This window comes from Pseudomonas sp. WS 5079 (genome assembly GCF_012985465.1).
Classification (GTDB): Bacteria; Pseudomonadota; Gammaproteobacteria; order Pseudomonadales; family Pseudomonadaceae; genus Aquipseudomonas.
In genome coordinates this window covers 54823-111517 of sequence record NZ_JAAQWN010000010.1, presented here as the reverse complement: position 1 = coordinate 111517, position 56695 = coordinate 54823, and the positions used below count along the sequence as shown (strand labels likewise).

Genomic DNA, 56695 nt, shown 5'->3' with positions numbered 1-56695 from the left:
TAAAGGCGCCCTGTAACGCTGGACTATCAACAGGGACGGCCTGGGTTCAGGCTCGGGTTTTTACCGCACACCGAAAGTCACTCAGGGTCACTTTCTCGGTATCCAGATCAACTTCATACCGATGGTCAAACCCCTTGGCTGCATGGCTACTCCATTCGTTACCGTACGCACGCTCCAGATAGCGCCTGGAGGCCAATGCGTCAGGAGCCGGTAAATCGAGATGCCCAAAACGCATAGCGCCTCGGGAATGCCAATCCTCCACTGTCAGATACTCGCGGGGCCAATTAGCCAATGCCAGGTGACTGGTATAGCGAAGATACCCGTCCTGTTCGGACAACGGAAAGATGTCCACAGAGGGATATAAGTAATCGCGATTGTTCTCTTCCGGCATGGAAATGCCCGCTGTCGAGAACACCTTATAACCGCCCCATAGTTCCCAAGGCTGTTGACTGAGGCGATAACCCCGTTCGGCAAATTGCTGCTCCAAAGAAAAAAACTTTTCGATATCGGCCTCGAGAATATAGAGATCAGCATCGTCGTCCCAAGGAATCAAACCGGTATGACGCACGCCCCCCAGCAAAGTACCCGCCGCCAGGCAATACTCGAGCCCATTGGCGGTAAAAATGTCATTAATCACTTCAAGTCCATCGTAGAGCTGATCGACAAACACCTGGGGGGTCTTTCCAAGTTTTTCTTGACTCATATCCCTTTCCTTTTGGCAGACAACGCGCGAGTGAAGACCGTAGTGGCTTGCTCTGAAACTATCTCGAAGCCCAACTCATCCAGGAGTTTCGCAAGTTGATCCCGGCCATAGACTCTCGCCCCACAATTAACCAGCATATCCAACGACATCAATGCGCCTACTTTCGTATCGGTATCGAACTCATTGATTACCAGCACACCGTTGTGTACCAGGCCATGACAGATATTCCCCAGAATCTGCTTCGCCTCGGTTTCGTCAAAGCCCATCAACAGTCGCGAAATAACAATACAATCGGCCTCTATCGGCAACTTCCCGAGCACGATGTCATGGGGTAGGAAGTTCACATCAAACTGTTTATAAGCACTCAGGTTCCCCCTGGCTATGTCCAGGGTTCTCGCAAAATCCACCAGCGTGTACTTAAGATCAGTCGCCGTTCCCAACACCTGTTCAATCAACAATCCCGGTCCGCTCCCCACATCCACGATATGCCGAGGGGCATGGGCTAGCAGCACTTGGGCCAAACGCACATTCATCTCGCCGACGCCCTGTTGCATGGCCACCGCAAAATTGCTCTGCCGGTCATAGGCAAACGACGTGGCCTGCCCCGGACGGAAGAAGTCCTCCGCCACCGACCAGTTCGACCAATGGTTGGCGTCCAGCAATAGCAAGTTGGCGATCGACCCCGCGGTATCCCGGCGCAACGTGGCCCGAAGATCCTGCGCAACGCGGTAGTGCATGCCTTGTTTGTTCAGGATGTTGAGTTGCACAAGGGTTTCCAGGAGGATCGTTGTAGACAAACGATGCAATTCAAGCCGGGCAACGAGTTCATCAATCGTCAGGTCTTCCTGGCAAAGCTCTTCAAAAAGGCCTGCCTGTACCGCGAACATGACAGCACGAGCCGCCCTGAAGTTGAACACCAACTGGTGAAGTTCTTGTGGTTTCATAGTCGATCCAGCCCATAAGGATTACATGCCGTAGCTGATCGCCGCACCAACCCCCAACAGGGCAGCACGAACAACCGAAAGTTGGCGCGCGTACAACTCCAGCATTTGCACGCAGGCGCTGATACGCCGCCCCAGACCAGGATGAAGACTGCTGCTCATATCCGCCCCAAAGTTATGCACTTCACGAATAATCAGGTGATCCGGCATGTAGCAGATTTTTGTATTTTTATAAGTAGTGGCACGTAGATCCAGGACGGGGTAACTCCCCCCCATGCCGCTGGAAATCGAAACAATCAATGCCGGTTTGTGCGCCAGCACCGGGTACTCGCTGGAAACAAAAAACTCCTTGAGTACCGGCGGAGCCATGCCTGAGTGCTCCGGCGCGATAACAATGAAGGCCTCGGCCCTGCTTGCAAGTTCATCACTCTCAGGGCCGATGGGCTGTGTTGCCAAATTCAGGACTGTCGGTGTAAATACTGAATAGTCACGTAAATAATCTTCCAGGATTCTACTAACCCTCGAACTTTGCGAATCCATTCTTGGGCTACCAGCGATAATCAGCACTTCCATAGTCGCACCCGTCGGTAAATATCAAATAGTTTCCATCGGCCGGTGCTGCGTTTTCGGCATGGGCAGGGAGCGCCGGGCGCCTCTAGCCACCCAGACAGCCAGCACGCCTCCCAGCAGATTCAACGCCAACAACATCAGCAGGGCCAGATTGAAATCGTTAAACAGATAACCCACCCAATAACAGCCGGTGTGAAGCAACAGGACATACACCGCATCAATCGCCATGGCGGTCCTGGCTCTTTCAATCGCTGGCAACCCATGAACGGCCAGGTACAGCATGCCTCTGCCGAATACCGTGATCGGGATGATCATCAAGTACGTCACTACAAAGGGCAGTGCATCTTCATATCCACCCAACATGAAACGCGCCACCGGCAGGGCAAATACAATGAACGGCAATGCCACGACGGTTTGCCACACCAGGACCAGTCCATAGCCGGACTTGAAAATCATCCCTACCTGGCCCTGCTGCTGTTGAACGAATGCCTTGCTCAGCAGCACGGTGGTGACCGCTGACAGCCCCCACACGGGAATCATGATCAAGGGTTGCAGTTTTGAAATAACCCCCATGGTTGCAACTTCCGCGTCTCCCAGTTTAGAGATCAGATAAGTGGCCACGATTCCAGAAATGGGCCAGAAGGTTGCGGTGGAACTGGTCACCCAGGCCAATCGGGAAATGTTCGCGGCGGCCTTGATTATCTTGCCCACCCCCAGATTGCGGGGACCGGTGGCACGGGTTTTCCTGACGCCAAAGTAAATGCATACAAGTGCCCCGAAGGCCTGTGCCAGCCAGGCGGCATACACCGAGCCGACCAGGCCAAATCCGTCGAAACCACCCACGCCAAACATCAGCAGTGGATCGAGCACAATGTTCATCAGGCAAACCACCGCAACCACGATGGCCTGGGTTTTGAACAATGACAGACCACGCAGGTATGCCGTGGAAATGGCAAACGTGAGGGTAATGATGAAGCCGTACAGCCAAGTATTTAAATAGCCTTCGCTTTGCTCATAAATGGATTGCGCTGCCCCCATCGCTCCAAGCACCGCCTCAAGGTTCAGGCCTGCGCCCAATAGCACGACCCCATAGACCACTGCACCCATCAGCAGGCCAGGCAGCAACACATCGATAACGGTATTGCCCTCGGCCCTTTCCTGCCCTTTGGACACATGGACACTGATCGCCAGGGCAATGCCCATGGCAATCGTGTTCATCAACCACATGAAAGGGCTGGCCAGGCTTGCTGCCGTCAGAGACTCATGACCAAGGTGAGCGATGAACACCATGTCGATGGCATTCGCGATCATCAGGGCGCTGAACGACAACATGGTGTGCATGGCCTGGCTGTTGATATCTTTGCTCAACCGCCACAAGTCCTGGGCTCCGAACGCGCGCAGTCTCACTCGGCAACCACTCGAAAACCCACGGCATACAACGAGGCATAGGGGGTAATGCTCAACCCGTGCCGCCGGGAAACCCGGCATAGATCGGCAAAACGGCCAAAACAACCGCCCCGGGTGATTCGATAGGTCGGCCGGCTCTCGGAAATCAAGTCGTCCATGACAAAAGGACCATTGGGATACGCGTCGTAATCATTCGATGTGTATTCCTCGACGTTCCCGCCCATGTCCATTAGGCCGAACGGCGATGCGCCCTGTGGGAAAACACCGACCGGCGTCGTGGATAACAGGCCAAGCTCGGCGGTATTGGCGTTTTCGGTCCTGGCCTCGTTGCCCCATGGGTACTCAAACTCGCCGGCACCGGCGGCGTATTCCCATTGCGCCTCGTCAGGCAAGCGCACGGTCCTGCCGGTCCTGGCCGAAAGCCAGGCGCAGAACGCATCCGCCGCGCCCGCACTCACCGAGTACACCGGATGGTTGGCGTAGTGCAGAGGAAACGCCCGCAAAGGCCAGGACGTCGGCACCTCAGCGTTGGGGCAATCCCGTAAAAACGCCAGGTACTCCAGGTTGGTCACCGGATACTTCGAAATATTGAAGCCCGCCAGGGACACCGTATGCCGAGGTACTTCCTTGAGAATCCAGTCGCGAATAACCCCCACATCGGCATATTCACGCACGACTGCATCGATTTTCGACTCATCGATACCAATATGTGCCTCGCCCGCAGGAATGGACACCAGATTATTCAGCGCGCCCGCGATGATCCGGGGATCGCCCTTGATCGCCAACTCCGTGCCCAATTGCAAACGCCGGGACAAGTCGGTCGACTCCTCGAAACTGCGCAGTAATGCTGCGGCTTCTGGCGTTTCCCGGAAACGGTTCATCCGCTCCAACGTTTCAAGCAACCCGGTTTGAGGTTGATAGACAACAGGTTGTTCACAGGGATCGAGCGGTGATGTGACCGTACATTTCTCTGCCACAACTACTTTTTCTCGTGCATTCATTGTTATAAGTCCACGCTGAAAATTAAAGGTCAGCCAAGCTCGACGGCATAAATACGCCCGTCATAGGACGACGCCAGGAAACGCTGTTTTTCGTCGTCCCAGGTGAGGGAGGAAATACCTGCCGCACTGACTTTTCGCACATTGCCCAACCACTCCCGGGCCGTGCAGTCGTAAATATCGACGGTGCCTCCATAACTGCCAGTGGCGATAAAATTGCCGTCGTCGTTCGACGCGATGCACTTGATGGAGTGAGTGTGACGGCTGGGAATCGCCGCCCTCGGCTCACCCCATAACTTCAGGGTCAGATCCCGGGACACCGTGGCAACACCGCTTGCATAGGAACAGAGGTCATTCAATATGCCCTCATGGGCATGCGTGATCTTGTTGATCACTTCATAAGAGCGGATATCGGTTACGCCGATTTCACCATCGGCGCACCCGGTATAAAGGCAGTTGCCATGCAACGAGATGCCCTTGATCGCGTTTTCATGAATCTTGTGGCAGGACACAAACTCCAAGTGCCGATCGTTAACCTTGAAGATGATGATATCGCCGGAATAACTCCCCACCGCCAGGCGCTGCTCGCCATCCAACTTAAAGTTCACCCCGCAGTTGAGAGGGGCGTGATGGGCATAAACCACACGGTTTTTCAGGACATCAAACACTTGTCCGGTCTGTCCGCCACATACCAGGACCGGTCCGGTCTTCACCACAAAATTGCACAGCGATTGTGGCCCGCCCATATCTTTGCCATCGGCCTTCAACAGACCCGCATCGCCAATACTGTAGATAACGCCTTCTGCCGCATGCACCGAGTTCAAGCTGGCCGAAGGGACAAAGCCCTCAAGGTCCCAATGGTTGCGGGCGATATCCCAAATGGCGAACGTAGAACCAAACGTCGCGAAATAGATTTTGTCGCGTCTTTGAAACTCCGCCGAGCGCGCCCAGATCTCCTTCGGATACTCAGAACGTTTCCACTCCACCAGAGTCTGCCCCTCGATCGACCACAGCACCGCGATCCCGTCATACCCCAGGCTCAGCAGACTATTGTCGAACTTTGACTTCACCAGCTTCTTGACGCTGGAGCGATGCCCCTTATAGGTATTTACAACCGTATTGCCATTGATGACCTGAAGTTCACCGTCATTATTGCCAACGATAAAGACCCCCGCCGAGAGCGTCACCAAGGCGTCCATATCGTGGCCTTCCGTCTCCTTGATCGCCAGGCACTCCCCGGTGGCCGCGTCCCAGGCACGAATGGTCCCATCGGTGCCGCAGGACAAAAGTTGCAGGCTGTCGGCTGTCCAATCGAAGCTCTCTACCAGGCCACTATGCCCTTGCATCTTGCAGATGAAACTTCCATCTTTGTGATGCACCGACAAACTACTGTCGTAAGAGCAACTGGCGATTTTCTCACCATCGGGAGAAAATTTGGCCTGCATGACGTCATCACTGTGGCTGGTCATGACACATTGCAATTTAAACTCAGGCACGCTCCAAAGCCGGGTCGAACCATCACTGCTCGCCGTCACCAACAGGCTGCCGTCAGGGGAAAAATCACAGTAGTTGGCCAAATGGTCATGCCAGCCGCGTTGCAGGGGTTGGCGTGTTTGTGCATTCCACAAAATTATCTGGTTATCGTAGCCTGCCGTTGCAATGTACTGTTGCTCAAACAGTGAGAGACCGCTGATAGGTGCCTGATGCTGAATCATTGAGTACCCCCTGCCTGGGCAGTGAACTGGTGATTGGTTACTTCTATTTTTGCTTTTATATAGCCTTCGTTATGCTTGCCAATATGCATGGCAGTGGACCTGACCTCGATAATTTCGATACCCAGGTTTCTTAGCTGCAACTCTTTCTCCGGGTTATTCGTAAGCAAAATTATTTTCGGGCAACCCAATGCTTGCAGCATCTGTGCAGCATCAAAGTAATCGCGCAAGTCATCGGCAAATCCGAGCATATTGTTGGCTTCATATGTATCCACACCTGAATGCTGCTGCAGTGCATAGGCCTCCAGCTTCTTATACAAACCGATGCCCCGGCCCTCCTGGCGCAGGTAAATCAAATACCCACCTACTTCGTTAATCAGGCGTAGTGACTCTGAAAGTTGGTCGCCACAATCACACTTCATGGAGTGAAAAATATCACCGGTCAAACACTCGGAATGCAACCTGACCAACGGCAACTTCTGACCGTCGGCCATGAACCCGCCCAGGCGAATAGCAATATGCTCAACAGGATCTTTCAAGTCATCGAATGAAATGAAAGTGGCAACCACTTCGCTGTCCAACATGAGTGGTATATCGACTTCCTTAATAATCGTAGCCATTTTATTGTTTCCCTGGACGACAGTTATTCGGCAAGGCAGTTCGCCCTGCAGCTTTTTATAGGAAGAGTACATTTACGAAGACAAACCAATCCGGGCACACCACTTCGAACGACTTGAAGTTTCGTACTCTGGTTAGCGATGCCGACAGATTGCTCTGGCCGCCACCCTGCGGATCGTTAGCTACTGCAACGTAGCGCCACAACAACTTCTGGATACGCCAAACAGCGCACGTTGAGTCACCGCACCCAGATCTATTTCCAGGGCAATGGCCTTTTCCTGGCCAATGACACGTACCGGCCCAAGCCGGGTGATCACCAGGCCAGCCCTGATCAGCATTCGCTCTACCGCTACCGTTGTAACCGTCACATAACCCTGGATATGTTGCTCGACACCATAGGCAACGATGGCCTTTACGGCCTCCAGGGTAAAGTCGGAAAACCCCTTGTTACCGGGATATCGAGGGGTTACGGCAAATCGACTGAGTTCCCATACCTGGGAAGAAACAGGCGCTGGTCGCCCTTCAAGCAACTCGGAGAAAGTATCCCTGAGCATGTAGGGGCCCGTAGTAGGTAATAAACGCCAGCACCCTTTGATCTCACTGTCTCCGCCATCCTTGATCAGCATGTAGAGAGGCTCCAGTGCGTCATAACCATCAATTTCCATATCGGCAATGATTGCAACATCCCAGCCCTTACGCTTTTTAAAAACATCTGCGCGCAGCCTATGCATGGCGCACAGTTGCTCACTATCTATTTCATCCCGCCGACCGATTGTGAAATGCACTGGATTCCCTTCCCTACGAACACTTAAACCTCAATCTATCCGCCTTAACAGAATGGTCATACTAGTAGGGTAACCAGTTGCATTGATTTTGGATCCAATGCATGATGGCCGGTTGCCCCTCCTTCAAAAAACCACAGATAACCCGCTGACCGTGAAGCCAGAGCGGGTGCCTGGATATAGAAAGGAGATTGTGGCAGCGCTAGAGGCTGATCAGCCCGAGCGAAACAGCTTTCACTGCGGCAGCCCGACGGGACGCAACGCCAAACTTGGTGTTGATACTCGCAAAGTGATAATTGATATTGGCTTCCGAACAGCCACAGATCCTGGAAATATCCCAGGAGCTTTTCCCGACGGCGCACCACTTGAGAATCTCTTTCTCACGAGTCGTCAGGGAAATCACCCTTGCTCCAGTCAACTTGCCCGCACCGTCCAAAGCGCTTTGCAGAATGACATCTTTAAGAATGGATAATTTTGGAATCATGGCATTGATATGACGTGTCGTTCCAGCAATGTCTTGAGCGTCTACCGCCAGACTGAAAGTACCGAACTGTCCCTGAGGTCCATGCAGGGGAAAAGTGATCCCCCTGGAAAGTCCATAAGCGTTGGCCTCTTCGCGAAACTCTCGTTGGCGGGGCGTGCAATACAATGACTCATCCCAGACAACGGGCCTGACATTTTTAAACGAATAAACAACCACAGGATCAATAGTTGCATAACGCAATTGGTCATAGCGACTTCGCCAGGCCATCGGATAGTTACTGACAATCATCGCAGCACTCAAATCGGCATCATACTTGGGCAACAACCCGATCAGGACTTTGGTAAACCCATACTTGTCGTTGATTTTTTCGATAGCTGAAAACCACTGATCCTGGGTTTCCAACCCATTCAACCGCACAAGTTCATCAATAAAATCCATTTAATAATCACCTTAGGTATTGTAGTAATTTCCCGACCAGTCACTGGTGGATTCCTAATAATGACGGCTATAAATACGACTTTGAATTATGGCCAACTGCACTGATGAAACAGCACTGCTTCGTGCACTGAAGGATGAAGGCCAGTACCTGGTGGTACCTGTATTTCTACGAAGCACTGGGCATCCATGCACTCTCATAGCTCCTGATGTAACCTGATCATTGCGAACCGACGCTGAGCAAGCTAGCTGAGGTATACGACCTTCGCAAGCACACAGGTCGTCAGCGGTCATCGCTGGACTTTTCAGCGTTTCCTGAGGAATCAACGATGAATATGAACCAAGTGACCTTGCCCGTGACGGATATGCCGGCCGCCGTCGCGTTCTATTTAACGCTGGGTTTCACCCAGATAGTCTCCACCGATCACTACTGCCGATTTTCGTGCCCCGGCAATGGAGCGACATTTTCCTTATCCCTGGTTGAAACCGCAGGGGGTAACAACGCGGTAATCTACTTCGAGCATGAGCCGCTGGATCGCTGGGTGAGTGACCTGATCAGTAAGGGGATAACCTTCGATCAACTACCCACCGATATGCCCTACCTGTGGCGCGAAGCAATCCTTCATGACCCGTCAGGCAACTGCATCAAACTCTATTGGGCAGGTGAAAACCGCTTGAACCCGCCCTGGAAGGTCAACCGCTAAAAAGACCTGGGCACTGCCCCAGTGCAGCTGTGTGTCCCACTATCGGCCCAACCAATCCATCCCCCCAATCTATCGATTTGAGCTCTCCCCCACCCTCCCCGACTATTGGCGCCACTTCCTACAACAAAAACCAGGAACCCGCCATGACCGCCCGATTCCACAACCCGGTAGACACCCGCTTCGGCTGGGGCTGCCTGCAAGACCTGGCCAGTATCACCGCGCAGCAGACCGTCGCCCTTGTCACCTTCCCGGAGGCCCGTGGCCTGGGGTTGGTGGAGCGGATCCAGGCATTGCTGGGCGAGCGTCTGGTGTATGTCGTCGAGGATGTGCAGCCCAATCCCGATGTCGCGCAGTTGCGTGAAACCTACGAGCGCTTCTGGCTGCAAGCCGGGGATTGCGATGTGGTGCTGGCCGTCGGTGGCGGCAGTGCGATTGATACGGCCAAGGCGCTGATTGTCGGCACCGAATCCGGGCAGTTCGATGAGTTGCTGGCATTGCTGGCGACCGGCCAGCCGTTTGTGCCGGCACACTGCAAGACCCTGATCGCAGCGCCGACCACTGCGGGCACCGGCAGTGAGGTGACGCCCTGGGCGACGATCTGGGATTCGGCCAGCCACAAGAAGTATTCCCTGCACCTGGATTGCACCTGGCCGAAGGTGGCGATTGTCGACCCACAGCTAATGCTGACCGTACCGGCCGGGGTCACGGTGTCGACGGGACTGGACGCCTTGTCCCACGCCCTGGAGGCGATCTGGAACATCAACGCCAATCCGATTTCTGACACCTTCGCGGTATCGGCCATCGAAGACATCCTGGAGTGCCTGCCACAACTGCGGCGAGACCTCGGCAATCAGGAATTACGCTCACGCATGGCCCTGGCCGCGCTCAAGGCCGGCCTGGCGTTTTCCAACACCAAGACTGCGCTGGCCCACTCCATTTCCTACGAGATGACCCTGCACCACGGCCTGCCCCATGGCATCGCCTGCTCCTTCACCCTGCCGCTGGTCCTGGGTTTGGCGTGGGGGCATGACGCGTCCCGGGATCGCACCCTGCAACGGGTGTTCGGCGATGACCTGGATAAAGCCCAGACCCGGTTGCGCAACTTCCTGCACAGCCTGGAGGTAAAAACCGAGTTTGCCGACTACGGCGTCACACCCACCGAGGCCGCCGCGATGATCCGCTTCGCCCTGCAAGGCGCGCGCGGCAAGAACTTTATCGGTACCCAAGCCGCCTAGGCTCAACGCAATTCAGTCTTTCCTCTTGCACCTGTAAAGGGTGCCTCCCCGTCGCTGCGGCCTCGGGGGCGAATAACAATAAGGAAAACATCATGAATCGTGCACACACCCTGCCTGTCCCTGCCGTTCGCTCGGCGTCGTTCCGTGTTGCCCAGTGGCGCATGCTGCTGGCGGCGATGTTTTGTTACCTGTTTTTCTACACCGGGCGCCAGACGTTTGGTTTCGCCATCCCTGGGATACAAGCCGAGTTCGGCCTGACCAAGGAAGTGCTGGGCTGGATCTCGGCCGCCATGCTCTGGTCCTATGCCATCGGCCAGGCGATCAACGGCAACCTGGCCGACAAGTTCGGTGGCCGGCGCATCATGACCCTGGGCGCCGTGCTGTCCTGTGGCGCGAACTGGGTCACCAGTTTTGCCAGTGGTTTTGCCGGGTTGATTTTGCCGTGGGGCATCAACGGTTACTTCCAGGCCCTGGGCTGGGCGCCGGGCAGCCGCCTGATCTCCAACTGGTGGAGTGCCAGCGAGCGCGGCCGGGTCTATGGCTTCTATGTATTCGCCGCGGGCTGTGCGTCGGTGCTGTCTTATGTGACCTCCATCGTGGTGCTGGAGGTGCTGCAACTGGAATGGCGCTGGATCTTCCGCCTGCCGGTCCTGCTGATGTTGGCCGGCGGCATCCTGTTTTACCTGGTGGCCCGCGAACGCCCGCAGGACCTGGGCTTCGAACCCCTGGCCGATACCGGTGTGGCCAACGCCGCGGACAAGGGCCATGAAGTGGCCCACGGCGCAGAAGAAACCTCGGCCCAGCGCTACAAGGCGGTGCTGAAAAACGCACGCCTGATCATTGCCGCCGTGTCCCTGGGTTTCCAGAACGCTGCGCGCTACGGCCTGATCGTGTGGGTGCCGGTGCACTTCCTCGGCGCCAACTGGAAAAGCGGCGACAGCATGGTCGATCCGAAGTGGATCACCGTCGCCCTGCCGGTGGGCATGGCCGTCGGCGCCCTGAGCAATGGCTGGGTGTCGGACAAGCTGTTCGGCTCCAAACGCTACCTGGCGATCATGCTCTATATGTTCCTCGGCGCCGCCACCAGCCTGTGGATGTGGAGCCTGCCGCCCCATAGCGCAATCGGCCTGGTGGCGCTGTTTCTCTGCGGGTTCTTTGTCTACGGCCCGGCGTCCAGCTTCTGGGCGCTGTGCCCGGACCTGGTGGGCGCCAAGCGCGCAGGCACGGCCACGGGTGTGATGAACTTCTCGTCTTATCTGTTTGCTGGCCTGGCGGAACCCCTGATCGGCAGTATGCTCGACAGTACCGGCAATACGTCGCTGATCTTCATCGTCGTCACCTCGGCCTGCCTGTGCAGCGCGGTGGTGGCCCTGTTTATCCGCCGTTGATGCCCCTGGAACAGGATGCGTTATGTACCAGTACCACAAGTGGCTACGTTCCTTTCATGCGGTGGCGAAGACCGGCAGTTTCACCCTCGCCGCCGAGTATCTGAGCGTCGGCCAGCCAACGGTCAGCGAACAGGTGAATGCCCTGGAAAAGCAGTTCTCGGTGGAGTTGTTCCACCGCCGTGGGCGCTTTATCGAGATGAGTTCCGCCGGCCATGCGCTCTACGGGATCACCCAGGGCCTGTTCGGCCAGGAGGATGAAGCCATGCAATTGCTGCACAGCTTCAAGCAGCGCAAGACCGGGATGTTGCGCCTGGGCGCGGTCTCGCCGCCGATCGCCATGAACCTGACGTACGAGTTGATGCAGCGCCATCCGGATATCGAGCTGGAGACCTCGTTTTCCCCAGAGAAGGAGACCCTCGACCGCCTGTTCAATTTTGATATCGACGTGGCAATCCTGGCCCTCTCGGAGTTTGACCAACGCTTCGATACGCAGTTGTACCGGCGCTACCCGATCATTGCGGTGGTGCGCGACGACCATCCCTGGGCAGCGCAGAAAGAAGTGCACGTCGCGCAAATCAGCCAGGAGCGCTGGGTCATGCGCGAACGCAGCTCGCGCACCCGGCAACTGGTGGAAGAAAGCTGCAAGCGCCTGGGGGTGGACCTCAACTGCGTGATGCAGCTCAACAGCCGCGAGGCGATCGTGCACGCCATCGCCAAGGGCATCGGCATTGGCTTTGTGTCGGCGGTGGAATATGCCCAAACACCGGGCACCACACCGATCACCTTTGTCGACCACCCGTTTTCCATCGACTACCACCTGTGTTGCCTGGGCATCCGGCGCAACCGCCCGATGATCGCCGAACTGTTCGAGGCCAGCCCCATACCGGCTACCTGATTGGCTTCACCCTCTTTGCACTCAACCGGCTTACCTCATTTATCGAGGGACGGCCTGCTCATACCCGAAAATGGAGATCCACCATGAACTACCAACCACCCTCCAAGCTGCAAGCCGTGGTCCTGGACTGGGCCGGCACCGTTGTCGACTTCGGCTCGTTTGCGCCCACGCAGATTTTTGTCGAAGCCTTTGCCGAGTTCGGCGTCGCCGTATCCCTGGAGGAAGCGCGCGGGCCGATGGGCATGGGCAAGTGGGATCACATCCGCACCCTGTGCAACCAGCCGCAGATTGCCGAGCGCTATCGTGCGGTGTTCAACCGCCAGCCGACCGACGACGACGTCACCGCCCTGTATGAACGCTTCATGCCGCTGCAGATCGAGAAGATCGCCCTGCACTCGGCGGTGATTCCCGGCGCGCTGGAGGCGATTGAAACCCTGCGAGGCAAGGGCTTGAAGATTGGCTCGTGCTCCGGTTACCCGGCGGTGGTGATGGCCAAGGTGGTCGAGCTGGCGCGGCAAAATGGCTACGTGGCCGACCATGTCGTGGCCACTGACGAAGTGCCCAATGGCCGCCCGCATCCGGCCCAGGCCCTGGCCAACGTGATTGCCCTGGGCATCAGCGATGTGGCGGCGTGCGTCAAGGTCGATGACACCTGGCCGGGGATCCTGGAAGGGCGCAGTGCCGGCATGTGGACGGTGGCGCTGACCTGCTCCGGTAACGCCCTGGGCCTGACCTACGCGCAATACCAGGCGCTGCCAGCCGCCGAGCTGGCGCAGGAGCGCGAGCGTATTAGCCAGATGTTTGAAGGGTCGCGGCCGCATTACCTGATCGATACCATCGTCGACCTGCCGGCGGTGATCGACGACATCAATGCGCGGCTGGCGCGTGGGGAAACCCCACAAGGCAGTTGAAATCGACACCTGACCTGTAGGAGCCGGCTTGCTGGCTCCTACAATGGATTTGGCTGTACCCGGCTACTGCCCCTGGAAGGTCTCAAGATACGCCAGCAGATTCTCGATCTTCTCCTGATCGCTGATCCCCCAGAAAATCATGCGCGTGCCACTCACCACTTTCTTTGGGTTCTCGATATAGGCCGCAAGCTTTTCCCTAGTCCATACCACGCCCGAATTTTTCATCGCGTCGGAATACTGATAGTCCGCCGTGGTGCCCGCCAGCCGCCCGATCACCCCATTGAGCTGAGGCCCGAAGCCGCCACGGGCATTCAGCCCGACACTGTGGCAACCGCCACAGGTCTTGGTGAACAGCCTGGCGCCTGCCTCGGCGTCGCCTGCTGCCGCCGCCCAAGTGTTGAAAAGCATGGCAGTGAACAACAGGGTCAGTAAGGCAGCGGGTTTCATCAGGGGCTCCAGGTCGGGGCTTCAGGCAGTAGAGGCGGCAATTATGCCTGCGGTTTACTTGTTCTCGTCCACGTTGTTGAAGCGCGCCCGGTTGATCTGCCAAGGCAGGGCGGGCTGTACGCGTTCTCTCTTGTGTTTGCCACGGCTGAAAAAGTGCGTTTGCAGCTCCAGGAAATGCCGGTCGCGCCCAACCTGTTCAAAGGTCACGATGAAGAAAATCAGCGGTTTGCTGGCCTCGGCCCAGAGCCTGGAAGCCTTCTCGATCGCTGCGGGCAAATGGTCGATGGTGCTGTAGGAAATGAAGGTGGAAAACGCCGCAGGTTCCGATTGCTCAAACAGCTTGGTGATTTCCTTCACTTTTTTGTTATGTGGCTCATCCCACTCCCATTCGACATGGGACAGGACGCTTTTGTCGGGAAATCGCAAGACGGCATCCGTGCGCCGACTCTGTTCGAAATAGGCCCGCGCGCCGAGCAACTTCGCGCACTCGCGCACCACCAGCCCCACATGAATCGTCCAACCGGAACGGTTGGTGACAGCATCGACGTCCACCGGAAAATCCTGATACCACAAGCAATTAAACAGGGTGATGAAGTCGCGTTCGATCCGTTTCATTTTCTTCCTTGGCATCAGCCGAATAAGTAGCAAAGAGCCATCACTCTAAATCAGCCGAAGAAAAATCGCGCCCTGCCCCGGCAAAACATTTGGATACAGCCATTCAATTGCCATCACTCTCGCCCTCTGTTTGCATGCGCACTTTCCATCAGCACGTCAGTTCAGGAGAGATCGATGAGAACCATGGTGGTCGGTGCTAGCAAGGGTTTGGGCAGGGCTTTTATGGAGGGTCTGGGCGGCGTGGGGGATACCTTGATCGGTGTCTCGCGCAGCCGTCCAACCGACCTGCTATCCAGCACCGGCGCCGAAGTGTCGTGGGTAGAAGCCGATCTTGGTCAACCGGCGCAGGCCGCGCAGTTCATCGAGCAGGCAGTGGCACAGGACGGCCTGGACACGCTGATCTATAACCTGGGTATCTGGGAAGAACAGGCATTCGATGCGGCCTACAGCTTCCTCAAGGATGAAGACACGCAGTTGGAAGCCATCGTCAGTTGCAACATCACCGCCCCCCTGCTGTTGATCAAGCGCCTGCTGCCCGTGCTGTTAAAAAGCGCCAACCCACGCATCATCTTTACCGGCTCGACCTCAGGCCTGCCCCAGAGTGGGCGCCCGGAGGTAACGTTCGGTGCGTCGAAGTTCGCCTTGCGCGGCATGGCCGATGCCTTGCGCGAAGGTTATCGGCACCAGCGCCTGGGCGTGACCTGCCTGAACCTGGGTTACCTGAATACCGAGGATCCATTGAGCACCTCCCGGCTTGAGGCCGAGCAGCGCGGCGACGGGCAATTGATCCCGGTACACGACGTGGTGCAGGTGGTGCGCATGGCGTTGAGCCTGTCATCGGCCAGCTTCGTCAAGGAACTGACCTTGCCGGCCCTGATGGATGAGCGCTTCTGACTGAATGAGCCGAATCTTCAGACGGCCAAATAAATAGCCATCAGACACAACGGCACCAACACCAGCCCCAACAGCATCATGAACACCACACTCATGGCGTTGGTCCGGGGCGTGCCGACGTGGCTGACAAAGCCCATGCACAACCGTCGCAGCAGGTCGGCGCCCCTGGCGAACTGGTAGGCCACGGTGATGGTCAGCAGCGAGAGTGTTCCGGTGACTGCACAGTAAAACAGGATCGGCTCGGGCATGAAGTAACTGGAGATAAAGCCTTCGGACGTGGCATAGATAAACGTCACGGGCTGAAACAGCGCTATCGCATACAGCACATTGCGCAACGGGTCGAAGGCTATGGTCGGCCGCACTTCGTCAGCGGGCAGCAAGGCGTACAGCTCGTTCGCGTCCGACCAGCGAAACCAGTAGACCGCCACGCTGAACAGCACGTAGGCCAAGGCAATCGTCGCCGAAAAACACCACAGGAACCGCCACGAGCCAAACCCGCGGCGCATACCCACGTTGATGCTCCACTTGGTTAACTGGATGGTCACGCAGTCGATCACAATCGCCACCAGCAGGCCCTTGCCATAGAAGTCCTTGATGGCTTGCAGCACGTTCGGCGGCGGCGGCACATTGAACACGTGCTCGGGATTTTTAAACAGGTAGAGATCCAGCAGCCACACCACAAAAAACACCAGCGACACCAGCAAGGTGTACAGCGGGATGCTGATCAGTTGGCGCCGGGCCAGGAACGTACTCCCGAACACCCGCTGGAAGAGGTTGGCCCACAACTGGGCGATCCCGATAAACCGGTCGCGACCAAGGCTCATGCCACTCAAGGTCTTGAGTATTTGCAGGCGACTTTTCTTGGTGCCGAACGCAACGGCGACCAACACCCCGGTACACCCGAACAAAACGGTGGAAACGACGATCAACGCCCCAATCAGTTCTTTCACACTGGCATCCCTTGCGGTGAATTTTCGCGCTGCACATCCTGGCTTATCCCACGCGTAATCCGCAAGCAACGGCGGTTTACCGCGCCCTCTAATACGATCAAATGACCACCCATCGAATAAAAAACATCCAATCGAACCTATCCGCTGACAGCCCACTCCACCTTACTCAACCCGGATGGTGGAGTAGTGATCATGGCTCAGCCATCGATATTGGTATTGGAAGACGACGAGATCATTCGCTCGTTGATGGTGGATGTGCTGGAGGAGTTCGGCGCGGTGGTGACGTCTTTTTCTTCAGCCGATGAAGGGATGATTTTCCTCGAGCGCACCAGTGACCCGGTGGACCTGATTGTCAGCGATATCCAGATGCCTGGCCTGCTCAATGGCTATGACCTGAGCAAGGTGGTGGCCCATCGCTGGCCGTCCTTGCCCGTCGTGCTGACGTCGGGCAATACGGTGATGGCGGCGCAGTTGGGCAATACGGTGAAGTTCCTGCCCAAGCCATGGAGCACCGAAAGGCTGCTGCACTGCGTGCAAACCGCCTTGGAACAGGGCCCTTCCCTGCACTAATGGCATCGCGACACCTACACAATCGAACTTCGCGCTAAGCCGTGAGGTCTTTCTTTGGGTAAGTTTTGATATTTCTGACGCCAATGTCAGATTTATCAATACATCCCATCAGATAAAGACTATAGGTTGTATAGAATTGCGCCCCACCCTTATCCACGCGCCAGCCATGGCCTGCCCTGGCCCACCAGCTCGAGCTTATTGAATGCATCCACAGGCCCATGACGTTGGTGTGCCCTCCCTGCTTGAAGCCCTGCGTTCAGGCACAGGTTTGCTACACGTGGCCCTGGAAAAGCGCTTGCCGTTCTTTTCTGCACAACTGGATGCCGGCTGGTATCAGCGATTGCTTGAGGCTTACTACGGTTTTTACCGCCCAATGGAATCGCGACTGTACGACAGTGGCTTGATTCCCGTGGGATTCGACCAGGCCCTGCGGGTAAAGACGCCGACCTTGCACACCGACCTGAACGCCTTGGGCTTGGCCAACCAGGCAATTGCCGGGTTGCCCGTCTGCCCTGCGCTACCCCGCCTCGACACACCGGCCGCCTGCCTGGGGGCGCTGTATGTGCTGGAAGGCGCAACCCTCGGCGGCCAGGTGCTGCGCCGGGAGATGGCCCAACGCCTGGCGCTGGACGCCAGCAACGGCGGGGCCTTTCTCAATGTATACGGTGCCGAGACCGGTCGGCGCTGGAAAGATTTTCTCGACTATTTGGGCCACGTCCCGCTGGACGACCTCGGCCGTCAGCAGGCGGTGGACGCGGCCTGCTCGACATTCCGCTGCTTTGAGCAATGGCTCGACGGCCAGGAGGTATTGCTGTGAAACCCCAGGATTTTGAAGAATTACTTGCCAACTGCGCCGACGAGCCCATTCGTTTTCCCGGCGCGATCCAGCCCCATGGCGTGCTGCTGACCCTGCGCGAACCGGACCTGCAGATCGTGCAGGTCAGTGCCAACGTCGCCAGCCTGTTCAATCACCAGCCCGATGCCTTGCTCGGCCAGACACTGGACACGCTGCTGGGAGCGGAAAATGCCAACCTCGTGAAGCAGATGGCCAGCCAATCCAGTTTCATCGACGCCCCGGCGCTGCACGTCACACTCAACGGTGCCGAGTTCGAGGGCCTGCTGCATCGCCACCAGGGCGTGCTGGTGCTGGAGTTCGAGCCGTTGCACAAGCATTTCCAGCCCAAGCCCCAGAATGGCCGCACCAGCAACCTGGGCAAGATGTTGCAACGTTTGCAGTCGGCGAAAACCCTGCAAGCCTTGTACGAAATCAGCGTCAGTGAAATCCAGGCCATGACGGGCTACGACCGGGTGCTGATTTATCGCTTCGAAGAGGAAGGCCACGGCCAGGTCATCGCTGAAGCATCCGCGCCGTCCATGGAACTGTTCAACGGCCTGTTCTTCCCGGCGTCCGACATCCCGGAGCAGGCCCGCGAGCTGTACCGCACCAACTGGCTGCGGATCATCCCCAATGCCGACTACGAGCCGGTGCCACTGCTGCCCAAGCTACGCCCGGACACCGGGCAACCCTTGGACTTGAGCTTCTCGACCCTGCGCAGCGTGTCGCCGATCCACTGCCAATACATGAAGAACATGGGCGTGCTGTCGTCCATGAGCATTTCCCTGATGAAGGGCGACAAGCTGTGGGGCCTGATCAGTTGCGGCAACCGCACGCCACTGCACGTGCCCAACGACTTGCGCACCACTTGCCAGACCATCGGCCAGGTGCTGTCGTTGCAGATCAGCGCCATGGAAGCCCTGGACACCAGCCGCCAGCGCGAGGAAAAGGTCGCGGCACTGGGCGTGCTCAACCAGGCGATGAGCGCTGCCACCGACAATGTGTTCGATGGCCTGGCCCAATACCCGCAAGTGTTGATGGACCTGGCGCAGGCCGGTGGCGTAGCGATCATTGACGGCCAGCAACTGCACCGCTACGGCCACTGCCCGGAGCCGGCGCAGATCCGTGCGCTGCACAAATGGCTACAGGAAACCGGGCAACCGGTGTTTGCCAGCCACCACCTGTCAGCGCTCTACCCGCCGGCGGCGGACTACCAGCCAGTGGCCAGCGGCGTCCTCGCCATGAGCCTGCCCAAGCCGGTGGACAATGGCGTGCTGTGGTTCCGTCCGGAAGTCAAAGAGAACATCCAGTGGAGTGGCGACCCGAAGAAACCGTTGGCCCTGGAAAAATCCGACACGGGCCTGCGCCTGCGCCCACGCACCTCGTTTGAAATCTGGAAAGTGGAAATGGCCGGCATCTCCACCAAGTGGAGCCACGGCGACCGTTTTGCCGCCAACGACCTGCGCCGTTCAGCCCTGGAAAACGACCTGTCACGCCAGGTCCTGCGCGAGCAGCAGGCAGTGCGTGCCCGTGATGAATTGGTGGCAGTGGTGTCCCACGACCTGCGCAACCCGATGACCATCATTTCGATGCTCTGCGGCATGATGCAAAAGGCCTTCAGCTCCGATGGCACCCATTCTTCGCGGCGTATTTCCTCGGCCATCGACACCATGCAGCAAGCCGCCGGACGCATGAATGTGTTGCTCGAAGATTTGCTCGACACCTCCAAGATCGAGGCCGGCCGCTACACCGTCAGGCCCGTGCAACTGGAGGTCAGCCAGATCTTTGAAGAGGCCTATGCACTGCTCGCCCCCCTGGCTCTGGCAAAGGGCGTCGACCTGTCGTTCAACGCCGAACCCGGCCTGCAAATCAATGCCGACCCGGAGCGCCTGTTCCAGGTGCTGTCGAACCTGATCGGCAACGCCATCAAGTTCACCCCACGCCTGGGCAATATCGGGATTTCGGCGATGAGCAATGGCGAGGAGATTGTATTTGCGGTGCGCGACTCCGGCGAAGGCATTGCCCCCGAGCAACTGCCCCACGTGTTTGACCGCTATTGGACCAAGGGCGAAAACAACCCGACGGGCAGTGGCCTGGGCTTGTACATCAGCCAGGGTATCGTCCAGGCCCACGGCGGGCGGATCGAGGCCGAAAGCGAACTGGGGCGAGGCAGCGAGTTTCGCTTTACCGTACCCAAGGTGGCGGGCTTGTGCTGACCGTTTTGCAGGAGCCGGCTTGCCGGCTCCTACAGGTGTTGGTTGCTTTGACAAAACACCGACATCCACTGCGTTAACCTAGCCAGTCCAATCCCGCACAGAGCCATGTTTTCATGCTGCAACCCGAGACTTTGCCCGCCGTCCTCGCCGGCCCCCTGTTGCGCCGCCTGGAGCCGGGGCGCCTGGTGTTGTGGCTGGTGGGCAGTCGCGCGCTGGCATTGACCCTGCGGCTGCAGTTCAGCCAGGACCAGCACCCATGCGTTCTGGATATTGAACTCGACGCCACCCGCTGCCAGGTGATCCCCGTGGGCCGCGCAGCCTTTATCCACCTGATCGATGTACCGCTGGCCACGCCGCTGCCCCAGGACGTCCCCATCAGCTACGACCTGCTGATCAATGATCAAAGCGGTATCGCCCAATGGGCCCCGCACCTGCTGTACCCAGGTGCCAAGACCCCGGATTTCATCCTGCACAGCCGTATCCACCAGTTGCTGCACGGCTCTTGCCGCAAACCGCACCATTACGCCGATGAAGGCCTGCTTTGTGCCGATCGCCTGCTGGCCGCAGACCGCAGCCTGGCCCAGCGCCCAGCCCTGCTGATGATGAGTGGCGACCAGGTGTACGCCGACGATGTGGCCGGGCCGATGCTGCGCGCCATCCATGGGCTGATTGCGCGCCTGGGCCTGTTCGACGAGCACCTCGATGGCGCCGTGGTGGACGACAGCACCAAGCTCTACGACCACCCCGCCAGCTACTACCATCGCGCCGACCTGCTGCCGGCCCTGGAAAGCAACGAGACCCTGCGCGAACGCTTTTTTGGCGGGGTGAAAAAACCCATCTTCACCAGCAGCACCGCCGACAACCACCTGGTGACTTTTGCCGAACTCGTGGCGATGTACCTGCTGGCCTGGTCGCCGACACCCTGGACCCTGATCGCCGCACAACCTCCCAGCGGGCTCACGCCCAAAGAACAGGAGCGCTACGCCCGCGAGCAGGTGCCTGTGGATAAGTTTCGCGACGGCCTGGGTGGAGTGGCCCGGGTGTTCGCCCATGTGCCATGCCTGATGATCTTCGATGATCACGACATCACCGATGACTGGAACCTCAGCGCCCAATGGGAACAGACCGCCTATGGCCACCCGTTCTCCAAGCGCATCATCGGCAACGCCCTGCTCGCCTATATGCTCTGCCAGGGCTGGGGCAATAACCCCGATGCCTTCGCCCCACTCGTGGAAAAAACCCTGGCCCTGACGGCGACGGCCCAGGACCACGCCAACCATTTGTCCGCGCCCGCCCAGGACCAGTTGCTCGAAGACCTCCTGAAGTTCCAGCAGTGGCACTACGTGCTGCCCACCACCCCGGCGCTGGTGGTCATCGACACCCGCACACGGCGCTGGCGCAGCGAATCCACGCTCAAGCAACCCTCCGGCCTGCTGGACTGGGAAGCCTTGAGCGAGCTGCAACAGGAACTGCTCGACCACCCTTCGGCGATCATCGTGTCGCCCGCGCCGATCTTCGGCGTCAAGCTGATCGAGACGGTGCAGAAAGTCTTCAGTTGGTGCGGCTACCCACTGTTGGTCGATGCGGAAAACTGGATGGCCCACCGGGGCGCCGCGCAGGTGATCCTGAATGTCTTCCGCCACTCCCGAACCCCGGGTAACTACGTGATTCTGTCGGGAGATGTGCATTACTCGTTCGTCTACAAAGTACTGATCCGCCAGCGTAATGCCGGGCCGCACATCTGGCAGATCACCAGCAGTGGCATCAAGAACCAATTCCCGCCGCGCCTGCTGGAATGGTTCGATCGCCTCAATCGCTGGCTGTACTCACCCCGTTCGCCCCTGAACTGGCTCACCCGCCGTCGCCGCATGCAGGTGGTGCCGTACATCCCGGCACATGCCGAAGCCGGCGAACGCCTGTGGAACAGTGCGGGCATTGGCCAGGTGTTTTTCAACGAGCAGGGCCAGCCCGAGGCGATTTACCAGCACAACGCCAACGGGACGCCACCCACGCGCATGCTGGAACCGCAATAGCCCAGCCGGCGCCAATAATGGCGTTTAGCCACACTTTCATCGCCCCTTCTAAGCCGGCAAACCTCGTTGTACAGTACGCGCAGCCACGGAGTATCGGCGTTAACACCTGACTGGCCACAGTGAGCCAGCATCCTCGCAGGGAGCGCGCAGATGGGCGATACATCCGATTTTGATCCGTTGAAAAGTGAGCTTTTCGACGTCAACGCCGACCTGGTCCATGCCATCATGGAACTGGTCAGCGATGGAATCTGGGACTGGGATGCCAACACCGGGTTTGTCTATCGCAACCCCGGCTGGTACGAAATGCTGGGCTACGATCACCACTCCCTGGAAAACACGGTGTTCACCTGGGAAAGCGTGATCCACCCCGACGATTACCCCCATGTGATGAAACTCTTCGACGACTACATCAACAGTCGCACCCCCCTTTATCAGGCCGAATATCGCTGTCGCAAAAAAGACGGCACCTGGTTGTGGATCGAAGACCGAGGCTACATCATCGCCCGCAACCCCGATGGCTCGGTGTGGCGCATGGTCGGCGCCCACCGCAGCATTCATCAACGCAAACGTTCCCTGGAACAGCTAGAGCGGCGCAACCAATCCCTTGAAGCGCTGGTAGCCGAACGCACCCGCGAACTGTCGCGGGTCAACCAGCAACTGCAGTTGCAACTGGACGAAAACCGCTCCCTGGCCGAGCGCGATACCTTGACCCGGATTGCCAACCGCTATCGCCTGGAAAAAGTCCTGTTCGAGGAGTGCGAGCGCGCCCAGCGGTTTCGCCTGCCGTTGGCGGTGATTGCCATGGATGTCGATGATTTCAAGCCCATCAACGACCAGCACGGTCACGCCGTAGGTGATGCCACGCTGTTGCGGGTGGTCGAACGCCTGGAACACTGCGTGCGCCAGGGCGACCTGCTCGCGCGCTGGGGAGGCGATGAGTTCATGGTGGTCCTGCCCAAAAGCACCATGGAAACCGCCAGGAAGCTGGCCGAGCGCATCCGCCAGGCCATTCACGACATCCCCCCCGTGGGCGATTTCAAGGTGACCTTGAGCCTGGGGCTGGCGCAACGCCTCCCTGACGAGCCCCCCACCAACCTGATGGCCCGGGCAGACCAGGCGCTGTACCGGTCCAAGGCAGCGGGCAAGGACCGGGTTTCACAGTAACCGCGCACAGGCTCCGACAGTCCGCACTACACCAGACTGTAGGAGCCCAGATCAGTAACGCGCGTCCACCGGCTTACCGCCGTTCGGCCAGTCCTTCACCTTGTCCGGGAAGTCAGGGCGTGGTTTTTGCGAGAAGTAGGCAGCGACGTCTACCGCTTCCTGGTCCGACAAGCCGCCCTGGCCCAGTGGGAATTTCTCGTGGAAGCCGATCGGCATGTTGCGTTTGACGAACGCTGCCGCCGTGTAGGTGCGGGCCATGCCGGCGCCGATGTTGAAGGACTGATCGCCCCACAACGGTGGGTACACCAGGCTGCCGTCGGCGCGGGCCAGGCCCTCGCCGTCGTTGCCGTGGCACACCGCGCATTGCTTGGCGTAGACCTGCTCGCCATTGGCCAGGTCGGGCTTGATGGCCGGGTCGATCTTGCCTACGCCACGGCCGGGGACTTTGTCCTCGGGCTTGGTGTTGTTTTTCATCCAGTCGAAGTACGCCACCATCGCCTGCATGTCCGCCGATTGTGGTGGCACGGGCTTGCCATTCATCGAGCGGCGGAAGCAACCGTTGATGCGCTCTTCCAGGCTCACCACCTTGCCAGCACGCGGGGCGTAACTGGGGAAGAATGCCGACACACCCACGAACGGCGAACCATCAGCCACAGTGCCAGCGTTGAGATGGCAACTGGTGCAGTTCAGCGAGTTGCCGACATTCTCGGGCAGCAGTTCCTTGGTTTGCAGGTGCAGGCGCATGCCGCGTACCACCTGGTCGGCATTCGGCGCCGCCAGCAGGTTGGCCAGGCGCGGCGTCTCGAACGCCGAGGAGTCGGTGCTGACCGGGTTGAGCTGGTCACGCATTTTCTTCACCTGGGCGGTGCTGATTGGCGTGCCTTCGTTACCCCAGCGCGTGCGCACAAAGGTGAGGATTTCCGCTACTTCGTTATTCCCCAGGCGTGCGAAGCCCGGCATGGTGTAGACCCGGGGATGGGCGGCGGTCTCGGCGGTTTCCCAACCGGTGAGGGTGATGTGCAGCAGCGAGGTCGGGTTGCTGGCCATCACGCCGGCGTTGCCGGCCAATGCCGGGAACAGGCCCTTCACGCCCGCGCCGTCGCTGCGGTGGCAATCGCTGCAAAACTGCATATAGCCCAGGCCGCCCCGGCTGGTGAACAAGTCCTTGGGCAGTTCGACAGGGCCTTTGGCGACAGCCGGCATCGGCAAGTCGTCCTTGCCCGGTGGCAGGGATTTGAGATACGTCGCAATGGCCGTCAGGTCGGCATCCGTGAAGTGCTGGGTGCTGTGACGGATCACGTCCACCATGTTGCCCGACACGGTGGCAAAGCGGTTCTGCCCGGTCTTGAGCAACTGCACGGTGTCTGGCACCGTCCACAGGTTACGCAGGCTCAAGGCACGCCAGTGTTCGACGGTTTCCCCGCCCAGGTAGTGCTCGCCGCTGCCGCCGGCGTCGCTCATAGCTTTTTCCTGGAAGGCGATACCGCGTGGGGTATGGCACGAGCCACAGTGGCCGAGGCCCTGGACCAGATAGGCGCCACGGTTGAGCACGGCATCCCGGGCCGGGTCGGGCTGGAACGGTTGTTTGTCGAGGAACATGAAATTCCACAACGCCAGGCCCCAGCGCTGGTTGAACGGGAAGCCCATGTCTGCCTCAAGGTTGGCCTTTTTCACCGGCTCGACGGCTTGCATCAGGTAGGCGAACAGGGCCCGCATGTCCTCTTCGCTCATCTTCGCGTAGGACGGATACGGCATCGCCGGGTACAGGTTCATACCGGCCGGTGTCACGCCTTCGCGCATCACGCGGTCGAACTGTTCGAAGCTGTATTGACCAATCCCGGTCTCACGGTCCGGGGTGATGTTGCTGGAGTAGATGGTGCCCATGGGCGTGTTCAGCTCCAGGCCACCCGCCATCTCGGCGCCTTGCTTGGCGGTGTGGCAGGCGATGCAGTCACCCAGTTGGGCAACGTATTTGCCCTGGGCGATCAGTTCAGTATCGGGTTTGGCGGGTTCGTTGGCGTGCAGGGGAAGCGCAAGACACAGCGTCGCCCCCATCAAGGCCAAACGTGACAGAGAAAGGGCCATCGCATTATTCCTTTAATAACCTGGCCTGGGGGTTGGCCCCTGGGTACAGGTTTTGTCTTCGTTTTTATGAGGTCATCAGGCGGATAACCGGGGCTGGGTAAGCCCCGGTTGTGTTGTAGCGGATTTTCGATGGTGGCCCGTTGATATGGATCAGGGCCGAAGCGGTTCAGGCGTTTTGCAGGTAGTGCGCAGCGTCGAGTTCGATCATCACCGGTTGAGGGGTGGCGGCCAGGCTTTGCAACAACGCGTGCAAGGCCTGTGGCGTGTCGGCCGTGTGGTGGGCGACGTGGCAACTGCGGGCCATCGCGGCAAAGTCCGGGGTCAGGATATCCACCCCCAGCGGCGTGATTTCCCGGGCCTGCATATAGTCCCGGATCTCGCCGTAGCACTGGTTGTTCCACACCACCAGGATCACGCCGATGCCGGCCTCGCGGGCCGCGATCAGTTCGTTGCTGGCAAACTGCAGGCCGCCATCGCCCACCAGCGCCACCACCGGCCGCTCGGGCTTGGCCAGCTTGGCGCCGATTGCCGCTGGCAATCCGTAGCCGAGGGTGCCGTAGCCGGTTCCGGCATTAAACCAACTGTTGGCAGCCGGGGCCTGGTAGCCCACCGCGCCCTGGTACACCGGCTGGGTCGAATCGCCGACGATCAGCGGGTCGACCAGGCTGTCGCGCAGCAGGTCCAGCAGGCCTTGCAGCCCCTGCTGCTTGGCATTCCACGTCTCGCGCTCCAGGCGGTTGACGCGCTGTACGCTGTCCTGTGCCCAACGCCCGCTCGGGGCGGGTGGGCGGACCTCATCCAGCAGCGCCTGCAACCCTTCGCGGGCATCGCCCACCAGCCCGACATGGGCGCGTTGCACGCCCATGACTTGCATCGGGTCGATATCCAGGCGGATCAGCGGCGCCTTGAATTTCAGTGGGCCAAGGCCGAAGAAATCGTAGTCGGTTTCTCCCAGTTCAGTGCCCACGGCGAGGATCACATCGGCCTCGTCAAACAACGAGCGGCCGTGCCTGGAAGACTGCACGCCGTCCAGCAACAACGGGTGGCCCATGGGCAGCAAGCCACGGGCATTGGTGGTCAGGGCCACCGGCGCTTGCAGGCGTTCGGCCAGTTGCTGCAAGACTTCGGCGCAATCACGGGCGCCGCCGCCGGCGAGGATCAGCGGCCGCCGCGCCTCATTGAGCAGGCTCAACGCCGCCCGCAGCGAGGCCGGCGCCGGGGCCGGGGCGCCTGGCAGGCTGCGGGGCATCAGGTTGAGGTCCACGGCGGGCATGTCCAGCACATCCAGGGGGATTTCCAGATGCACCGGGCGTGGGCGCGCGCACTTGAACACGGCGAAGGCGCGGGCCAGCAATTCCGGCAATTGCTCCGGCGATTGCAGGGTATGGCTGAACGCACACACACCAGCGACCATCGCGCGCTGATCCGGCAGCTCGTGCAGATGCCCGTGGCCCAGGCGCAGGTGTTCGCGGCGGTTGGTGGTGGAAATCACCAGCATCGGCACCGAGTCGGCATAGGCCTGGCCCATGGCGGTCAGAATATTGGTCATGCCGGGGCCGGTGATGATGAAACACACCCCCGGCTTGCCGCTGGCGCGGGCGTAGCCGTCGGCCATAAAGCCGGCGCCCTGCTCATGGCGCGGGCTGACATGGCGCAGGCGGCTGCCGTGCAGGCCGCGATAGAGCTCGACGGTGTGCACGCCGGGGATACCGAACACGGTATCTACCCCATAACCTTCCAGCAGGCGAACCAGGGACTGGGCGCAGGTGGTCATTGCTCATTTCCTTCTTATTGTTCTGTGTCGATTGGCCAGACCTTAGGGCGCGCTCGGAGGGCGGACAAGCAAAAAATTTACCGGCCATTGGCAAAAAAAATTCACGGATTGCCGCGCGTCAAAGCCCGCCACCCAGCTGCGATTTCACCCACTCGCCAAATGCCTGTACCACCGGGCGCTCGACTTTCTGGTGATCGGCCACCAGGTAATAGCCACGGTTGGACTCAATCTCGGTCTCGAACGGCCGCACCAGCAAGCCCCTGGCCAGGGCCTCGCCGCTGATCAGGTTGTCGCCCATGGCGATGCCCTGGCTGGCGATGCACGCCGACTGCACAAAGTGCGCATCGGCAAACACGATGCCGCGCTGCACATCGACATTCGGTGCACCGGCGGCGGCCAGCCAAACGCGCCAGTCGGAGTAGTCGATCATATGCAGCAACGGCGCACCGGCCAGGTGCTCCGGGTTCTTCAGGCCGCCCATGGTGTTGACCAGGCGCGGGCTGCACACCGGGAAGTAGCGCAGCGAGACGATCTTCTGCACATGCTGGTTGGGCCAGTCGCCCATGCCGTAGGCGATAAACAGGTCGGCGCCGTGGTCGCTGGTGTCGTCCGGGGTGCGCGGTGATATCAGGTGCAGTTCGACCTGTGGATAAAGTGCCTGGAAGTCGGCGATATGGGTGCACAACCAATAGGTGGCAAACCCCGCCGGGCTGCTGATACACAGGCGCCCGCTGACCTGCTGGCCATCGAAACGCTGCCCGGCCTCAAGGATATTGGCCAGCAGCCCGTGGATATCCCGGGCATAGCGCTCGCCCTGCCAGGTGATGCGGATATTGCGCCCGGTGCGCTCGGTCAGGGCAAAACCCAGGGTCTGTTCCAGGCTCTTGATCTGGTGGCTGATGGCGCTGGGGGTGAGGTTCAGCTCGGTCGCGGCCTCGGACACGCTGCCCAGCCGGGCCACCGCGTCCAGCGCGCGCAAGGCGGTCATGGAGGGGTAACGCATGGATGTTCACCTGCTCAAAGATACCCGCACCATAGCCGCAATCGCGCCTGAGACATAGCCGCCGGCGCGCGGGACAGTTGAATTAAATTTCAATATCGAGCGAAAAATGCTCGATTGACCTCAAGTGGCCAGTGGCTATTCTCGACCTGCATCACGGCATTCCCAGACTGGCCGGCGATGGTCGTCAGCGATGACGTGGGCATTCTGGATAAATGCGGTGTTCTGGCGTTTTTCGCTGGCAAGCCAGCTCCTACAGGGGGCGGTGTCCAGGTTGATCAATTTACAAAAATAAAGAGGGAAAACCCTTGAACCCAGTCACCCCGGTGGTCGCCATCGATGCTTTGCACAAGAGCTATGCCGCGCACCATGTTCTCAAAGGCATTTCCCTGCGCGCCAATGAAGGCGATGTGGTGTCGCTGATCGGCTCCAGCGGTTCGGGCAAAAGCACCCTGCTGCGTTGCATCAACCTCCTGGAAATACCCTGCAGCGGCAGCCTGCGCATCAACGGCGAAGAAGTGCGCCTGAAAAAGGACCGCGCCGGCAACCCGCTGATCGCCGATCCTGACCAGGTGGCACGCCTGCGCACGCAACTGGGCATGGTGTTCCAGAGCTTCAACCTGTGGCCCCACCGCACCGTGCTGGAAAATGTCATCGAAGCACCGGTGTATGTGTTGGGTGAAGACCGCAAGGACGCCATCGCCCACGCCGAGCACCTGCTGGAAAAAGTCGGCCTGGCCAGCAAGCGCGATACCTTCCCCGCCTTCCTGTCCGGCGGCCAGCAACAGCGCGTGGCCATCGCCCGCGCCCTGGCCATGCGCCCGCGCGTGTTGCTGATGGATGAACCCACCTCGGCCCTCGACCCGGAACTGGTCGGCGAAGTGCTGAAGGTGATCCAGGGCATCGCCGAAGAAGGCCGCACCATGATCCTCGTCACCCACGAAATGGCGTTTGCCCGCGATGTATCGAGCAAGGTCATGTTTTTGCACCAAGGGTTGGTTGAAGAAGAAGGCACGCCCCAGCAAGTCTTCCACAACCCCACCAGCGAGCGTTGCCGCCAGTTCGTCATGGCCCAGGACAATCGCGTTTGAACTGCCGCTTCCATCCTTCAAAACAATAACTTCGAAAGGGTCAAGCCATGCATAACTCTCTGAAATCCCTCGCCGCCGGCTGCGTGCTCGCCGTGCTGTCCCACAGTGCAATTGCCGCCGAGAAAATCGTCTTCGGCATCGCCCTGGAACCCTACCCGCCGTTCTCCGAAAAAGCCGGCAATGGCGCCTGGAGCGGCTTCGAGCCGGACCTGATCAAGGCCCTGTGCGAACGCCTGCAAGCCCAGTGTCCGCTCAAGGAAGTGTCCTGGGACGGTTTGATCCCGGCGCTGCAATCGAGCCAGATCGACGTGATCCTCAACTCCCTGAGCATCACCGAGGAGCGCGAAAAGGTCATCGCCTTTACCGCCCCGTACTACCAGACTCCGGCCATGTGGGTCGCCGACAAAAGCCTGGAGCTGGTCACCACCCCCGAAGGCCTCAAGGGCAAGCTGATCGGCGTGCAGGGCTCGACCTCCAACGCCACTTACCTCAAGGCCTACTACGCCAAGGGCTCGACCCTGCGCTACTACAACACCCAGGACGACATGACCGCCGACCTGCAAAGCGGGCGGATCGACGTGATGCTCGCCGACGCGCTGACCATCGAGCCGATGCTCAAGTCTGATGCCGGCAGCGGCCTGGCCGACAAGGGCCTGGCGCCCAAAGACCCGCTGTTTGGGTCCGGCATCGGTGCCGCAGTGCGCAAGGGTGACGACAGCCTGCGCGAGCAGCTCAACACCGCACTGGCGGCGCTCAAGGCTGACGGCACCTACGACAAAATTCGCAGCCGCTATTTCAGCGTCGATATTTCCGCGCAATAACGTCCAACGGAACGCGCCATGATTTCTTTGTCCGAACTCACCCAGCTGTTCGTCGCCGATGGCTGGCTCAACGCCCTGCTCCAGGGGGCGGTGGTGACCTTGCAGATTTCCGCCGGGGCCTTTGTGCTGGGCCTGGGCATCGGCCTGCTGGTGGCCATGATCAAGCTCAAGGGCCCACGCTGGATGGTGCGCCTGGCCAACCTGTACACCACGCTGTACCGCGCGGTGCCGGAGCTGCTGCTGATTTTGCTGCTGTATTACGCCGGCACCGACCTGCTGAACATGGCGATGGCCGCCATGGGCCGCGAGAGCGTGACGGTCAACGGTTTTATCGCCGCCGTGCTGGTGCTGGGCATCGTCCAGGGCGCGTATTCGGCAGAGATCATTCGCGGCGCGATCCAGGCCATTCCCGTGGGCCAACTGGAAGCGGCGCGGGCCTTTGGCATTGAGCGCTGGCTGCTGGTGCGCCGGGTGTTGCTGCCGAGCATGTTGCCGTTTGCCATGGCCGGCCTGTCAAACCTGTGGCTGGTGCTGGTCAAGGACAGCGCGCTGATCAGCATCGTCGGCTACAGCGAGTTGCTCTCGGTGGGCAAACAGGCGGCCGGTTCCACCAAGCATTACCTGGTGTTCTACCTGGCGGTGGCGGCGGTGTATTTCATCATCACCCTGATTTCCAACGGCGCCTTCCGGGTGTTCGAGCGACGGATCAACCGCTGGATGCCGCAGCACTAAGGAGCGCAGCCGATGGACTTTTCATGGATCAACAGTTTTGGCAACGAACTGCTGCACGGCCTGGGCATCACCCTGAAGTTGCTGGCCTTGTCCGGGGTGTTTGGCTTCTTGCTGGCGGTGCTGGTGGCGTTGGGGCGCTTGTCGTCCAACCCACTGATCAGCGGGCCGTTGCGCGCCTATACCGCAGTATTCCGGGGCACGCCGCTGCTGGTGCAGATCTACATCCTGTATTACGGCGTGGGCAGCGTGTTTGCCAGCTACCCGCTGATTCGCGGCAGCTTCCTCTGGCCGTACTTGCGTGAAGGTTTCTGGTACGTGGCCCTGGCGCTGATTTTGTGTGTCGGCGCCTATGTCGGCGAAGTGCTGCGCGGTGCCCTGCGCGCCGTGCCACGGGGCGAACTGGAAGCGGCGCGGGCGTTTGGCATGAAGCGCCTGATGGTGCTGCGCCGGGTCTGGTTGCCACGGGCCCTGGAGTTGGTCAAGCCGACGCTGGTGGGCGAAACCGTGCTGCTGCTCAAGGCGACTGCGCTGGCCTCCACCGTGGCCGTCACCGACCTGCTCGGCGCCGCCAACCTGGTGCGGGCACAGACGCTGCGGGTGTATGAGCCCCTGTTGGCGGTGGCGGTGATCTACATTGTCCTGGCGTTCGTGATCGAACACGTCTTCTCGCGCTGGGGCAAAGTCCCGCAGCGCCAGGCTTGAATCAATTTTAGGAGAACAAGGATGCGTTATTCACCGTTTGTCGAGCGCATTAGTGGCGAGTCCGTCAGCGCCTGGGATATTCACTACGCGGCCGTCGAAGCCCGTGGCCGTGGCGAAGATGTGATTGTGTTGAGCGTCGGCGATCCCGACTTCGCCACCGCCAGTGCCATCTGCGAAACCGCCGTCGACGCCCTGCGCGCCGGCGACACCCATTACACCCACGTCCTCGGCCGACCGGCCCTGCGCGAGGCGATTGCGGCCAAGCAAAGCCGTCTGCAAGGCATCGCCGTACACGCCGATAACGTGGCCCTGGTGGCCGGTGCGCAAAACGGCCTGTTCGCCACCTCGTTGTGCCTGTTCAGCCATGGCGACGAAGTGCTGGTGCCGGAGCCGATGTACCTGACCTATGAGGCGTGCATCCACGCCTCCGGTGCGCGCATCGCGACCATCGAGCAACCGGCGGCCAACGGCTTTCGCCTGACCCGCGCGGCCCTGGAAAAAGCCATTAGCGCCAAGACCCGGGGCATTGCCCTGGCCACGCCGTGCAACCCCACCGGGAACGTCTACAGCCGTGAAGAGCTGGAGTTGGTGGCGGAAGTCGCCCGCGAGCATGACTTGTGGGTGATTTCCGATGAGGTCTACGGCCAGATCACTTACGACCAGCCGCACCTGAGCATCGCCTCGCTGCCGGGCATGGCCGAGCGCACCGTGGTGCTCAACAGCCTGTCGAAAACCCACGCCATGACCGGCTGGCGCGTGGGTTGGGTGGTGGCGCCGACCACATTGGTCGGCCACCTGGATAACCTGCTGCTGTGCATGCTCTATGGCTTGCCGGGGTTTATCCAGGAAGCGGCGATCAAGGCCCTGGAACTGGATGACGAGGTGGTGAGCGACGCGCGCACCGTGTATCGCCGCCGGCGTGACCTGGTGGTGGCCGGCCTGGGTGACATCGCCGACCTTGATTGCCGGGTACCGCAGGCCGGGATGTTCATGCTGGTGGACGTGCGCCGCACGGGGCTGTCGAGCATGGACTTTGCCTGGCAGCTGTTCCGCGCCACCGGGGTGTCGGTGCTCGATGCCCAGGCGTTTGGCGCCAGTGCCGAAGGCTTTGTGCGCATCTCCTTTACCGTCGCCGACGACACCCTCAAAGACGCTTGCCAGCGGATTGCCGGGTTTGTCGAGGGCCTGAGAGCCAACCGCTGATTATGTGAACACTGGGCTTTATGTAGGAGCTGGCTTGCCGGCGATAGCGGTGTGCCAGCCATCCCATTTGTGACTGTTGCACCGCCATCGCAGGCAAGCCAGCTCCCACCCTTTGATCGTCGCCGCTCCTGAATATTGAGGTTTCCCCCGTGACCGCTTCCGACCAATTCACTTCCACCCACTCCGTTGTCGGCGAGCACGCTGACCTGGTGTTGCACCACGGCCGTTTCTACACCCTCGACCCGGCCCAGCCATGGGCCGACGCGGTGGCGATTCGCGGGGGACGTTTTATCGCAGTCGGCACACTCGCCGACCTGCAACACCTGATCGGCCCGCAGACCCGCCAGCATGACCTGCTGGGCGCATTCTGCATGCCCGGCCTGCACGACATGCACACCCATCCGGACCTCGCCCTGGCGCCACGCTACAGCGATGACCTGGACGTGGGCATCGAAGATCCCACCCCCGAACAACTGGCGGCGGCGATCCACGCCTACGCCGATGCCCACCCAGGCGATGGCTGGATCTACGGCCAGTATTGGGTGCGCTATACCTTCCGCGAAGCCGGCCTGACCCCAGGGCGCGAGTGGCTCGACAGCATCATGCCGGACCGCCCGGTGGCGCTGCTGGACCGTATGTGGGGGACCATGATGGTCAACTCCTGCGCCTTGAAACTGGCCGGCATCGACCGCCACACCGCCGACCCGCGTAACGGCTATATGGAGCGCGACGAACTCAGCGGCGAGCCCAACGGCCTGATGATCGACGGCGCCTACGCGCTGATCCACGCGGCCATGCCGCCGACCCCGGTGGCGGTGCTGCGCCGGGCCTATCGCGACGGCGTGCATTTCCAGAGCTCGCGTGGCGTTACCGCGACCAAGTATGTTCACGTCTGCGAGCGACGCCTGGACGCCCTCAAGGAGCTGGACGACGCGGGCGAATTGAGCCTGCGCGTGGAAGCCGCGATCAGTTGGCAGGACGACATCTTCCCGGTGCGCCGGCGTTGGGAATTGCTCGGCGGCGAGCGTCACTACTATCGCAGCGCGCGGCTGAACGCCAACGCGGTGAAGTTCCACTTCGACGGCACCGTGGAGCCCAAGTCTTCGTACCTGATGACTGATGCCGAGCGCGAAAAACTCGCGCTCTAATCTGAGATAAATAGCTTCAGATTCTTTTGCACGTGTTGCAACAGAATATCAAAACAGACAGGCAGGTTCGGCCTGAATGCCTCAACTGAAGATCAGCGCTTCCTTCGTGTCAGTCCCTTTACCGCCACCGAGCGCGCACTTGATGTCGGTGGTCTCCATGTGAAAGCCAGCAAACATCATTACCCGACTACTGAGCGTGTTATGCGAGCCAGCCTGGCGGGCTTGGTCGGTGCTCAATATCCGGGAAGTTTGGCGACTGGGTCCAATCGCGCAGTGCTTGTCGGTATGCCTGCAATGCTGCGTATTGTTCAGCAGTAATAGTCGTAGGACGCGCTACTTCCAATTCGTCCCTGTGTCGTACGACCACAGAATCGGTCTCGGCTAAAATCCTGTCTCGCCAAGTGCGTTCGCGCCGTTCAAGTTCTGCGTCACTGGGCGGCGGTGGCTCAACAGCAACAGGCTCTCCCTTTGAGTTGGCTTGAATGACTTTACCTTGGGACTGTGCGACTAGGAGCGCCAGATACTTGTCCTGGGGCAAGTCCCGCAGTTCGGCTTTCGGGGGCAGCGAGCATTTAGGGTTCGGCACTTCAATTAGAGGCGGAACCGCGTCAGTATCCGGGACGCTAATCAGTGGAGCCTCTGCGCCTTCTTCATCGTCACTAGGAGCCCAATCGGGATCAGCAATCTTGATTTCTGGCTGCTTCCACTTGGGATCAACTACCAAGATAGTCCGGGGGCCGTGAACCTCATCGGTATAGAACCCGACACTCTTTGCGTGAAAATAAGCGCTCATCTTAATAACCCTCCGCTTCTACGATCAGTGTCAGCCCGTACTGCGGATTTAACCCCCATTCATCTACGCGCAAATTGCACCCTGTGCGGGTCAGGTCGGCATACGCACATGAGACGGTTGCCGGCGAACCATTGGTATGGAGAAACGAAAGCTTCACTGAATCAGCTTGCTCTGCAAAGGCGACAGGCCATGTAACTGCACCCGCCCATGCCGTTGAGACATCACCGATGTAGATGGAGACCCGCTGACGTAGCAGGCCTGTATCGTCGCATTTCCACCAGCCTGGAATACCCTTCTGGCAGGTGTTTTTCGGCAGGGTGGCTTGGGTGATGAAGTACACCGGCTGATCATCGACAGCTCTCCTGAAGTAAGGGAGATTGATGTCTCCACCCCATAATCCAGCCACGCTAATCGCATCACGGGTGAGCTTTTGATTAAACCTCACATCCGACTGAGTGACAGAGTAGACGTCATAAATTCCATGCCCTACAGCGGTAGGCGGAAGCCCATCCAGGTCGGAAAATGCGTGACGATGCACTCGGCGGGCAAGCTGCAAAATAGCGCCGGTCGAAGACTGCATGAAATAAGGAAGGTCCGGGTTATCCGAAACCAAGCCTGCGTGAGATATCCAGTCGCTGACAACACGCTGGGCTAAACGGACATCTGTTTGCCCAATGGTATACGTGTTGTTTTTGTCGGCTTTCATCTCAGGATTGAAGTTTGAGGTCAGCCATAACGCACCGAGGTCAGTAACATCAACAGCAGCTTTTAACCCTTCCGCAGCCCAGGAAAGGGTAATGCGATTTTCCGAGCCTGTTGTAACAAAACCGGCCCTTGTTTCGTTTTTTGTAAAAACGTCAGTGAGTTTGTAGCCATCGCGGGTTGTTGGCTTGCCACTCAAGCTATCGAAGCTGTGTCCGTGGGAAGACAATGACAGGTTAATGACATGGCCTACAGAACCGTCAGGTTTTTTGAACCTGAAATACGGGGCGGCTGGATCTCCATTCACCACACCCGCCGCCAGTATGCTGTCTGCGGCAACCCGCTGATCGAGCAGGCTATCGGTCTGGAGCTTGTTGTATGCGTCTTTAATGCCCGCAGCCGCAAGGGTATCGGGATTGCTCCCAGACACCGCGATACCTTTTACGTTGAATTCCACCCTGGTATAGGTGCCTGCACCAATACCGCTGTCGGCCAACGTCAACGTAATTTCAGTGTCCGAGCTGCCATCGTATGTCCCGGTACCACTGACCGCGCCTTTGAATCTGAGGGTGCGGGCGGTCGCCAGTTGAGTGGCTTTGCCGATGGCGGTAGTGCCACTAACGATCTTGGCAATGGCAGCTTTCAGCCATGCAGTACGGTTTCCAAGCTGCTCGGCCTGTTTGTTGGCTATGCCACCAGGACCGCCAATAACTCGATCAGATGTTTCGATCTGATAAATACCATCCGCAAAATCTTCGGTTTCCGGCAAGTTAGACATCAAACACTGCTCCCATGGTTGTACAGCCCGTCATAGCGAGCGGCGCCGTTGTAGCGGATGGCCACGGCTTGATACTCAAGCGAGGCAAGTCGGCACCTTTTAGGCGCGATGGAGGACAACATGCGGCGGATCAGGTCCGCCTGGTCGTTGGTGATGGGCTCATTGAAAATCACGCGATACGCCGCCCAGGCACGGGAGTCGCCATACACGTAGAGGCCATTGAAAGCGATACTGCCGTCATAGACGCGCCCACCGAGCCCTTCTTGCAGCTGAACTTCGCCAAAGCCCAACAGCCGGATGATTTCCCGGATCGCCCAGGGGGTGCCTTTGTAACGGTGCAGCTCAACCGCGTTTTTGATCAGGTTCCTGCGGGCATCTTCGGACTCGGCGAGCAGCCAGACGGCCTCATCGAGCAGGCTGAACTGATCGGCCAGCACTGGCAGCAGTGGCGCTTTCACCAGGTCGACGAGGTAGACCAACATCGGATTCAGATCGATGCTGGCATGCCGCTCTTCAAGCAACTTGCACAACAGTGCAAAACGTTCATCACCCGCAAGCGCGGGCGGCAGGGTTAAATCAGCCATCTGCCGTACCCGCATAAAGAATGTCTATGCCTGAACAATCGGCCCAGCCATGGGGCTGCAACACTAGAGGTACCGCTGGCAGCTCCAGTGCGGAGCGATACACGCCAGCGACTTGGAGTCTGGCGTTGAGTTGTTCAGGCACGATGTCGATACCAAGTCCGGCGCGTAGCTCCTCGGCGTACTCTTCGGCAGCCTTTTTCACTGCAGCCAGTGTGGGTTCCCGATCCGCCCAGGCGTACAACGTGATGTGTGACCTGATGCGCCAGTCGATCCGGTCCGGCATCTGCGCTCGCACGGTGTCACACAAGGGACGCAGCTTCTCTCCGCTCAGATAGCTCTCGATTTGCTCCAGGAGGGTTGCCGTTGGCATGCCGGTTTCAGTGAGCGGATGAACAGCCACTTCACCATCCGGCAAACCATCGTCCGGCCCGCGAACTGCCACATCAATAATGGACTGGTGAACTGACAGTGCGTGATAACGATAGGCTCCCCGACTGCCTGCTGTGGTGTAGGCCTCGGGGGCAAGGATGATGCGCTCTTTGTAGTGGTCGTCGGTTTCGTCCTCTGCGCCGTCCACTGGAACAGAGAGGTTGCTGGCAGTCAGTCCGGCGAAAGGCTGGCCGACCAACGTGTTGATCTGACCGATGGCCCAGCCATTGCCAATAACACCTACGATCTCGCAGATGGCGCGTACCTGCACGGTAAGTGTTCCGGCCTTGAGAACAACTTCCTGACGTGTGAGATAGGCCACTGCGCCATTTTGAGTTGTGACTCGGGTGTTGGCTGAGATCAAGCGGTCCTGCGAGTGCGCTTCGGGGACCACAAATTGGATATTGCAAACCGCGCCAACGGCCAACAGACGCGGCGTGCCGACCAGGTCGCCCAAATAATCAAGAATCGGGCCACTACTGAACCGCACCAGGAGCTTCTCGCCGGCATTCTGGATCGCGGCCTTGATACGGGTTTCCGAATAGGCCACCTGGTTAAGGAAAAGGCGCTCGATCTGGGCTGGGAATAGCGACTTGCCGGACTCCAGCTCGTAGCTGGCAATTAACTCGGCTTCAGTGGCCGCTGGGTCGATCTTGACGAATTCGGGTTTAGGCAGCTCGCGCATAAGGCACCTCGGTTAGCTGAGGAACGCCATCAGCAACTCGCCATTGCACCCTTACAGTGACATGGGAGCCGTCAATACTGACCTGTACCTGGACGACGGTAACGCGGGTTTCCCAGGCACGAATGGCATCAACCGTTTCACGCACCAGGTGCGGTGTGACACGGTTGGTGGGCCAGTCGATATATAGATGTAGGTTGCTGCCAAACTCAGGCCTGTGGGCATCACTACCCTTGGGCGTGGTCAGGATGATGCGAATAGCCTGGTCAATGTCGCGCAGGCCCTCGACCACCTCGCCGGACGTACCGAGAGCGGGCTGCCAATGGGCGGCGGTGATGCTGGTGTAGGGAGTGGGCGTTGTCATGCGCCCATCATGGGAAAAACGAAGAGCGTCGGCATTTAAACCGGTTTAAAGACCGACGCTCTGAGGGGTTTAGTGAGTATGGTTTTTTGAGTTGCCGCCTACATCCATGATAGTGCCGGTCGCATCAATGTTTCCGTCCACATTGAGGTTGCCATTGACCTTCAGGTTCCCGTTGAGGGAAACGTCCTGGATGTCCAGAGTCGCCGAGGGAGCCTTCACCACCACTGGCTCACCAGCTTCAACCGTGATGTTCCTGTCGCACTTCAAAAGCAGTGCCCCCACGCAATCGAGTGTCATGACCCCTGCAGCACGGTCGTAGGTAGTGACCGTCCCATCGCTGTACCTCACATAGTCAGTGTCTTCATCCACAACTGGCGGCGGCTCTGTGGTCGAATAGATCCCGCCAAGGCAAACACCGCCAACGCCATCAGCATCGAGCAGTACCGCAACCTGTTCACCCAGTTCAGGCATGAGTGGTCGACGCTGTGTGCCCTGGGTATTGCGTTGGGGGACGTTAAGCCAATAGCTCTCAACGCCGTCCCGTTCATCCAAACGGACCCGCACACGGCAGCCCAGGTAATCCACGGCGCTGATCTCGCCGTATTGCAGTTCAACGCCCATTCATTATTCCCTTCATTATTAAGCAACCACTTCGCGCTCGATCCCGTAGGTCGACAACGCGAGATCTGGCTTGGTGGTTTCCAGAGTGAAACCGATGGAGGGTGCCGACACTCGGCACACCTCCTGGTCGACGGTGTAACCACCACTACGGGTCATGCGGTGCTGTGACGAAAGGATCATATAGTTGCCGCCCAGCTTGCCTGCGGCGATTAATGTCACCACATTGCCACTCACCAGGTTGGGACGGCCCATTGCTGTCCAACTGCCCGTAGTGCGCTCACGGTTTGCCTTGGCCAGCTCCGCCTTGGCTTTGGCCTTGGACTCTTCTGCAGAGGCGCTGCGCTTGCGGCTCTTCTTGGTATCTCCACTGGTGGTGGTCTTACTGGCACTACTCGGCACTGCGACCATTTCACCATTGATGAGGCGATAGCTGACCAGTTGCTTCTTGACCGGGTCTTTGTGCTTAACCTCAACGGCCTTTGGCACGTCCTTGATTTTGTCGCGTAGGTGGACGTTGGCCTGGTCTTGCAAAAGCTGCGTGGCGACCGGCTTACCTTTCGCCAACTCATTGATGGAGTGGAACACCAACTTGCTGCCGGTCACCTTGAAGGCATAGTCGTATTCATCTGCCAGATTGCTCAGGAAGGTCAGATCGGAATCTTGTTGGGTCAGACGGTCGAGTTTGATGGGCTCGATTTTGCCGATTAACTCTAGTCCCAGGCGGGTTGCAATTTGCTTCGCCACTGCGTCGAGTGTGAGGTTTTCATAGGCATGATGTTCAGTGGTGCGCAAAGCCAACTTGATGCCGGTTGCCAAGCCATGAATGGTCACGGTTGAGGCCGGGGTCCGCAATTCCACCTCGTCGATCTCAAAACGCCCCAGTGTTCGCAGCGGCGCACCTTCCCAACCGATGGCCAAAGACAATGTATCGCCGTGCCCTGGATACCAGGCATCCCGCCACTTACCTTCGGTGTCCTCCAGTTCGACCTCCAGACTGTCCGCCTGCCCAGACAGATAGTCTCTGTACGTCAACGAGAGTAGGTGCAGACTGATGTTGTGGGTGATGTTGCGCTGTTGATAGGTCAGCACGAAACGCGCTTCGGGTACTTGCTTCGGGATCAACGCATCCATGGTGGGAGATCCTCAGCGGTGGCCAGCGGCTCCAACATTGGAATGGCCAAGGTCAGTCCCGCTGGTAATGCGGCAGTGATGGGCACATGCGGGTTGGCATGAACGATCGGAAAGTACCGATGTGCGTCGCCGTAGTAACGCCAGGCCAATTGGTCCCAGCGCTCACCCTCTGTTGTCACGTGGGTTATAAGCATCAGGCTCTCCGGGTCAGGACTTCAGCGGTCAAACCGGCCAAGCGCTTACTGGCGCTGCCCATGATGGTGACGGCTTGCCCCAAGGATTCACGCGAGGCCGCAAAGCGGTCGACGATGTTGCCCAGGTCAACGGGGTCCAAGCTTGAGCGTGACCCCATGACGCTGCCAAGAACGTCATCACCCAGACGAGACAGATCGGCGCCGTCATCGAGCAGCCCAGCGACAGCTGACAAACCTTGCAGCGGCTCGATGGCGCGTGCGGTAACTCCCAATAACTGAGGGACCTGCCCCAGGATCATTGATGGGTTGCCGCTCTTGGCTGCGTCGTACATGTTCTTTCCCGCTCTCAGCACGTTGCTGGCCGTTTTGGCATGACTGAGCGCCAGTTGGGTGGCGCTGGGTACCGGGGTCATGCTTGAGAGCAGTCCAGGTGAACCAAGGGCAGTAGCTCCCGTCGACGCCGGATCAAGAAGCCCCTGACGAATGACTTTTCGGGTGAAGGCTCCGGTGTACTCGCGCAGGCTGACTTGCACGGTCGACGCCACGACCTGGCCAACTGCCGTGGCGCGTCGAATGGCGTTGCTGACGCGGGTGATGACATAGGGGCCGATGTATTCACCACTGCCCATGACGAAGGCCAAGGGTTCGTGCTTGCTTTTGGCCTGGCGCAGCGAGCGCCAGCGTTCAGCTGGATCTCCCAGCATTGGATGCAGTTCAATGGTCAGGTTGATTTCGTCCAATCCTTCTCCGATCCATTCGAGCAACGGTTTTCCCTGGATGCGTGCGTGTTCTGCCCAGTCGGCAGAGCCGCTTTGTTCCATGCCGTTAATGCCACCGGCCACGGTGAACTCAATAGTCCCCAGAATGGCAAACATCAGGCACGTCCTCCACTCGGTGTGCCGTAGCTACGGCGGTTTCTGTCGTGCTCAAAGCGCTCCATCATCCGTAAGAAGTCGGCATAGCTTGCCTGTAGGCCTTGATTCACTTGTTCCATTACGCCCGGCCCGCCCGGCACATTGATCTGAGGTGCGAAGGTCACTTCAATCTTTCCGCCCATGCCACCACCTCCCATCATGCTGGCCCTCGAAACGTCCGCAGGATTGGGTGGCGCCATGTTGACCTTGGATTGGGATGCCATGCCCAGTGCCGCTTTACGCACCAGGTCAGACTGACTGGCGATGCCAAGGGCAGCACCCTCACTGATATTGGCGCCGTAACCTAAGAAAACCCGGCTGGGGGAATGGATCTGCAGATCCCCGGTGAACCAGCTCTTGATCGAGGAGCCCAGTCCGACGACTGCATCCTTAACCGCTGCGGCCTTGTTCCTGATGCCGTTGACCAGGCCATCAATGATCATGCTGCCGAACTCGGTGAACTTGCCTGGCAGTTCAATACCGAAGTAACTCATTACTCCAGAAAACACTCTGTAGAACAGGCTCATCGGTGAGAAGTTGAGGATCAGCGCGGCAACTCCAGCCAGGCCGCCATCAAATGCTTTCGGGATATCGCTGATACCCTCTAGAAGCCAACGGACAGGCGTTAACAGTCCTGAGAGAACAGCACCAACAGCCCGACCGAACTCAATACCCGCCCAGGTGGCGCGCCCCAGCTCATCACCCGACACTTGAACCGGACTGAGTAACTCACGGAACCAGGTGATCACCGGTTTGATGTATTCCCCCAGTTTCGCCAGCAAGGGAGCAACGGGAGCAAAGGCTGCTGAGAACGCATCACCTATCGGTTTGAGGCCGTCTTTTAGACCGGTGAAAAAACCGATCATCCAGGCCTTGAGTGGCTCCCAGTTTTTATAGATCGCGAGCCCCAAGACAGCTAGGGCTACTAGGCCGCCGATGATCCAGCCAATCGGAGTCGCGGCAATTACGCCGCTCAATGCAACCACTGCGGCAGAAAGACCCGGCAGTGCCGTTGTCACCCCTGTGACACCAGCGATAAATGGCGCCAATCGAGCGGAGAGTAAAGCGCTGTTGAGCAAGGTAGCTTTGCCCGACAGCAACGCCATGGTGGTACCCATACCGTTGAGCGCAGACGCACCAAGGTTGGCGCCATACTTCAAGGCAATGAAGCCCAGTTTGAGTGCAACCACTCCCGCGAGGACCTTGATCACTCCGCTGACCAGGCCTGCGTTCTCTTCAGTCCAGGCCGAAAATGAACGAACCAGCGGAATGGCTGCCTTGGTGATGTCGAGCAATGCCGGGAGCAAAACGCTGCCCAGACTGATGCCCGCATCCGTTACCCCCACGCTCAGTGCTTTAAGTTGTTCCTTTGGGCTGCCCATGCGCTTTGCCCAGTCGAGGTCTAGAACGCCTTTATCAGCTGCCTCAAGCCCTCCTTTTTGGATGCTGGCCTGCTCCTCCTGGTTGGCCAGCGCCGGACGAACAAAAGACAGCACTTGCTGATCGCGGAAGAGTTCGCCCAACTTGTAGGCTTCATTCAAGCGGTCCAGCGCGATCTGCCGCTCCTGGTCATCTTTCAAGGCCATCGCACGCTGGAATCCTGCTGCAGCAGCAGGCCCTTTGGTGCTGGTGTACTTGGTGATGGTGGTCATCATGGCCTGCATCGGTGTCAGACCTTGGCTGATCAAGCCTCTCATCGTGTCCTGCAGGTCGACACCTGCATCCGAGAACGCTTTCAGCGTGTCGGGTGCGGTGATCTTGGAAAGGAAATTCTTGAAGTTGTTGGCTGCTTCGTCGTTGCTGCCTGCACCCTTACGGGCGATCTGCAGCGAAGCACCGATCTCGGCCACAGCGCGTTCGCCGGTAATGCCCAGGGCGGCAAACTGAGGCGTTAGCTGCGGCAGCCACTTGGCCATGTCGGCCAGCTCAAACTGACCGCGTTTACCTGCGTAGGCCAGGATGTTCATTGAGCGCTCAAGGCCCGACGCGCCAATGCCCAGGTTGTCATTCAGCGCGATGGCCACCGATCCAAGGTGTTCCATGCTGGCTCGCGTTGCCGTCGCCGCCTTCGCCATCACCGGAGCATAAGCCGCCAGTTCTTTCGCGCTGGATATGCCACCGGCAATCAGTACCCCAGCACCGTTGGCCACCTCGGTTTGGGTTTGATTCCAGCGCAATGCGGACTCACGCAGCACGTTGCCGAGGCGCTTTTCCTCCCCCTCATCGAAGTCACCCGTGATGGAGATGTCCCGCGTCTGATCTTGGAAGTCAATCGCCTGGCGAAACGACTGAGCAATGGGGGCACCGACCACCGCTGCTGTACCCAGCGTTTCAAGTGCCTGTCCGCGCAGTTCGCCCCGTTCATTTTTTAACTGTGCACCACGGGCCAAACTGGTGTTGAGACGCTCCTGTTTGATCTTGAGTTGATCAATGGCACGTCCCACCTGGTCGTACTGGCGACGCAGACGCTCTACACTAGTACCGCCACGCGCCAGAGACGCCGCCAGTTCGGTGCCGATGAGTTTTTGTTTGGCTGTCAGGCCGTCCGTTGCACGCCCCAGTTGCTGGACCGTAGATTTGGCCGAACCAAAAGCGGCGCTCAAGCTACCAGCAACCGTGGCGCCGATTTTTAACCCGACAAGAACTTCATTGGCCATGGCGTGCCCAGCTATTTATATGGAGAAGAGGGTGTGTCGCCCTGGTGCGGGCGACACGACATTGCGCGGGGGATGTGATCGGACTACTGCTTGTTCATCTGCTCGATCCGACGATTGATCTCGCGCTCACACGACTCAACCCAGCGCCAGTAATCCTCCATGTCAAGCTGCGCTATCTCCGACGGTTGCATCTTTAGCACCATCAACAGCGCTTCGTCCCAGGATTGCAGCAAGGTCTCCTCCAGAGGACATTTCCCGCAACACCTCAGTGGCTGACTTCGAGTCAGCAATGTCGAACTCGCCCAGATCTTCCAGGGTGATGCCAAACATCTTGGCGACCAGCATGTCTTCCATGACGCCTTCATCCTTGGTTGATGCTTGGGCCTGGCTGATGTCTTTACGCTTGAGACGTTTGATAGGAAGGGAATTCAGCTGCACTTGAGCGGCGGTTTTGAAGGGGAACTTGAGGGTGAAGATCAGTTTGTCGGCCACGTTTGTTACTCCAGGTTGGATTGCTCTATGAGAGTCCTGAGTGTCGCGCCTGGCCGTGGCGCTTGCTTTTAATCGAGTTTAAAGAAGAAGCCCCGCACGATGGCGGGGCTTCGGGTTGCCGTCCTGGCGGCTCCAGTCCGTTGGAGCTGGTCCATATCAGACATCAACAATGGCGGCCACACTGACAGTTACAGCGCGGCGCCATCTGGTAACGGCCGGATGCCAATGCCATGCTCAGCGCCTCAACTAAAATCTCTTTTGGGGTTTCCTCCAGGATCTTGCCCCAGTATTGTTTTGCCCGCGAAAAGTCAAAATCACGACTTACCTGCATGTCGACACACTTCAATATGTCGTCACGACTTTGCGCTTTCACTTTCTGCTCATCAGGAGTCAAGGACATGACCACCTCCAATATCAAACGATTCGACGAACTCACTGGCCAGATACTTGGCACTTTATATGAGAGTTTTCCGGTACCACGTAACCTTCTGCTCGGTGAACTCATTGATGATGGGTATTCATTCGATGAGTTCTTTGGAACGGAGATCCCCAATGAAAACGGGGAGTTCCTGTTTGCATGTATCGACTGGTTATCCGAGTCGGGGTACCTGCGCTTCAAAGACAAGGTTCACGCTACCGGTTATTCGGATGGCGTTTTAACTGCCAAAGGTCTTGAGGTATTAAAAGCTACGCCTGAAAGCCTCAAGACCGGACCCACCCTCGGCGATCAACTGGTCGATGCGTCCAAGAGCGGAGCCAAAAGCTTATTGGGCAGCATCGCGGGACAAGCCCTATCCATTGGTACCCGTATCGCCACTACCCAATTCGGCCTCCCTGGCTGAATCACGCCTGCCCGATGTTCTGCCGGTACTTGGCCAACTGATCCTTACCACCCACCCTGAAGATGTTGGCCAAGTAGTCGAGCAGCACCACCTCTTCGCCATTCAGGATCTGGCGCACATAGGTCGCTGAGAACGGTGTTTCAAACTTGGTTGGGTCACGTGGTTTGAAACCGCCCAGGGCGTACTCCTTGAACATGATGGTCATCAACGTCACCAGCGGGACCTCGTTCACCAGCCCAGCGCTGTTAAAGACCTGGACGTTGGAGCGGCATTGCAGCTGTACGGTCGTGAATGGTGTGGCCATTTTCTTGGCGGCATCAACGTACAGGCTGTTCCAAACGATCTTGCCCTCCAGTTTGTCGATGCCATCCGGCAGCTCGATCAGGCCGACCATGCCCAGTCCCTGGAAGTCACTCATTATGGTCTTGACCGAGCCCAGGTCGATCTCTTCGCAACGACCGAAGAAGCTGGCACCGTCCAGGTAGACCGCTGCGTTGGTGATGCGGTGTGCACTAAAGCCTGCCATTTATGCAGCTCCCAAGTTGACCAGGTATTCCCCGGTAATTTCGGTTTCGTAGGTGCCACGCTCGAATGGCAGCGGTACGGTCAGTTTGTAATTGAACAGCACGTGTCCCAGCTCTAGTTGGGTTTGCGGGTTACGAGCGGGGTCATACCAGCATTCACCGCCGATCAGCGCCTGATCGCCGATCAGCTTGCGCAAAAGCTGGTTGACGCTTTCGACGATGCTGTCGATCAGTGAGGTGGTGACAGGCTGATCGGTGAACTGCAGCGAGCTGTATCGGATCGACTCGTCGACGATGTCCTTGGTGCGTCGGACGTTTTCGAAGTTGCGCATATGCGTCACGGTAGGCCAGGCCGCTGTGCGGTTACCCCAAAGACGCAAACCGGTGCCAAACGAGTTGAACACGGTGGTGATCCCGTTCTCGTTGAGCAGATTCACCTCGCTGTTGGGGTCATCGATCCGCGCAGTCAGTGGACGCTCCAGACCAATCACGCCCAGGAGTTCCTGGTTGGAGCTGCTCCACCAATAACCCTTGTCGTAATCGACCTTCGCACGCAGACCTGCCGCCCGAATCGACAACGGCTGCAGGCGTTCACCGTTGGTTGCGGCGTCGTACACCTTAACGTGCGGATAACACAAGCGAACGCGGTCGCTGCTGGTGTTGAAGTTGAGGGTGCCCGCAGGACCGCGACCGGCAACCACCTGCTGCACGGTGCTGCCAATCGGCGCATCGATATACGCAACAGCGCTCAATTGCTCTGCCGAGGCAATCATCTCAACGCTGACTGAGTTGAGTGTGCTGAAACCCGGAGCAATGAAGATCTTCGGGAAAAAACCAAGCTGGTTGTAACTGTCCTGGAACGCCTTCAAGCCGGTACGCAAACCTGCCGCATTGACGGTGCCAATGATGTCGGCAGGCGTGACCTTGCTTGGGTCGGCATAAACGTAGCTGGCTTTAACTGCCCCTTTGAGAGGAATGATGCCGGTAGTCAGGCGCTTCACCCGCCCGGTCATCAAGTCCACCGTGTAGTCAGTGCCCAACGTATAGGTGTTGTCATCAGCTTCGGTTTTGAGCACCAACGACTGCAGCGCACCATGTGCCAGCTGCAGTACATCGTTGTCACCAAACGATTTCGGCTCCGCGTCAACGCTGGTGCGATGGGTGGCGGGATCGAGCACGTTGATCACCAGCACCGTTCCAGCGCCGAAGTCGTAGATACCATCCAGCGCCTCGGGAATACCGAACCCAGGCAGATCCGGGCCGAACTGGGCACCATCAGTCTCATTCAGCGACAGTGTCAGTGTGTTGACTGGCCCCATCGGCGCAGTGCCGATCAAGGCAATCACTGCTGACTTGACCACCCTGATGGCCCGAGGGCCGCGTTCGACTTCAAGGGTTTCAATGCCGTGCAGATAGTTGGCGCTCATGACTTACCTCCTTTTTTGGTAGTAGTCGGCTCTGCATCGTTTTGCGCGATGAGATCAGGACCAGGTGCAATGGATTGCGTTGGTTGTTGCTCTGTTTCGGCAGGCACCAACACCAGGTGTTTGAGGGCCATCAATACGCGGGTGTATTCGTGTTCGGCAGGCAGCTCGACGACCTGGTTGTGCAGCAGCTGCACGTCGAGCAGATCGGCGGAGCCTTCTACACGCAAACACGCAGCGCTTTGAGGTCCTTTGTAGATGTATCGAGTAAGTTTCACGGGAATTCCTCAAAGTTAAGATGGCCCAGCGGTGCACCTTGCTCAGGGACCATGGACTGCAGCTGAGTCATGCGAGTGGAGATGTCCTGGGCGTACTGCCAAACACCGTCCCGATGCCCGATGAACTGTTCGGACACAGCGCGACAAGCCATGTCGCAGTGCGGTGCATACCAACCGGTCAAGCAGGTGCGGATACGGTCCAAGTAGCTGACAACACCATCCCTGCCGTTGAGCTGACGAAACACCAAGGTCAGTCGGATGACGATGTTGCGTGCTTGGAACACCGCGTCAGTGCCCTCGGAACCACCAAAGGTCGACCGGCCATAGGCCAACAAAATCGCCCCGCACGGATGATTCAATCGATACTGCGCCGGGCTTTCAGGGAACAACTCAACGGCAAGCTCTGCGTCGAACTGACCCCGCAATCGCTCCAACATCGCGTCCAACAACACCTCGGTCTGGGTCGGCTCCTGGAGACTGGTCATCAGTAGCGCTCCCACAAGTCGGACCCAAATTTCTGAGTGCGGGCACGCACACGGATCTCACCCGGTTCCGGCGTAGCTTCACCAGTGGGCATCCCCAGGGTGACCACGCCATCGCGGATGCTCTCCAGGAGCTTGATAGTGTCCTTGCGGCTGTCCTTCACAGAGTCGGGCAATGCCCCTTCAGGGCGTCGCTGGTACAGCCAGTGCCGTGCCAGGTACACCACTGCATCGCGCAATACCGTGGGTACCGGATTGAGCGGCAAGTCGTAACGACCGCGCAGGTAGCCATCAACCAGTTCTTCGGCTTGGCGCACACCGTCCTCGATCACGACTTCATTCGGCTGTCTGGCCGCTGGATCGTCGTTGGAAAGCTGGATCAAGGTCCGCTCGGGCATGGCGTTGCTGATATCGGCGCGAGTGCAGTAGCGCATGGCGACCTCAGATTCCCCGGACGATACGAATGACATCACCCGAAGCAGTGGCTGCATCCATGGCAACGCCGTTGGAAATGCCTGTCGCAAGCGTTACCGCTCGACCATCAGCATCAGACTCGACCTGGACACCAGCAGCGACGGCACCGCCGCTGATGACCAGGCAAATGCCCAACACATTGATCGGGGCAACGTTATCTGCTTGGGTATCGGCTTCGACCGTACCCAGGGCCTTAAGACCGGCGCCACAGAGGCCACCGGTAAAGCCCGCAAAGCGATAGCGCGGCAGGTCAGTCACTGCGACCACTGAGGTCGTTAGAACAGGTTGTTGGGTTTTCACTGGTTGAACTCCTGGATCGGTTCGATGATGCGACGTTGCAGCAACGTGGTTGCCTCGGCGTCGCTCAGGGAGAGGCTGTCGCCTGCGTGGTACCACTTGTCGTTGTGGAGCACCGAGGACACGTCTGTCACGTAGTAGCGCGGCAGCTTTTCGTCCTGGATTGTCTTGTCCAACGAATCGCCTGGTGCAGCAGCTGGAGCTGCATTCGGACCGAGGTCTTGCGACAAAAGTGACGCCAACGCACTGCCGGCCTGGTTGAGCGTTGAGTCGGTCGCGGGAACTGGTGCTGCAGGTGCTGATAACAAAACATCGCCCGGCAGCGGCTCTTTGACCAATCCCAGGTCGCCGGTCGCCGCCAATGCGCTGCTGTCCTGGTGCAATGTCGGCTCAGTAACAGATGCCGATGCTGCAGGCGAAGCTGACAAGCCAGCATCCTGCTGCGAGTCATTGACCGAGCCCTGGTCATCGGTCGACGCCGAGGGCGCGGCCTTATCCTTCGCTGGGTTTTTAGTCGCCATGGCTCACCTCAACCGTTGGTGTCGGAGATCAGGTAACCGGCATCCGCACCGACCACCACAGGCTTATAGATGTCGGTGTTACGCACGAAGCGCACCTTGCCGCCAGCGGTGTCGTAGGTGTCGATCTCCGGCATGCCTTTGCGACGCAGGGTGTAGCCAAAACTTGGCTCTTCGTAGTCTGCGTTTGCACCCGTCATTGGCTTGGCCACGTAGGCCAAGGTCATGTTGTCGCTCCAGATATCGGACGTGTTGCTGGCACCGGCCAGTGCTTCGCCGATATAGATGTTCTCGATGCCGAATAGCGCCTTGAGGTGTTCAAGTGTGATCAGCTTGCGCTCCTGAGAACCCAGCGCTTCCTGAAGCTTGGGGTGGAATTTCAGTGACTGGTAAACCGAGGCACCCATGGTGATGGTGTTCGGGCGGATACCGATGCGGGCGCGCACCTTCTCTTTGGCAGCCTCAACCACGGCAATAGGATCGCCGCCGCCGTTGCTCCACTGACTGGAGCCGGACAAAGTGACCTTGTTGCCTGCCGGAAAGGTGGCAGGGCTTTGTGCCAGTTTGGCGCAGGTGACTTCGCGGCGCAGATCGATCACGTTCACCACACGACGTGAAGCACGTGCTTCGGCGTCGAACATAGATTCGTTCTGCTCGCGGTAGTCCACTGGGTAGGCGATGTCATGCTCACGCAGAACCACGTCCAGACCGTCCAGGTCATCCGGGGTCATGAGGTTCGACTGGGCACGAATGGCACGCTCAGTGTCGTAGACCTCAAACGCTTCCTTGCCAAACAACGGGATAATACCGGCCTCTTTGTCCATCAGTGCGATGGGAAACAACCACTCACCGATGAACTGGGCGTTGCGATAGCCACGCGCCAGGTTGGTGAGAACAGGGTCAACGACCCGCAATGCCTTCAAACGATCAGCCATGATGACTCCTGGTTACTTGTTGATGAGCTGGCGAACAGCCGACTCGTATGGAATGTTTTTCTCGGTAGCCAGAGCGGACGCACGGTTGTGCAGGCCGAGGCGACCGGGGTCGGTATTTTTCTCGGCGAACTCCATGTCCATCGGCGAGTCAGCGTCGCCTTTGCGGTCCTTGCTCGCCTGTTCGGCAAAGTCGATTTGCTGGGGCAGATCGTTGAAGATCGCCTTCAGCCCATCTACCACTGGCGCCCGCTGGTCGCCCTCGCCGAATTCCAATGGGGTGTCACCGGCCTCAGCGAAGTCCAAGACCGCGATCAGGGCATCAGCATGTTTGGGCAGCAAACGACCAGCGCTGACCAGGCCTTCAGCAAACGCCAGGTTGGCGGTATGCCGAGTCGCTGCAGCGTCAGTGCGCGCCTTCGTTTGGTGCTGATCAACCAGGGTTGAGAGACGCTTGTTCTCCGCCTCCAGGGCGGTTTTCTCGGCCTCATTCACAGGCTGTTCCTCGGTGGGTTTGGGTGGAAGTTGGGGGGGATCACTGAAGGCTGGGCGGTCGTTGTCGCGGCGGGACTCTTCCAGCAGGTTGTCAACGTCCCAGCCGGGGACAACCTGGTCAGCCGCTTCCTGGCCGAACTGAGCGATCAACCACTCACGCAGGCGGCGAAATACACCCGCTGAGATGCTGTCGCCGAAGTCACCAAACTCGATAACACCTTCCTCGCCGTCCGCCAGTTCGATGGGGCGCAAGCCCTTTACTGCAGGTGGTTGGGCGCCAAGAAAGCCCACGTGGCGCAGGTAGTACACGCCAGGCACCGGGTTGTTGGCGGCATCGGGGTGATAGAAAGAGGCCGATATTTTCTTGAAGCTTTTCTTGGCGAGAAGCTCAGAGAATGCGGGGTCGACTTGTTGCGGTTCGGCGTTCAGGCCTTGTGCGTCTCCCGTCAAGGACTTCACCCAGCCCGCTGCAGGAGCATCGTGCTTGGGGTGGCCGATGACCAAGGGCGCTTCGTGCAAGGCCGGGTCGTAGGCTTTCACGGTAGCGGCGAGGTCCGCCTCGCTGAAGTCGAAGCGAACACCGTTCATGGCGGTGTGAGTTCCCGGCTTGAAAATGTGCAGTGGTTTCATGGGCTATGCGCTGGCTGGAAGTGATACGCACAGCCTGAACTGCTGAACCGCCCAGGACTTTTAATCGGGTTTAAAGAGTGTTGATTGCAGCGAACACCGTAGACGGTGCAAGTGACACCCGCGTGGCGGGTTTGGAATACGGCGGGAGAGGTTTATAAAGCGTTTACAGCGATGATCAGGGAGGCCAGTGGATGAACCGGAGCTGCTCGACACCCACAGGGCCTCTGAGGGCCTTACGCGAGAGCGGCTTTCTCCAAGTGATTCAGGGCCAGCTCCAGGATCGCTTCCTCTGCTTCAGGTTGCAGCAGGCCCTCGGTGTCCATTGGCAAGTAAGGCCGCCCCGGAATATCGCCCCACAAGTGCGGGAACTCCGACTGATCACCACCGAAGTGCATCATGGCCGCATAGGGTTTGTTGCTGCCGACCAAAGCGGAGCTGTCATCTGAGTGGCTGGTGATCGACGCGGCCAGTCCGGCAGCACTGACCTGCAGCATCTGTCCAGGCCAGTTACCACTCTTTGCACGCCGCTCGGTGGTGACATCCGACAGGTCAGCCCAGTCAGGGCGACCTTCAACCTCGAAGTTCTCCTCGGTCTGACTGGCCATCTCAGCGGCCACGCCGCGCATCAATGGCGCGAGGTCACCCACGGCCCACTCAATGCGACTCAGTGTTTGCTGTAGACGTGGGTTGTCCAGTTCAACAGTGATCATTCCAACTCTCCTATCAGGCCGCTGAGGCCTGTTTTCGCTTGAGCATGTCCGCCAATCCGGTACCAGGTGCATGGTTGAAGCCAGGGTCGGTGCGGAACGTGATCGGCTTGCCCGCTGCGTCGGTGGCGCGCACCAAGGTGACCTGGGCTGTCCTGACTTCGCCGGTACGTTTGTCGACACCGGTTTCAACCGTTTCACTGAACATGTGCCCCTGACTGGAGACGATGGTCAGGCCACGGCGCTTGACGGCAGATGCAGAAAGCGCGGTCACCCGGCAGCGGCAGTTGAAACCGTTCGGTGGGTAGATCGATGACCAAACGGGATCATCATGCCGGTACACCGTGCCGCTGAGTGCCCGATGGCTTGGACGGGTCTTGCCATCCAGGATGGCCACGTACCGCCAATACGGATGGGTGTCGCTGGTCTCTTCCATGCTGGCCTTGCGACCGGCCATATAGGCGCTCTGCAGGTTGGTCTGGTAGATGGTCTTCAGGCGGCGTGGGCTGCCCAGCTGGACCAGCTCGCCGACACCCTGGCTATCGACGATCACCTGTTGACCCCACCAGCCCTGAGATTCCAGCGTTGGCTGCAGCTCTTTGATGAACTGCTTCAGGGTTTGCCCCTCCTGCAAAGCAGTTTCCACCGCGCCACGAATGTCCGACAGCAGATCCAGACGCATGGCCTTGGCCACGGTGAAGGCCTGGTCGTGGGCCTGGTCACGCATCTCCTGCCAGTTCCAGGTGACCGCGTAACCCTTGCTCTTGAGGTAGGTGATCGCGGCTTCTGGCTCAAGGCCGAAGATGGCTTTGAGGTCCGCAGGGTTAGGTGTCTTGGGGTTGGCCATGTCAGTCTTCCCGATCCGCAGCGGCGTTCAGACGGCCCCAGGTGTTGGCGATGAACAGCAGGTTCGTCAGTTTTTGCTGCAGCGCCTGGTCATCCATCAACGGGAAGGCTTCGGCCAGCAGGCCGAGTGCCTCGGTATCGGAGCGAGCCTGCAGCAGCACATCAATCAGCGGGGCGACAGCCTGTTCGCTTTGCTCCTGGAGCAACTCGGCGGGCAGGCTTTCAATGGCCTGGTCTAGTGCGAACTGATCAAGGATGGGTGTGAGTGTTGCTTCCGCGAACTCGGGGCCAGCGACGGGTGTTGGTGCTGGTGCTTCGACGATATCGCCATCCTGTAGGTTGTAGGTCCGCTTGAAGTACTGCGCCGTGAATTGAAGCCCTGACTCGCTGAGGCTCTTGTCGCGCTCGGCCAGGACCTTGTCGATCTCTTCCTGTTCCCACAGCTCATAGACTGGCGCGTTGACGGACTCGCCAAAGTTGAGATCAACGATGCGCCGGATGATTGCGTTGAGGGCAGCCGCAACAATGCCCGCGTCACCGTCACGAATATCCTTGGTGACTTCAGCCCCAGCTTCTGCGCTGGCCCGATTGCTCTCTTTTTCGGTGGTCTGGTTTTGCCCAAGCATGGCCACGTTGATTTCACTACGGCAGTACTCCAGCAACTGGCGATAGACATCGGCGCTACCGGTCTTGCCGGTGGCTTCGATGATCTCGACGCTGGCATCGTTGGGAATGGCCGCCACGGCGTCCTGAACCATGGCCTCTAGGCTGTCGAGCAACAGGTCTGTTTCGCTATCGGTGGCTCCCCGTGGGTGTTTGCCGATCACCCAGGGACTGCCGTATTTCTCAGTGAACTGAACCCAGAATTTCAAGCCGCCTTTCATAAACACTGCTGGCCAGAAGCACATGGACAGATCGGCAAAGCCATAAGGATTGATGTAGGTCGCGTCCTGTCGGGCAACGACAAATCGTTGAGGGTCGCACAGCTCGCCGGTCATGCCCGCATCACGGGCGCGGAAACGCAGATTGTTGTCCTGGTCGTACAAGAACCATTCGGCAGGCTTGCCTAGCAGATCCTCTGGCACCAGGTGCATACCGACCGGACGCCACATCAACTCCACGGGCTGGTAGCCAAACAGCGGCGCATCGAGCAGCTCGCGAATGACCTTGTCCAGGTCAATGTCCTTGAGCCAGTCCTGGACAAAGCGCTCGACGCTGACCGGCGCATCGCTGCGCTTGAGTCCACGCTCTAGGGCCAGCACGGACGCTTTGCGGCGACGGATGTTGCCACCGACCACCGCGCTGCTGCGCAGATCCCGATAGACCTTGATGTCTTGCCCCTGCGCCTTGAGGATCGGGTCCGGGTTGGGCAAGTACATACCCAGGGCCTGGGCATCAAAGCTGCGACTACGGCTGGCGATATGATCGGTCAGGCCCTTGCTGCCCTTGGGCTCGGCGAAGTGCACGAATTCCGTGGGGCTGACCCACACACCTGTCTTGTTCATGCGTATCCCTGAAAGAGTTTTTGCGCCTGGCGGCGGCGACGTGATTTGACCTTGACCGGACCGGCGTTGACTTCCAGGGTCGCGAAGTTGGCAAGCGCGCCAGCACCCGCAAAGTCACCGTGGCGGTAGAGATCCGGGTCTTTGAGATCTTGCGAACGGCCTTTAATGATCATTGGAATGCCGTCCACGGTTTCGATGGCTCGCACGTCCTGGTGCAAGTTGTCGTCCTGCGGCATGGTGATCGCGGCATCTTCGAACAGCTGCACAAACTTGGGCATCCAGGCGCCGTACCAGGTGCGGCTGAGTTTCACCTGGTGAATGCGGTTATGGCCGAACTCATCGGCGGTGTCTTCGGCCAAGGTCTCGCCATTGCCCGAGGCGTCCAGGGCCGCACCAACAAAGCGTGGCAGGTGACGCAGGATGTAGAACAGAATCTGCTGCTGTTGCCGGGTAGGTACCTTGTGCATCTCCACCACAAACGGCACATCGCGGTGCCGGGTCAGGTCAACTGACATTGGGCAGATGATGGAAAAGTCCCGGTGACGGGCATAGTCCATGCCCAGGAAGTGGCGCAGCTCCGGGTTGAGCATCGGGATCAGAGGCGCCAGGTAGCGTTCAATCCAGTCATTGACATAGGCTTCGCGGCGATCCTGGGACTGATGCACAAAGTCCGCATCCAGAGCCAGGCGCAATACGGTGCGGCCCTTGCGCATGGCCTCGTCAACCCAGACACCAGGAATGCACACACCGTTGCCATCGCGAGGGATCGCATCCAGTTCTTCACGCATCTGTGCCTTGCGCGGGCCGTAGGCATTACGGATCTTCTTGTACCAGGCTTCCTTGCCTTCGGCGGTAGGTTGCTCACCCGCCATGAGACAAACGCGCTCATACAAACCGTTGGCAACGGCATCGTCAAACGTTGCCTTGTAGACTTCGGCGCTGTCGCCGTAGCGCTTGTCCCGGATGTCATTAACCATCTGGTTGAACGGATTGGCTTTGCCGTTGTGGGTGCTGATGATGACAATCCGACCACCCCAGATCAGCAAAGCCGTAGCGGCATCGAGCACGGCTGATACATCACGGTGGAACGCGGCCTCGTCGATGATTACCTTGCCTTGCAGGCCGCGTATACCGGCTGGGTTGCTCGACAGTGCGACGATCTTGAACCCCGAGGCATAACGAATCCGATAGGCGTTGATCTGGCGCGTGTTGCCTGCTTCGTCCTGGTCTTCAAACAGAAACTCTTCAATCTCGCTGACGCCCGATGCCTGAGCCTCGGCCATCACCCGGCTGAACTTGGCACAGTAGCCAATGAACTCAAGGCCTTTTTCCTTGGTGTCACCGATGTAAAAACAGTCCATGCCACCTGCAGATTTCTGCGAGGCGGCAGTGATAACCGAGTCCAGCGCTTCAGCAAATGTGATGCCAGTGCGACGCCCCTTTTCGCAGAGTTTGATTTGCGCCCGAATTTTCAACCAGTCCACCTGGTGGGCCATCAAGATGCCTTCGGCTATAGGGTTGTAACCCTCGGGAATCTGCCGAACGCTGGGTGGCAATTCATCCCACTCGATGACACGTATGGTGCTGGCTGATGGCTTCATTGCTTCACGCCCAAGAAATTCTGGCGCCACCACAGGGCTTGTTCTTCGGACAACCCTTTGGCCTTGACCGCCTTATCCAGTTCAGCAGACTGCTCACGCAACAGGCGATCACGTCCGGCCTGCTCTGCGGCCTGGCGCTCTTTCATGCTCAAGGTGCGGGCCTGCATGGTGTTCTTCGCGGCACGGGCCAGTTCGGCGACTTCCTTGGTGGTCACGTCGTCCTTTTCATGGGCACCCATAGCGGCCTGATAGGCCAAGGTCGAGATCGCCTCTACCAACAACGCGCCGGTCTTGTCAGAAGCGTCTTCACCAAACGCGCCAACAAAGGCTTCGGCTTGCTCTCGGTGCTGCCGGGTTTTTTCGGTTAACTGCTCAAAGCCAGCCTTGAAGCGGCCCAGTGCGCTTCGGCTGGGTACATTTTCATTGGGAAACCGTGACTGGATATCCCTGATCATTTCATCCAGGGTCTTGCGATCCTCACGCAGAAGCTTCTGGATGTACGCCTTGACCACAGGCGGGAGGCGACTGATGGATGACTTGCCCGCCATGACTACGCCCCCGGCCTTTTGATACCTGGAACGCGGGCGCGTCCAGCCGCGATGTCTTGACCACGCTCGGTGAGGGTGGCCACCAGCACAGGTCCCACATCGGAAACAGTTACCGCGCCTTGCTCGGCCAACCAGTGCATCTCAGTTTTAACCTGGTCACGGCTGAGGGTGTGGCCGAAGCTGTCCAG

General features: G+C 58.9%; 58 protein-coding genes and 2 pseudogenes (1 of these 60 cut by a window edge). 18 read left to right on the top strand and 42 right to left on the bottom strand.

The genetic code is table 11. The features are described 5' to 3' along the window. Positions 1-46: 46 nt before the first annotated feature. The 9 genes from HBO05_RS24405 to HBO05_RS24365 all read right to left on the bottom strand — a co-directional run bounded on the left by HBO05_RS24405 (position 47) and on the right by HBO05_RS24365 (position 8653). Complete coding sequence (locus HBO05_RS24405; protein WP_169956288.1) at positions 47-703, bottom strand: LicD family protein; 657 nt, start codon at positions 701-703, stop codon at positions 47-49. Continuing rightward, a complete protein-coding gene (locus tag HBO05_RS24400; RefSeq protein WP_172314398.1) occupies positions 700-1647 on the bottom strand; it encodes a methyltransferase in 948 nt (315 codons plus the stop codon). Before HBO05_RS24400 ends, HBO05_RS24405 begins: the two co-directional genes overlap by 4 nt. A gap of 21 nt (positions 1648-1668) precedes the next feature. Continuing rightward, positions 1669-2217, bottom strand: a complete 549-nt coding sequence (locus HBO05_RS24395; RefSeq protein ID WP_169956284.1) for an NAD(P)H-dependent oxidoreductase — start codon at positions 2215-2217, stop codon at positions 1669-1671. A gap of 21 nt (positions 2218-2238) precedes the next feature. Next, a complete protein-coding gene (locus tag HBO05_RS24390; protein ID WP_172314396.1) occupies positions 2239-3582 on the bottom strand; it encodes an MATE family efflux transporter in 1344 nt (447 codons plus the stop codon). A 35-nt stretch (positions 3583-3617) separates the two neighbouring features. Then, a complete protein-coding gene (locus HBO05_RS24385) occupies positions 3618-4502 on the bottom strand; it encodes an SUMF1/EgtB/PvdO family nonheme iron enzyme (protein ID WP_172314394.1) in 885 nt (294 codons plus the stop codon). Positions 4503-4651: 149 nt separating this feature from the next. Further along, a complete protein-coding gene (locus HBO05_RS24380; protein WP_172314392.1) occupies positions 4652-6334 on the bottom strand; it encodes a hypothetical protein in 1683 nt (560 codons plus the stop codon). Beyond that, positions 6331-6951 (bottom strand): GTP cyclohydrolase II RibA, encoded by a 621-nt coding sequence (ribA, locus tag HBO05_RS24375; RefSeq protein WP_172314390.1) that lies wholly within the window; start codon positions 6949-6951, stop codon positions 6331-6333. The genes HBO05_RS24380 and ribA overlap by 4 nt, the downstream gene beginning before the upstream one ends. Before the next feature lie 180 nt (positions 6952-7131). After that, on the bottom strand, positions 7132-7734 hold the full coding sequence (locus HBO05_RS24370; RefSeq protein WP_169956275.1) for an acyl-homoserine-lactone synthase: 603 nt from the start codon (positions 7732-7734) through the stop codon (positions 7132-7134). A 199-nt stretch (positions 7735-7933) separates the two neighbouring features. Next, positions 7934-8653 (bottom strand): LuxR family transcriptional regulator, encoded by a 720-nt coding sequence (locus HBO05_RS24365; protein ID WP_170058283.1) that lies wholly within the window; start codon positions 8651-8653, stop codon positions 7934-7936. A gap of 326 nt (positions 8654-8979) precedes the next feature. Here HBO05_RS24365 and HBO05_RS24360 point away from each other — a divergent pair, with 326 nt between their 5' ends. The 5 genes from HBO05_RS24360 (at position 8980) to phnX (ending at position 13783) form a co-directional block, all read left to right on the top strand. Further along, positions 8980-9354 (top strand): VOC family protein, encoded by a 375-nt coding sequence (locus HBO05_RS24360; RefSeq protein WP_169956271.1) that lies wholly within the window; start codon positions 8980-8982, stop codon positions 9352-9354. A 143-nt stretch (positions 9355-9497) separates the two neighbouring features. Further along, a complete protein-coding gene (gene psrA / locus HBO05_RS24355) occupies positions 9498-10589 on the top strand; it encodes an iron-containing alcohol dehydrogenase PsrA (protein WP_170058282.1) in 1092 nt (363 codons plus the stop codon). A 92-nt stretch (positions 10590-10681) separates the two neighbouring features. Next, complete coding sequence (locus tag HBO05_RS24350) at positions 10682-11977, top strand: MFS transporter (protein ID WP_169956267.1); 1296 nt, start codon at positions 10682-10684, stop codon at positions 11975-11977. 22 nt (positions 11978-11999) lie between these two features. Further along, positions 12000-12872 (top strand): LysR substrate-binding domain-containing protein, encoded by an 873-nt coding sequence (locus HBO05_RS24345; protein ID WP_169956265.1) that lies wholly within the window; start codon positions 12000-12002, stop codon positions 12870-12872. A gap of 83 nt (positions 12873-12955) precedes the next feature. Next, entirely contained in the window at positions 12956-13783 is an 828-nt protein-coding gene (phnX, locus tag HBO05_RS24340; protein ID WP_170058280.1) for a phosphonoacetaldehyde hydrolase, read from the top strand. A 63-nt stretch (positions 13784-13846) separates the two neighbouring features. Here the strand turns inward: phnX and HBO05_RS24335 are convergent, their stop codons facing one another. Both HBO05_RS24335 and HBO05_RS24330 read right to left on the bottom strand, forming a co-directional pair. Further along, on the bottom strand, positions 13847-14230 hold the full coding sequence (locus tag HBO05_RS24335; protein WP_170058279.1) for a cytochrome c family protein: 384 nt from the start codon (positions 14228-14230) through the stop codon (positions 13847-13849). Between the two features lie 54 nt (positions 14231-14284). Next, complete coding sequence (locus tag HBO05_RS24330; protein WP_169956259.1) at positions 14285-14845, bottom strand: hypothetical protein; 561 nt, start codon at positions 14843-14845, stop codon at positions 14285-14287. 174 nt (positions 14846-15019) lie between these two features. Between HBO05_RS24330 and HBO05_RS24325 the strand changes: the two genes are divergently transcribed. Beyond that, positions 15020-15739 carry an SDR family oxidoreductase gene (locus HBO05_RS24325; protein WP_172314388.1) on the top strand — a complete coding sequence of 240 codons (720 nt, stop codon included), beginning with the start codon at positions 15020-15022 and terminating at the stop codon, positions 15737-15739. 17 nt (positions 15740-15756) lie between these two features. Here the strand turns inward: HBO05_RS24325 and HBO05_RS24320 are convergent, their stop codons facing one another. After that, positions 15757-16689, bottom strand: coding sequence for a hypothetical protein (locus tag HBO05_RS24320; RefSeq protein WP_169956255.1), 933 nt, complete (start codon positions 16687-16689; stop codon positions 15757-15759). A 192-nt stretch (positions 16690-16881) separates the two neighbouring features. Between HBO05_RS24320 and HBO05_RS24315 the strand changes: the two genes are divergently transcribed. The 5 genes from HBO05_RS24315 to HBO05_RS24295 all read left to right on the top strand — a co-directional run bounded on the left by HBO05_RS24315 (position 16882) and on the right by HBO05_RS24295 (position 23507). Further along, positions 16882-17259: a response regulator gene (locus HBO05_RS24315; RefSeq protein WP_170042986.1), complete on the top strand. Its 378-nt coding sequence runs from the start codon at positions 16882-16884 to the stop codon at positions 17257-17259. Between the two features lie 202 nt (positions 17260-17461). Further along, complete coding sequence (locus HBO05_RS24310; RefSeq protein ID WP_170042987.1) at positions 17462-18076, top strand: biliverdin-producing heme oxygenase; 615 nt, start codon at positions 17462-17464, stop codon at positions 18074-18076. Beyond that, entirely contained in the window at positions 18073-20310 is a 2238-nt protein-coding gene (locus tag HBO05_RS24305) for an ATP-binding protein (protein ID WP_172314386.1), read from the top strand. Before HBO05_RS24310 ends, HBO05_RS24305 begins: the two co-directional genes overlap by 4 nt. A 113-nt stretch (positions 20311-20423) precedes the next feature. Continuing rightward, a complete protein-coding gene (locus HBO05_RS24300; RefSeq protein WP_172314384.1) occupies positions 20424-22343 on the top strand; it encodes an alkaline phosphatase D family protein in 1920 nt (639 codons plus the stop codon). 150 nt (positions 22344-22493) lie between these two features. Next, positions 22494-23507: a diguanylate cyclase gene (locus HBO05_RS24295; protein WP_170058275.1), complete on the top strand. Its 1014-nt coding sequence runs from the start codon at positions 22494-22496 to the stop codon at positions 23505-23507. A gap of 51 nt (positions 23508-23558) precedes the next feature. On the opposite strand, the gene HBO05_RS24290 is transcribed toward HBO05_RS24295, so the two are convergent. The 3 genes from HBO05_RS24290 to HBO05_RS24280 form a co-directional block, all read right to left on the bottom strand. Then, entirely contained in the window at positions 23559-25592 is a 2034-nt protein-coding gene (locus tag HBO05_RS24290; protein WP_172314382.1) for a c-type cytochrome, read from the bottom strand. Positions 25593-25758: 166 nt separating this feature from the next. Beyond that, positions 25759-27366, bottom strand: coding sequence for a 5-guanidino-2-oxopentanoate decarboxylase (locus tag HBO05_RS24285; RefSeq protein WP_170042992.1), 1608 nt, complete (start codon positions 27364-27366; stop codon positions 25759-25761). Positions 27367-27484: 118 nt separating this feature from the next. Beyond that, positions 27485-28369, bottom strand: a complete 885-nt coding sequence (locus HBO05_RS24280; RefSeq protein WP_029300234.1) for a LysR substrate-binding domain-containing protein — start codon at positions 28367-28369, stop codon at positions 27485-27487. 323 nt (positions 28370-28692) lie between these two features. Between HBO05_RS24280 and HBO05_RS24275 the strand changes: the two are divergent. The 6 genes and pseudogenes from HBO05_RS24275 to HBO05_RS24250 form a co-directional block, all read left to right on the top strand. Continuing rightward, a pseudogene (locus HBO05_RS24275) lies at positions 28693-29457 on the top strand (ATP-binding cassette domain-containing protein); the annotation flags it as partial. Between the two features lie 47 nt (positions 29458-29504). Further along, positions 29505-30278: a transporter substrate-binding domain-containing protein gene (locus HBO05_RS24270; protein WP_169956230.1), complete on the top strand. Its 774-nt coding sequence runs from the start codon at positions 29505-29507 to the stop codon at positions 30276-30278. Between the two features lie 18 nt (positions 30279-30296). Then, positions 30297-31010, top strand: a complete 714-nt coding sequence (locus tag HBO05_RS24265) for an ABC transporter permease subunit (RefSeq protein WP_169902072.1) — start codon at positions 30297-30299, stop codon at positions 31008-31010. A gap of 12 nt (positions 31011-31022) precedes the next feature. Next, a complete protein-coding gene (locus HBO05_RS24260; RefSeq protein ID WP_057437876.1) occupies positions 31023-31712 on the top strand; it encodes an ABC transporter permease subunit in 690 nt (229 codons plus the stop codon). Positions 31713-31733: 21 nt separating this feature from the next. Further along, a complete protein-coding gene (locus HBO05_RS24255; RefSeq protein WP_170042993.1) occupies positions 31734-32915 on the top strand; it encodes an aminotransferase class I/II-fold pyridoxal phosphate-dependent enzyme in 1182 nt (393 codons plus the stop codon). Between the two features lie 149 nt (positions 32916-33064). After that, a pseudogene (locus HBO05_RS24250) lies at positions 33065-34033 on the top strand (amidohydrolase family protein); the annotation flags it as partial. 229 nt (positions 34034-34262) lie between these two features. Here HBO05_RS24250 and HBO05_RS24245 read toward each other — a convergent pair. The 12 genes from HBO05_RS24245 to HBO05_RS24190 all read right to left on the bottom strand — a co-directional run bounded on the left by HBO05_RS24245 (position 34263) and on the right by HBO05_RS24190 (position 44804). After that, positions 34263-34856: a phage tail assembly chaperone gene (locus tag HBO05_RS24245; RefSeq protein WP_172314380.1), complete on the bottom strand. Its 594-nt coding sequence runs from the start codon at positions 34854-34856 to the stop codon at positions 34263-34265. Position 34857: 1 nt separating this feature from the next. Next, the gene (locus HBO05_RS24240) at positions 34858-36336 is read right to left on the bottom strand and encodes a hypothetical protein (RefSeq protein ID WP_172314378.1); all 1479 of its coding nucleotides are present in this window, start codon (positions 36334-36336) and stop codon (positions 34858-34860) included. Continuing rightward, a complete protein-coding gene (locus tag HBO05_RS24235; protein ID WP_262381456.1) occupies positions 36336-36935 on the bottom strand; it encodes a phage tail protein in 600 nt (199 codons plus the stop codon). Before HBO05_RS24235 ends, HBO05_RS24240 begins: the two co-directional genes overlap by 1 nt. Further along, complete coding sequence (locus HBO05_RS24230; RefSeq protein ID WP_172314376.1) at positions 36913-38034, bottom strand: baseplate J/gp47 family protein; 1122 nt, start codon at positions 38032-38034, stop codon at positions 36913-36915. The genes HBO05_RS24235 and HBO05_RS24230 overlap by 23 nt, the downstream gene beginning before the upstream one ends. Next, positions 38018-38395, bottom strand: a complete 378-nt coding sequence (locus HBO05_RS24225) for a GPW/gp25 family protein (RefSeq protein ID WP_172314374.1) — start codon at positions 38393-38395, stop codon at positions 38018-38020. Before HBO05_RS24225 ends, HBO05_RS24230 begins: the two co-directional genes overlap by 17 nt. A 69-nt stretch (positions 38396-38464) precedes the next feature. Further along, on the bottom strand, positions 38465-39016 hold the full coding sequence (locus tag HBO05_RS24220) for a phage baseplate assembly protein V (protein ID WP_172314372.1): 552 nt from the start codon (positions 39014-39016) through the stop codon (positions 38465-38467). A gap of 18 nt (positions 39017-39034) precedes the next feature. Continuing rightward, complete coding sequence (locus HBO05_RS24215) at positions 39035-40147, bottom strand: late control protein D (RefSeq protein ID WP_172314370.1); 1113 nt, start codon at positions 40145-40147, stop codon at positions 39035-39037. Next, complete coding sequence (locus HBO05_RS24210) at positions 40135-40341, bottom strand: tail protein X (protein WP_172314368.1); 207 nt, start codon at positions 40339-40341, stop codon at positions 40135-40137. Before HBO05_RS24210 ends, HBO05_RS24215 begins: the two co-directional genes overlap by 13 nt. Next, positions 40341-41216, bottom strand: a complete 876-nt coding sequence (locus HBO05_RS24205) for a phage tail protein (protein WP_172314366.1) — start codon at positions 41214-41216, stop codon at positions 40341-40343. The genes HBO05_RS24210 and HBO05_RS24205 overlap by 1 nt, the downstream gene beginning before the upstream one ends. After that, the gene (locus HBO05_RS24200; RefSeq protein ID WP_172314364.1) at positions 41216-43912 is read right to left on the bottom strand and encodes a phage tail tape measure protein; all 2697 of its coding nucleotides are present in this window, start codon (positions 43910-43912) and stop codon (positions 41216-41218) included. Before HBO05_RS24200 ends, HBO05_RS24205 begins: the two co-directional genes overlap by 1 nt. A 162-nt stretch (positions 43913-44074) precedes the next feature. Next, positions 44075-44404 (bottom strand): phage tail assembly protein, encoded by a 330-nt coding sequence (locus HBO05_RS24195; protein WP_172314362.1) that lies wholly within the window; start codon positions 44402-44404, stop codon positions 44075-44077. Positions 44405-44567: 163 nt separating this feature from the next. Then, a complete protein-coding gene (locus HBO05_RS24190; RefSeq protein ID WP_172314360.1) occupies positions 44568-44804 on the bottom strand; it encodes a hypothetical protein in 237 nt (78 codons plus the stop codon). Between HBO05_RS24190 and HBO05_RS24185 the strand changes: the two genes are divergently transcribed. Further along, on the top strand, positions 44803-45246 hold the full coding sequence (locus tag HBO05_RS24185; protein ID WP_172314358.1) for a hypothetical protein: 444 nt from the start codon (positions 44803-44805) through the stop codon (positions 45244-45246). The two genes, HBO05_RS24190 and HBO05_RS24185, sit on opposite strands and share 2 nt — an antisense overlap. Position 45247: 1 nt before the next feature. Here HBO05_RS24185 and HBO05_RS24180 read toward each other — a convergent pair whose 3' ends face one another. The 15 genes from HBO05_RS24180 to HBO05_RS24110 all read right to left on the bottom strand — a co-directional run. After that, the gene (locus tag HBO05_RS24180) at positions 45248-45772 is read right to left on the bottom strand and encodes a phage major tail tube protein (RefSeq protein WP_172314356.1); all 525 of its coding nucleotides are present in this window, start codon (positions 45770-45772) and stop codon (positions 45248-45250) included. After that, positions 45773-47197 carry a phage tail sheath subtilisin-like domain-containing protein gene (locus tag HBO05_RS24175; RefSeq protein WP_172314354.1) on the bottom strand — a complete coding sequence of 475 codons (1425 nt, stop codon included), beginning with the start codon at positions 47195-47197 and terminating at the stop codon, positions 45773-45775. Beyond that, positions 47194-47472: a hypothetical protein gene (locus HBO05_RS24170; RefSeq protein ID WP_172314262.1), complete on the bottom strand. Its 279-nt coding sequence runs from the start codon at positions 47470-47472 to the stop codon at positions 47194-47196. Before HBO05_RS24170 ends, HBO05_RS24175 begins: the two co-directional genes overlap by 4 nt. Further along, positions 47469-47957 carry a Gp37 family protein gene (locus HBO05_RS24165; RefSeq protein WP_172314352.1) on the bottom strand — a complete coding sequence of 163 codons (489 nt, stop codon included), beginning with the start codon at positions 47955-47957 and terminating at the stop codon, positions 47469-47471. The genes HBO05_RS24170 and HBO05_RS24165 overlap by 4 nt, the downstream gene beginning before the upstream one ends. After that, entirely contained in the window at positions 47957-48388 is a 432-nt protein-coding gene (locus HBO05_RS24160) for a DUF1320 domain-containing protein (protein ID WP_172314350.1), read from the bottom strand. Before HBO05_RS24160 ends, HBO05_RS24165 begins: the two co-directional genes overlap by 1 nt. Before the next feature lie 7 nt (positions 48389-48395). After that, positions 48396-48728, bottom strand: a complete 333-nt coding sequence (locus HBO05_RS24155; RefSeq protein WP_172314348.1) for a capsid cement protein — start codon at positions 48726-48728, stop codon at positions 48396-48398. Continuing rightward, positions 48725-49246: a hypothetical protein gene (locus HBO05_RS24150; RefSeq protein ID WP_172314346.1), complete on the bottom strand. Its 522-nt coding sequence runs from the start codon at positions 49244-49246 to the stop codon at positions 48725-48727. The genes HBO05_RS24155 and HBO05_RS24150 overlap by 4 nt, the downstream gene beginning before the upstream one ends. An 8-nt stretch (positions 49247-49254) precedes the next feature. Next, positions 49255-50178 (bottom strand): major capsid protein, encoded by a 924-nt coding sequence (locus tag HBO05_RS24145; RefSeq protein ID WP_172314344.1) that lies wholly within the window; start codon positions 50176-50178, stop codon positions 49255-49257. 12 nt (positions 50179-50190) lie between these two features. Beyond that, on the bottom strand, positions 50191-51258 hold the full coding sequence (locus HBO05_RS24140; RefSeq protein ID WP_262381455.1) for a peptidase: 1068 nt from the start codon (positions 51256-51258) through the stop codon (positions 50191-50193). Between the two features lie 275 nt (positions 51259-51533). Further along, positions 51534-52010 carry a phage virion morphogenesis protein gene (locus HBO05_RS24135; protein ID WP_172314340.1) on the bottom strand — a complete coding sequence of 159 codons (477 nt, stop codon included), beginning with the start codon at positions 52008-52010 and terminating at the stop codon, positions 51534-51536. 13 nt (positions 52011-52023) lie between these two features. Beyond that, a complete protein-coding gene (locus tag HBO05_RS24130; protein ID WP_172314338.1) occupies positions 52024-52854 on the bottom strand; it encodes a phage minor head protein in 831 nt (276 codons plus the stop codon). Between the two features lies 1 nt (position 52855). Then, positions 52856-54358: a DUF935 family protein gene (locus tag HBO05_RS24125; RefSeq protein ID WP_172314336.1), complete on the bottom strand. Its 1503-nt coding sequence runs from the start codon at positions 54356-54358 to the stop codon at positions 52856-52858. Next, a complete protein-coding gene (locus HBO05_RS24120) occupies positions 54355-55959 on the bottom strand; it encodes a hypothetical protein (RefSeq protein WP_172314334.1) in 1605 nt (534 codons plus the stop codon). The genes HBO05_RS24125 and HBO05_RS24120 overlap by 4 nt, the downstream gene beginning before the upstream one ends. Continuing rightward, positions 55956-56507, bottom strand: a complete 552-nt coding sequence (locus tag HBO05_RS24115; RefSeq protein WP_172314332.1) for a phage protein Gp27 family protein — start codon at positions 56505-56507, stop codon at positions 55956-55958. Before HBO05_RS24115 ends, HBO05_RS24120 begins: the two co-directional genes overlap by 4 nt. Positions 56508-56509: 2 nt before the next feature. After that, on the bottom strand, positions 56510-56695 hold the 3' portion of the coding sequence (locus HBO05_RS24110; RefSeq protein ID WP_041986514.1) for a hypothetical protein. 108 nt of this gene lie beyond the right edge of the window; only the last 186 of its 294 coding nucleotides appear in the window; the start codon falls outside the window, past its right edge; it ends in the stop codon at positions 56510-56512.

Excerpts from the sequence above, each read along its gene's own strand:
- HBO05_RS24255 (WP_170042993.1), top strand. The coding sequence starts at position 31,734 with ATGCGTTATTCACCGTTTGTCGAGCGCATTAGTGGCGAGTCCGTCAGC.
- HBO05_RS24360 (WP_169956271.1), top strand. The coding sequence starts at position 8,980 with ATGAATATGAACCAAGTGACCTTGCCCGTGACGGATATGCCGGCCGCC.
- HBO05_RS24115 (WP_172314332.1), bottom strand. The coding sequence starts at position 56,507 with ATGGCGGGCAAGTCATCCATCAGTCGCCTCCCGCCTGTGGTCAAGGCG.
- HBO05_RS24235 (WP_262381456.1), bottom strand. The coding sequence starts at position 36,935 with ATGCGGGTACGGCAGATGGCTGATTTAACCCTGCCGCCCGCGCTTGCG.
- HBO05_RS24365 (WP_170058283.1), bottom strand. The coding sequence starts at position 8,653 with ATGGATTTTATTGATGAACTTGTGCGGTTGAATGGGTTGGAAACCCAG.
- HBO05_RS24200 (WP_172314364.1), bottom strand. The coding sequence starts at position 43,912 with ATGGCCAATGAAGTTCTTGTCGGGTTAAAAATCGGCGCCACGGTTGCT.
- HBO05_RS24350 (WP_169956267.1), top strand. The coding sequence starts at position 10,682 with ATGAATCGTGCACACACCCTGCCTGTCCCTGCCGTTCGCTCGGCGTCG.
- HBO05_RS24225 (WP_172314374.1), bottom strand. The coding sequence starts at position 38,395 with ATGACAACGCCCACTCCCTACACCAGCATCACCGCCGCCCATTGGCAG.
- HBO05_RS24290 (WP_172314382.1), bottom strand. The coding sequence starts at position 25,592 with ATGGCCCTTTCTCTGTCACGTTTGGCCTTGATGGGGGCGACGCTGTGT.
- HBO05_RS24120 (WP_172314334.1), bottom strand. The coding sequence starts at position 55,959 with ATGAAGCCATCAGCCAGCACCATACGTGTCATCGAGTGGGATGAATTG.
- phnX (WP_170058280.1), top strand. The coding sequence starts at position 12,956 with ATGAACTACCAACCACCCTCCAAGCTGCAAGCCGTGGTCCTGGACTGG.
- HBO05_RS24335 (WP_170058279.1), bottom strand. The coding sequence starts at position 14,230 with ATGAAACCCGCTGCCTTACTGACCCTGTTGTTCACTGCCATGCTTTTC.
- HBO05_RS24240 (WP_172314378.1), bottom strand. The coding sequence starts at position 36,336 with ATGTCTAACTTGCCGGAAACCGAAGATTTTGCGGATGGTATTTATCAG.
- HBO05_RS24180 (WP_172314356.1), bottom strand. The coding sequence starts at position 45,772 with ATGGCAGGCTTTAGTGCACACCGCATCACCAACGCAGCGGTCTACCTG.
- HBO05_RS24145 (WP_172314344.1), bottom strand. The coding sequence starts at position 50,178 with ATGGCTGATCGTTTGAAGGCATTGCGGGTCGTTGACCCTGTTCTCACC.
- HBO05_RS24310 (WP_170042987.1), top strand. The coding sequence starts at position 17,462 with ATGCATCCACAGGCCCATGACGTTGGTGTGCCCTCCCTGCTTGAAGCC.
- HBO05_RS24380 (WP_172314392.1), bottom strand. The coding sequence starts at position 6,334 with ATGATTCAGCATCAGGCACCTATCAGCGGTCTCTCACTGTTTGAGCAA.
- HBO05_RS24245 (WP_172314380.1), bottom strand. The coding sequence starts at position 34,856 with ATGAGCGCTTATTTTCACGCAAAGAGTGTCGGGTTCTATACCGATGAG.
- HBO05_RS24285 (WP_170042992.1), bottom strand. The coding sequence starts at position 27,366 with ATGACCACCTGCGCCCAGTCCCTGGTTCGCCTGCTGGAAGGTTATGGG.
- HBO05_RS24330 (WP_169956259.1), bottom strand. The coding sequence starts at position 14,845 with ATGAAACGGATCGAACGCGACTTCATCACCCTGTTTAATTGCTTGTGG.
- HBO05_RS24280 (WP_029300234.1), bottom strand. The coding sequence starts at position 28,369 with ATGCGTTACCCCTCCATGACCGCCTTGCGCGCGCTGGACGCGGTGGCC.
- HBO05_RS24125 (WP_172314336.1), bottom strand. The coding sequence starts at position 54,358 with ATGAACAAGACAGGTGTGTGGGTCAGCCCCACGGAATTCGTGCACTTC.
- HBO05_RS24295 (WP_170058275.1), top strand. The coding sequence starts at position 22,494 with ATGGGCGATACATCCGATTTTGATCCGTTGAAAAGTGAGCTTTTCGAC.
- HBO05_RS24205 (WP_172314366.1), bottom strand. The coding sequence starts at position 41,216 with ATGTTTGCCATTCTGGGGACTATTGAGTTCACCGTGGCCGGTGGCATT.
- HBO05_RS24325 (WP_172314388.1), top strand. The coding sequence starts at position 15,020 with ATGAGAACCATGGTGGTCGGTGCTAGCAAGGGTTTGGGCAGGGCTTTT.
- HBO05_RS24130 (WP_172314338.1), bottom strand. The coding sequence starts at position 52,854 with ATGGCCAACCCCAAGACACCTAACCCTGCGGACCTCAAAGCCATCTTC.
- HBO05_RS24140 (WP_262381455.1), bottom strand. The coding sequence starts at position 51,258 with ATGAACGGTGTTCGCTTCGACTTCAGCGAGGCGGACCTCGCCGCTACC.
- HBO05_RS24220 (WP_172314372.1), bottom strand. The coding sequence starts at position 39,016 with ATGGGCGTTGAACTGCAATACGGCGAGATCAGCGCCGTGGATTACCTG.
- HBO05_RS24400 (WP_172314398.1), bottom strand. The coding sequence starts at position 1,647 with ATGAAACCACAAGAACTTCACCAGTTGGTGTTCAACTTCAGGGCGGCT.
- HBO05_RS24265 (WP_169902072.1), top strand. The coding sequence starts at position 30,297 with ATGATTTCTTTGTCCGAACTCACCCAGCTGTTCGTCGCCGATGGCTGG.
- HBO05_RS24175 (WP_172314354.1), bottom strand. The coding sequence starts at position 47,197 with ATGAGCGCCAACTATCTGCACGGCATTGAAACCCTTGAAGTCGAACGC.
- HBO05_RS24190 (WP_172314360.1), bottom strand. The coding sequence starts at position 44,804 with ATGTCCTTGACTCCTGATGAGCAGAAAGTGAAAGCGCAAAGTCGTGAC.
- HBO05_RS24345 (WP_169956265.1), top strand. The coding sequence starts at position 12,000 with ATGTACCAGTACCACAAGTGGCTACGTTCCTTTCATGCGGTGGCGAAG.
- HBO05_RS24385 (WP_172314394.1), bottom strand. The coding sequence starts at position 4,502 with ATGAACCGTTTCCGGGAAACGCCAGAAGCCGCAGCATTACTGCGCAGT.
- HBO05_RS24260 (WP_057437876.1), top strand. The coding sequence starts at position 31,023 with ATGGACTTTTCATGGATCAACAGTTTTGGCAACGAACTGCTGCACGGC.
- HBO05_RS24315 (WP_170042986.1), top strand. The coding sequence starts at position 16,882 with ATGGCTCAGCCATCGATATTGGTATTGGAAGACGACGAGATCATTCGC.
- HBO05_RS24210 (WP_172314368.1), bottom strand. The coding sequence starts at position 40,341 with ATGCTTATAACCCACGTGACAACAGAGGGTGAGCGCTGGGACCAATTG.
- HBO05_RS24165 (WP_172314352.1), bottom strand. The coding sequence starts at position 47,957 with ATGACCAGTCTCCAGGAGCCGACCCAGACCGAGGTGTTGTTGGACGCG.
- HBO05_RS24270 (WP_169956230.1), top strand. The coding sequence starts at position 29,505 with ATGCATAACTCTCTGAAATCCCTCGCCGCCGGCTGCGTGCTCGCCGTG.
- ribA (WP_172314390.1), bottom strand. The coding sequence starts at position 6,951 with ATGGCTACGATTATTAAGGAAGTCGATATACCACTCATGTTGGACAGC.
- HBO05_RS24230 (WP_172314376.1), bottom strand. The coding sequence starts at position 38,034 with ATGCGCGAGCTGCCTAAACCCGAATTCGTCAAGATCGACCCAGCGGCC.
- HBO05_RS24150 (WP_172314346.1), bottom strand. The coding sequence starts at position 49,246 with ATGGCGACTAAAAACCCAGCGAAGGATAAGGCCGCGCCCTCGGCGTCG.
- HBO05_RS24185 (WP_172314358.1), top strand. The coding sequence starts at position 44,803 with ATGACCACCTCCAATATCAAACGATTCGACGAACTCACTGGCCAGATA.
- HBO05_RS24300 (WP_172314384.1), top strand. The coding sequence starts at position 20,424 with ATGCTGCAACCCGAGACTTTGCCCGCCGTCCTCGCCGGCCCCCTGTTG.
- HBO05_RS24395 (WP_169956284.1), bottom strand. The coding sequence starts at position 2,217 with ATGGAAGTGCTGATTATCGCTGGTAGCCCAAGAATGGATTCGCAAAGT.
- HBO05_RS24135 (WP_172314340.1), bottom strand. The coding sequence starts at position 52,010 with ATGATCACTGTTGAACTGGACAACCCACGTCTACAGCAAACACTGAGT.
- HBO05_RS24160 (WP_172314350.1), bottom strand. The coding sequence starts at position 48,388 with ATGCGCTACTGCACTCGCGCCGATATCAGCAACGCCATGCCCGAGCGG.
- HBO05_RS24405 (WP_169956288.1), bottom strand. The coding sequence starts at position 703 with ATGAGTCAAGAAAAACTTGGAAAGACCCCCCAGGTGTTTGTCGATCAG.
- HBO05_RS24215 (WP_172314370.1), bottom strand. The coding sequence starts at position 40,147 with ATGGATGCGTTGATCCCGAAGCAAGTACCCGAAGCGCGTTTCGTGCTG.
- psrA (WP_170058282.1), top strand. The coding sequence starts at position 9,498 with ATGACCGCCCGATTCCACAACCCGGTAGACACCCGCTTCGGCTGGGGC.